The 57,671-nt window shown below is 58.5% G+C and carries 52 protein-coding genes and 2 pseudogenes (2 of these 54 cut by a window edge); 27 read left to right on the forward strand and 27 right to left on the reverse strand.

Going from position 1 to position 57,671, the window contains the following annotated elements; all coding sequences use genetic code 11:
* From H6973_03425 to map, 4 genes are all read right to left on the reverse strand, one after another.
* Positions 1–341: the 5' portion of a hypothetical protein gene (locus H6973_03425; protein MCP5124707.1), read on the reverse strand. The gene continues 70 nt to the left of window position 1, outside the view; 341 of the gene's 411 nt are visible here — the first part of the coding sequence; its start codon is at positions 339–341; its stop codon lies beyond the left edge, outside the window.
* Positions 342–415: 74 nt separating this feature from the next.
* The gene (gene prmC, locus H6973_03430; GenBank protein MCP5124708.1) at positions 416–1,234 is read right to left on the reverse strand and encodes a peptide chain release factor N(5)-glutamine methyltransferase; all 819 of its coding nucleotides are present in this window, start codon (positions 1,232–1,234) and stop codon (positions 416–418) included.
* A 77-nt stretch (positions 1,235–1,311) separates the two neighbouring features.
* Positions 1,312–4,041 carry a [protein-PII] uridylyltransferase gene (gene glnD, locus H6973_03435; GenBank protein MCP5124709.1) on the reverse strand — a complete coding sequence of 910 codons (2,730 nt, stop codon included), beginning with the start codon at positions 4,039–4,041 and terminating at the stop codon, positions 1,312–1,314.
* 25 nt (positions 4,042–4,066) lie between these two features.
* Positions 4,067–4,897, reverse strand: a complete 831-nt coding sequence (gene map, locus H6973_03440) for a type I methionyl aminopeptidase (GenBank protein ID MCP5124710.1) — start codon at positions 4,895–4,897, stop codon at positions 4,067–4,069.
* Positions 4,898–5,156: 259 nt separating this feature from the next.
* Here map and rpsB point away from each other — a divergent pair, with 259 nt between their 5' ends.
* The 17 genes and pseudogenes from rpsB to H6973_03525 all read left to right on the forward strand — a co-directional run bounded on the left by rpsB (position 5,157) and on the right by H6973_03525 (position 22,264).
* The gene (rpsB, locus tag H6973_03445) at positions 5,157–5,915 is read left to right on the forward strand and encodes a 30S ribosomal protein S2 (protein ID MCP5124711.1); all 759 of its coding nucleotides are present in this window, start codon (positions 5,157–5,159) and stop codon (positions 5,913–5,915) included.
* Between the two features lie 111 nt (positions 5,916–6,026).
* Positions 6,027–6,905: an elongation factor Ts gene (locus H6973_03450; protein ID MCP5124712.1), complete on the forward strand. Its 879-nt coding sequence runs from the start codon at positions 6,027–6,029 to the stop codon at positions 6,903–6,905.
* Positions 6,906–7,051: 146 nt separating this feature from the next.
* Entirely contained in the window at positions 7,052–7,777 is a 726-nt protein-coding gene (gene pyrH / locus H6973_03455; GenBank protein ID MCP5124713.1) for a UMP kinase, read from the forward strand.
* 5 nt (positions 7,778–7,782) lie between these two features.
* The gene (gene frr, locus H6973_03460; protein MCP5124714.1) at positions 7,783–8,340 is read left to right on the forward strand and encodes a ribosome recycling factor; all 558 of its coding nucleotides are present in this window, start codon (positions 7,783–7,785) and stop codon (positions 8,338–8,340) included.
* Between the two features lie 54 nt (positions 8,341–8,394).
* Positions 8,395–9,159 (forward strand): di-trans,poly-cis-decaprenylcistransferase, encoded by a 765-nt coding sequence (uppS, locus tag H6973_03465; protein MCP5124715.1) that lies wholly within the window; start codon positions 8,395–8,397, stop codon positions 9,157–9,159.
* A complete protein-coding gene (locus H6973_03470; protein ID MCP5124716.1) occupies positions 9,152–9,961 on the forward strand; it encodes a phosphatidate cytidylyltransferase in 810 nt (269 codons plus the stop codon). Before uppS ends, H6973_03470 begins: the two co-directional genes overlap by 8 nt.
* A complete protein-coding gene (locus H6973_03475) occupies positions 9,958–11,160 on the forward strand; it encodes a 1-deoxy-D-xylulose-5-phosphate reductoisomerase (GenBank protein ID MCP5124717.1) in 1,203 nt (400 codons plus the stop codon). The genes H6973_03470 and H6973_03475 overlap by 4 nt, the downstream gene beginning before the upstream one ends.
* The gene (gene rseP, locus H6973_03480; GenBank protein ID MCP5124718.1) at positions 11,160–12,527 is read left to right on the forward strand and encodes a sigma E protease regulator RseP; all 1,368 of its coding nucleotides are present in this window, start codon (positions 11,160–11,162) and stop codon (positions 12,525–12,527) included. The genes H6973_03475 and rseP overlap by 1 nt, the downstream gene beginning before the upstream one ends.
* A gap of 36 nt (positions 12,528–12,563) precedes the next feature.
* Positions 12,564–14,852 (forward strand): outer membrane protein assembly factor BamA, encoded by a 2,289-nt coding sequence (gene bamA / locus H6973_03485; GenBank protein MCP5124719.1) that lies wholly within the window; start codon positions 12,564–12,566, stop codon positions 14,850–14,852.
* Positions 14,806–15,450 (forward strand): OmpH family outer membrane protein, encoded by a 645-nt coding sequence (locus tag H6973_03490; protein MCP5124720.1) that lies wholly within the window; start codon positions 14,806–14,808, stop codon positions 15,448–15,450. Before bamA ends, H6973_03490 begins: the two co-directional genes overlap by 47 nt.
* 7 nt (positions 15,451–15,457) lie before the next feature.
* A complete protein-coding gene (lpxD, locus tag H6973_03495) occupies positions 15,458–16,492 on the forward strand; it encodes a UDP-3-O-(3-hydroxymyristoyl)glucosamine N-acyltransferase (GenBank protein ID MCP5124721.1) in 1,035 nt (344 codons plus the stop codon).
* A gap of 21 nt (positions 16,493–16,513) precedes the next feature.
* Entirely contained in the window at positions 16,514–16,954 is a 441-nt protein-coding gene (fabZ, locus tag H6973_03500) for a 3-hydroxyacyl-ACP dehydratase FabZ (protein ID MCP5124722.1), read from the forward strand.
* The gene (gene lpxA / locus H6973_03505) at positions 16,951–17,724 is read left to right on the forward strand and encodes an acyl-ACP--UDP-N-acetylglucosamine O-acyltransferase (protein MCP5124723.1); all 774 of its coding nucleotides are present in this window, start codon (positions 16,951–16,953) and stop codon (positions 17,722–17,724) included. The genes fabZ and lpxA overlap by 4 nt, the downstream gene beginning before the upstream one ends.
* Positions 17,725–17,897: 173 nt before the next feature.
* The gene (lpxB, locus tag H6973_03510; protein ID MCP5124724.1) at positions 17,898–19,055 is read left to right on the forward strand and encodes a lipid-A-disaccharide synthase; all 1,158 of its coding nucleotides are present in this window, start codon (positions 17,898–17,900) and stop codon (positions 19,053–19,055) included.
* Between the two features lie 245 nt (positions 19,056–19,300).
* A pseudogene (locus H6973_03515) lies at positions 19,301–20,266 on the forward strand (IS5 family transposase).
* A 409-nt stretch (positions 20,267–20,675) separates the two neighbouring features.
* Complete coding sequence (locus H6973_03520) at positions 20,676–21,002, forward strand: 1-pyrroline-5-carboxylate dehydrogenase (protein ID MCP5124725.1); 327 nt, start codon at positions 20,676–20,678, stop codon at positions 21,000–21,002.
* 135 nt (positions 21,003–21,137) lie between these two features.
* A pseudogene (locus H6973_03525) lies at positions 21,138–22,264 on the forward strand (ISAs1 family transposase).
* A gap of 192 nt (positions 22,265–22,456) precedes the next feature.
* On the opposite strand, the gene H6973_03530 reads toward H6973_03525, so the two are convergent.
* Positions 22,457–23,092: a glutathione S-transferase family protein gene (locus H6973_03530; protein ID MCP5124726.1), complete on the reverse strand. Its 636-nt coding sequence runs from the start codon at positions 23,090–23,092 to the stop codon at positions 22,457–22,459.
* 416 nt (positions 23,093–23,508) lie between these two features.
* A complete protein-coding gene (locus H6973_03535; GenBank protein ID MCP5124727.1) occupies positions 23,509–24,360 on the reverse strand; it encodes an alpha/beta hydrolase in 852 nt (283 codons plus the stop codon).
* Positions 24,361–24,499: 139 nt separating this feature from the next.
* On the opposite strand from H6973_03535, the gene H6973_03540 reads away from it, so the two are divergent.
* On the forward strand, positions 24,500–25,240 hold the full coding sequence (locus tag H6973_03540; protein MCP5124728.1) for an alpha/beta fold hydrolase: 741 nt from the start codon (positions 24,500–24,502) through the stop codon (positions 25,238–25,240).
* 29 nt (positions 25,241–25,269) lie between these two features.
* Here H6973_03540 and nusB read toward each other — a convergent pair whose 3' ends face one another.
* The 8 genes from nusB to H6973_03580 all read right to left on the reverse strand — a co-directional run bounded on the left by nusB (position 25,270) and on the right by H6973_03580 (position 32,180).
* On the reverse strand, positions 25,270–25,695 hold the full coding sequence (gene nusB / locus H6973_03545) for a transcription antitermination factor NusB (protein ID MCP5124729.1): 426 nt from the start codon (positions 25,693–25,695) through the stop codon (positions 25,270–25,272).
* 27 nt (positions 25,696–25,722) lie between these two features.
* Complete coding sequence (ribE, locus tag H6973_03550; GenBank protein ID MCP5124730.1) at positions 25,723–26,199, reverse strand: 6,7-dimethyl-8-ribityllumazine synthase; 477 nt, start codon at positions 26,197–26,199, stop codon at positions 25,723–25,725.
* Positions 26,200–26,238: 39 nt separating this feature from the next.
* Positions 26,239–27,342 (reverse strand): 3,4-dihydroxy-2-butanone-4-phosphate synthase, encoded by a 1,104-nt coding sequence (ribB, locus tag H6973_03555; GenBank protein ID MCP5124731.1) that lies wholly within the window; start codon positions 27,340–27,342, stop codon positions 26,239–26,241.
* Positions 27,343–27,346: 4 nt separating this feature from the next.
* Positions 27,347–28,006, reverse strand: a complete 660-nt coding sequence (locus H6973_03560) for a riboflavin synthase (protein ID MCP5124732.1) — start codon at positions 28,004–28,006, stop codon at positions 27,347–27,349.
* 123 nt (positions 28,007–28,129) lie between these two features.
* Positions 28,130–29,194 (reverse strand): bifunctional diaminohydroxyphosphoribosylaminopyrimidine deaminase/5-amino-6-(5-phosphoribosylamino)uracil reductase RibD, encoded by a 1,065-nt coding sequence (gene ribD, locus H6973_03565; GenBank protein ID MCP5124733.1) that lies wholly within the window; start codon positions 29,192–29,194, stop codon positions 28,130–28,132.
* 83 nt (positions 29,195–29,277) lie between these two features.
* Positions 29,278–29,754, reverse strand: a complete 477-nt coding sequence (nrdR, locus tag H6973_03570) for a transcriptional repressor NrdR (GenBank protein MCP5124734.1) — start codon at positions 29,752–29,754, stop codon at positions 29,278–29,280.
* Between the two features lie 28 nt (positions 29,755–29,782).
* Complete coding sequence (locus H6973_03575; protein ID MCP5124735.1) at positions 29,783–31,036, reverse strand: serine hydroxymethyltransferase; 1,254 nt, start codon at positions 31,034–31,036, stop codon at positions 29,783–29,785.
* Between the two features lie 184 nt (positions 31,037–31,220).
* Positions 31,221–32,180 carry an acetoin utilization protein AcuC gene (locus H6973_03580; protein MCP5124736.1) on the reverse strand — a complete coding sequence of 320 codons (960 nt, stop codon included), beginning with the start codon at positions 32,178–32,180 and terminating at the stop codon, positions 31,221–31,223.
* Between the two features lie 140 nt (positions 32,181–32,320).
* Between H6973_03580 and H6973_03585 the strand changes: the two genes are divergently transcribed.
* Entirely contained in the window at positions 32,321–33,352 is a 1,032-nt protein-coding gene (locus tag H6973_03585) for an N-acetyl-gamma-glutamyl-phosphate reductase (GenBank protein ID MCP5124737.1), read from the forward strand.
* A gap of 17 nt (positions 33,353–33,369) precedes the next feature.
* Here H6973_03585 and H6973_03590 read toward each other — a convergent pair whose 3' ends face one another.
* The 11 genes from H6973_03590 to glnK (H6973_03640) form a co-directional block, all read right to left on the reverse strand.
* Positions 33,370–34,248, reverse strand: a complete 879-nt coding sequence (locus tag H6973_03590; protein ID MCP5124738.1) for a 1-acyl-sn-glycerol-3-phosphate acyltransferase — start codon at positions 34,246–34,248, stop codon at positions 33,370–33,372.
* On the reverse strand, positions 34,248–35,057 hold the full coding sequence (locus H6973_03595; protein ID MCP5124739.1) for a GNAT family N-acetyltransferase: 810 nt from the start codon (positions 35,055–35,057) through the stop codon (positions 34,248–34,250). Before H6973_03595 ends, H6973_03590 begins: the two co-directional genes overlap by 1 nt.
* Before the next feature lie 62 nt (positions 35,058–35,119).
* Positions 35,120–35,692 (reverse strand): phosphatase PAP2 family protein, encoded by a 573-nt coding sequence (locus tag H6973_03600; GenBank protein MCP5124740.1) that lies wholly within the window; start codon positions 35,690–35,692, stop codon positions 35,120–35,122.
* A complete protein-coding gene (locus H6973_03605) occupies positions 35,674–36,867 on the reverse strand; it encodes a glycosyltransferase family 1 protein (protein ID MCP5124741.1) in 1,194 nt (397 codons plus the stop codon). The genes H6973_03600 and H6973_03605 overlap by 19 nt, the downstream gene beginning before the upstream one ends.
* A gap of 117 nt (positions 36,868–36,984) precedes the next feature.
* Complete coding sequence (hrpB, locus tag H6973_03610) at positions 36,985–39,516, reverse strand: ATP-dependent helicase HrpB (protein ID MCP5124742.1); 2,532 nt, start codon at positions 39,514–39,516, stop codon at positions 36,985–36,987.
* 18 nt (positions 39,517–39,534) lie between these two features.
* Positions 39,535–43,164, reverse strand: coding sequence for a hydantoinase B/oxoprolinase family protein (locus H6973_03615; GenBank protein MCP5124743.1), 3,630 nt, complete (start codon positions 43,162–43,164; stop codon positions 39,535–39,537).
* A 12-nt stretch (positions 43,165–43,176) separates the two neighbouring features.
* On the reverse strand, positions 43,177–43,371 hold the full coding sequence (locus H6973_03620) for a hypothetical protein (protein ID MCP5124744.1): 195 nt from the start codon (positions 43,369–43,371) through the stop codon (positions 43,177–43,179).
* 243 nt (positions 43,372–43,614) lie between these two features.
* Complete coding sequence (locus H6973_03625) at positions 43,615–45,021, reverse strand: glutamate--tRNA ligase (GenBank protein ID MCP5124745.1); 1,407 nt, start codon at positions 45,019–45,021, stop codon at positions 43,615–43,617.
* A 175-nt stretch (positions 45,022–45,196) separates the two neighbouring features.
* Complete coding sequence (gene glnK / locus H6973_03630; GenBank protein MCP5124746.1) at positions 45,197–45,535, reverse strand: P-II family nitrogen regulator; 339 nt, start codon at positions 45,533–45,535, stop codon at positions 45,197–45,199.
* 129 nt (positions 45,536–45,664) lie between these two features.
* Positions 45,665–46,996 carry an ammonium transporter gene (locus H6973_03635; protein MCP5124747.1) on the reverse strand — a complete coding sequence of 444 codons (1,332 nt, stop codon included), beginning with the start codon at positions 46,994–46,996 and terminating at the stop codon, positions 45,665–45,667.
* 62 nt (positions 46,997–47,058) lie between these two features.
* A complete protein-coding gene (gene glnK, locus H6973_03640) occupies positions 47,059–47,397 on the reverse strand; it encodes a P-II family nitrogen regulator (protein MCP5124748.1) in 339 nt (112 codons plus the stop codon).
* A 311-nt stretch (positions 47,398–47,708) separates the two neighbouring features.
* Here glnK (H6973_03640) and H6973_03645 point away from each other — a divergent pair, with 311 nt between their 5' ends.
* From H6973_03645 to H6973_03675, 7 genes are all read left to right on the forward strand, one after another.
* Positions 47,709–48,011 carry an accessory factor UbiK family protein gene (locus H6973_03645; GenBank protein MCP5124749.1) on the forward strand — a complete coding sequence of 101 codons (303 nt, stop codon included), beginning with the start codon at positions 47,709–47,711 and terminating at the stop codon, positions 48,009–48,011.
* An 85-nt stretch (positions 48,012–48,096) separates the two neighbouring features.
* On the forward strand, positions 48,097–49,608 hold the full coding sequence (locus tag H6973_03650; GenBank protein ID MCP5124750.1) for a YifB family Mg chelatase-like AAA ATPase: 1,512 nt from the start codon (positions 48,097–48,099) through the stop codon (positions 49,606–49,608).
* 25 nt (positions 49,609–49,633) lie between these two features.
* Positions 49,634–50,323 (forward strand): F0F1 ATP synthase subunit A, encoded by a 690-nt coding sequence (locus H6973_03655; GenBank protein ID MCP5124751.1) that lies wholly within the window; start codon positions 49,634–49,636, stop codon positions 50,321–50,323.
* An 18-nt stretch (positions 50,324–50,341) separates the two neighbouring features.
* A complete protein-coding gene (locus H6973_03660; protein ID MCP5124752.1) occupies positions 50,342–50,620 on the forward strand; it encodes a F0F1 ATP synthase subunit C in 279 nt (92 codons plus the stop codon).
* Between the two features lie 2 nt (positions 50,621–50,622).
* Positions 50,623–51,405, forward strand: a complete 783-nt coding sequence (locus tag H6973_03665; protein MCP5124753.1) for a hypothetical protein — start codon at positions 50,623–50,625, stop codon at positions 51,403–51,405.
* On the forward strand, positions 51,377–52,924 hold the full coding sequence (locus H6973_03670; GenBank protein ID MCP5124754.1) for an alternate F1F0 ATPase, F1 subunit alpha: 1,548 nt from the start codon (positions 51,377–51,379) through the stop codon (positions 52,922–52,924). Before H6973_03665 ends, H6973_03670 begins: the two co-directional genes overlap by 29 nt.
* Before the next feature lie 27 nt (positions 52,925–52,951).
* Entirely contained in the window at positions 52,952–53,857 is a 906-nt protein-coding gene (locus tag H6973_03675; GenBank protein MCP5124755.1) for a F0F1 ATP synthase subunit gamma, read from the forward strand.
* Between the two features lie 9 nt (positions 53,858–53,866).
* Here H6973_03675 and H6973_03680 read toward each other — a convergent pair whose 3' ends face one another.
* Positions 53,867–55,144: an acetate/propionate family kinase gene (locus H6973_03680; GenBank protein ID MCP5124756.1), complete on the reverse strand. Its 1,278-nt coding sequence runs from the start codon at positions 55,142–55,144 to the stop codon at positions 53,867–53,869.
* Positions 55,145–55,161: 17 nt separating this feature from the next.
* On the reverse strand, positions 55,162–56,163 hold the full coding sequence (gene galU / locus H6973_03685) for a UTP--glucose-1-phosphate uridylyltransferase GalU (protein MCP5124757.1): 1,002 nt from the start codon (positions 56,161–56,163) through the stop codon (positions 55,162–55,164).
* 271 nt (positions 56,164–56,434) lie between these two features.
* Here galU and recG point away from each other — a divergent pair, with 271 nt between their 5' ends.
* Positions 56,435–57,671: the 5' portion of an ATP-dependent DNA helicase RecG gene (recG, locus tag H6973_03690; protein MCP5124758.1), read on the forward strand. The gene runs 842 nt beyond the window's last position; 1,237 of the gene's 2,079 nt are visible here — the first part of the coding sequence; the start codon lies at positions 56,435–56,437; its stop codon lies beyond the right edge, outside the window.

Genomic DNA, 57,671 nt, shown 5'->3' on the forward strand with positions numbered 1-57,671 from the left:
ATAAACACTTCCTGTTGAGTCACCTGGCATTCCTGGGCGATGGCTAGATTCTCGCGCTGGGTGTCTTCAGCGTAATAGAACAGCGCACGCTTCAGCTTGCATAACAGGCTATTGTCGAGATGGTAACCGAGCTTTGCCAGAGCGTATTCGATGCACTCCAGGGTAACCCGGCGCAGGTCATAGACCACTTCTACGGCCAGGGGTGATGCTTGTCGGACGGATTCAATGCCAGCGACTTCCTTCAGCCACCTTGCCGCCGAGCAAGCCTGCTCCGGGTCAGGGTGAAAGCGACAGAATTGAATGATGCGGATTTTGTACAGCTCTTCGGCATCGGTGCGCATGACGCCCCCTTCGACGGCTGCTAAATGAATTTAAGGCATATCGTTATAAACCGTAGCTCCTAATCCACGCACTTTCAACCGGTCCAGCGACCACAAACGGTTCGTGGAAATCCTGCAGCATCCTGATGATCACTGATCTCAACAAAGCTTTGTTCCCGTAATAAGGTCGCAGTTGTCTCACCCTGATCATAGCCATGCTCCAACACGAGCCAACCGCCGGGCTTCAGGCAGTCCGGCGCCTGAGCAATGATGACTCGCAACGCATCCAATCCATCTACGCCCGCCACCAGCGCCGCCGAAGGTTCGAAACGTAGCGCCCCTTCCCGCCAACAAGGATCGGTAGCGGCGACATAGGGAGGATTGGCCGCGATAAGATCAAAGCGTTCGTCCGCAAGGGCTTCACACCAGTCGCCTTGACGAAACTCGATATTCGCAATGCGCAGACGTTGCGCATTGCACCGGGCAACGGCCAGAGCCGCCGGACTGCGATCGGTGGCGACGATGCGCGCTCGTGGTCGTTCGCGGGCCAGCGCCAGAGCAATCGCGCCACTGCCGACGCCCAGATCAGCAACCTGGATTGGATCATTTACCGGCAACCGCTCCAGCGCCAGCTCTACTAGTAACTCGGTTTCGGGACGAGGAATCAGGGTATCCGGGGTGACCTCCAGTTCCAGCGACCAGAATTCCCGGCAGCCAAGAAGATAGGCTACCGGTTCGCCGGCCAGGCGTCGCTCCAGCCAGGCGGTAAACCGCACGGCTTGTTGAGGCTTCAGCATTCGTTCCGGCCAAGCGTGTAGATAGCTGCGAGGCCGCTTCAGCGTTGACGCCAGCAATACTTCGGCGTCCAGTCGCGGGGATTCGCTGACTCTGGCCAGTTGTTGGGCGGCATCCATCAGGAGTTGACGAAGGGTAACGCCAGTTTCAGGAGCCAAAGTATGTGATTGATATAAATTTAATAAATTAAAAAATCTTAGCTATTCTCCGCCGAATCCAGTTGCGCAATCAGCGCTTCCCGCAATGCGGCGTACTTCATTGAATTGTTCAACGGGCGATTCTCACGATCAGTCACGAAGAATACGTCCTCAACCCGGGCGCCGATCGTCGCAATTTTAGCATTATGCAATTGCACGCCGCAGGTCATGAAGGCTTGCCCGACCTGGCACAGCAATCCGGGACGATCCCAGGAAACCAGTTCCACCACCGTGCGGCCGTTGGTGGCGTTTTCGCTGAACGAGACTTCGGTGGGCATTTGAAACGCCTTCTGAATCCGCGAAATATGCCGGGCGGGCAGGGGCGGTGGCGAATCGGAACGCTGAAGATAATGCAGCAGCGTATGCAAAATTTCCTTAATGCGGATGCGGTCCTGAATCGGCAACCCGGTATCCTCCAGCACTGTGAAGCTATCCAGCGTGTAGCCGTTGTGGCCGGTGATGATCCGGGCATCGAAAATGGTCAACCCCAATTGATCAAGCGCGGAGGTGATCAGCGCGAACAGATTGTCCTGATCGCGGGTGTAAATGAAGATTTCGGTGCCGCCCCGTCCGGGATCGTCGCGCGCCATGACCAGGGGGCGTTCCCGATGGCCGCGCTTCAGAATCGCCCGGGTGTGCCAAACAATCTCATCGGCGGAATGACGCAGGAAGTAGTCGTCGCCGAACCCTTCCCAGATCCAGTTCATCCGCTCCTCGTCAATTTTGGTCAAATGCAACCGCCGTCGCGCCTGATCCTGCGCCTCGCGGATGCGCTCTTCCTTGTCAATCGGGTTGTCCAGACCCCGCCGCAAGGCCCGCCGCGTGGCTTCGTATAACTGCCAGAGCAACGAAGCGCGCCAGGTGTTCCACAGGTTGGGGTTGGTGCCGCGAATGTCAGCGACCGTCAGCAGATATAGATAGTCCAAGTGCATTTGATCGCCCATCTGCTGGGCGAAGGCATGGATCACATCCGGATCGTGGATATCCTGCTTTTGAGCAGTTAGCGATAAGGTCAGGTGATGGCGCACCAACCAGGCAATCAGTCGGGTATCGAAGCTGCTGAGTCCATGCTGGCGGCAGAAGCGCCTGGCGTCTTCAGCGCCCAGTATGGAATGATCGCCGCCGCGCCCCTTGGCGATGTCATGATAGAGGCCGGCGACGTACAACAATTCCGGCTTGGGCAGCCGCGCCATGATGACGCTGCAATGCGGGAGTTGCTCAGTATATTGGGGCAGGAAAAACCGCCGCAGATTGCGCACGACGAATAGAATGTGCTGATCCACCGTGTAGGCGTGGAATAGGTCATATTGCATCCGCCCGACAATCTGGCCAAATTCCGGCAGATAGGCCGGCAGCACCCCGTAGGCGTTCATCAACCGCAATTGCCGGGTTACCCCATAAGGTTGACGCAGGATTTCCATGAACAGGCTGCGCGGGCGCACATCGTTGCGGAATTTGTCATCGATCAACGGCTGGTGGTCACGAATCGACCGGATAGTAGAGGCGCGGATACCCTTGATTTCCGGATGTTGTTGCAGGATCAGGAAGACTTCCAGCAACGCGAACGGGTAACGCAGAAAGACATTGGGCCGGGTCACTTCCAGATAGCCGCGCCGGACCTGAAAACGACGATTGATCGGTTGTGGGTCGCCCGGTTCATCCGCTGAAAGTATCGCTTCCTCAAACAACTGCAACAGCATCTCGTTCAGCCGGCTCAAGGCGTTTACCGTCCGGTAATAGCGTTGCATGAACTGTTCGACCGCCAGGTTATGGTCCTGGTCCTGGTAACCGAACTGCTGGGCGATGCGCCGTTGATGATCGAACAACAGCACATCTTCGCGGCGACCGGTCAGCGCATGGAGGGCAAAGCGCACTTGCCAAAGATAGTTTCGGCATTCAATCAGTTCGTCATATTCCCGCGTGCTTAGAAAGCCGTGGCTGACCAGTTCCTGCAAGGTGCTGGCGCCAAAGTGCCGCTTGGCGACCCAGCCGATCATCTGCATGTCGCGCAAGCCGCCAGGACCATCCTTGATATTAGGCTCCAGATTAAAAGCGGTTTCATTGTATTTGCGACAGCGCTGGCAACGCTCTTGCCGCTTGGATTCAAAGAAGGCTTCATCCGGCCAAATCCGGTCGGGTCCGGTCACCGCGCGCATGCGTTCGAACAGCGCCATGGAACCGGTCAGCAGGCGCGCTTCCATCAGACTGGTCGCGACCGTGATCTCGGCGGCCCCTTCGCGGGCGCAATCCTCGACAGTGCGCACGCTGTGGCCAACCTCCAAGCCGATGTCCCACAGGAAGGTCAGAAAATTCTCCAGCCCGGAACGATGCGTCTCCAACGCCTGGTCGTCCAGCAGGATCATGATGTCTACGTCGGAACCTGGGTGCAGTTCCCCACGCCCATAACCTCCCACCGCCACCAGCGCCAGATCCTGAATCTCTGTTTCGAAAAACTGAACCCAGAGGCGCTGCAGCACTTCATCCATCAACCGGGCGCGCGCCAACACCAACTCGTAGGCAGGGATGCCTTGCCGGAACAGCGTCTTGAGCCGGACATCGCTTTGTTTGAGAAGGCTCCGGAACGCGGTGACCGCATTCACGTTCGCGGTGAGTTCGCGCTCAAAGGTCGTAGCGTCAAACAGCGCCAGGTCGTTCCACGACGCATTATCCCGTAAACTGTCGGTAATCTGGGGCAAAACAGGCAGTGGCGCGCTATCGAGGACGGTCATACAGTTCTCCAGGTGGAGTGCGACGTTAAAGCGTTGCGCCGGGACTCAGCGTGAGAATTTCGTAGCCGGTTTCAGTGACCAGCACCGTGTGTTCCCACTGGGCGGACACGCTGTGATCCTTGGTCACTACGGTCCAGCCATCCGGCAGCAACTTCACATGGCGCTTGCCGGCGTTGATCATGGGTTCAATGGTGAAGGTCATACCGGGAATCAGGGAAACCCCCTCGCCGGGATTGCCGTAATGCAACACTTGAGGATCCTCATGAAAGTCCCGGCCAATGCCGTGGCCACAGTATTCCCGCACGACCGAGCAGCGCTGCGCCTCGGCGTATTTCTGGATAGCGTGGCCTACATCGCCAAGGCGGAGGCCTGGTCGCACCGTTTCAATGCCAATGCGCAGACAGTCATGAGCGATCCGGCAAACCCGTTGCGCAGCGATGGGCGGCGTCCCGACGGCAAACATGCGGCTGGTGTCGCCATGGTAGCTGTCCTTGATTACAGTGATGTCAATGTTGACGACGTCGCCCTTCCTGAGTTTTTTCGGTCCGGGAATGCCGTGGCAGACGACGTGATTGACCGAGGTGCAAATGGATTTTGGAAAGCCTCGGTAGTTCAAGGGCGCGGGAATCACCTTCTGCACATTCACCATGTAGTCATGGCAAATCCGATCCAATTCCTCAGTGGTAACGCCTTCCTGCACATAAGGACCGATCATATCCAGCACTTCGGCGGCTAGCTGACCCGCTATGCGCATTTTCTCAATTTCCGCTGGGGTTTTGTAGGTGATGGCGATCGGTTGCTTGGGAGGTTTCTGGAACATATTTTCAGTCTGTCGGCTACGGTTTTGGGGGCGCATGGATAATTTCAAGGTTGGTAGACGGTCACTGTTGAGGACGACCCCTAACTCTTCAAAAAATTGGGACAGTTCTTCGCAGACAGCGGTTCATTTGGTTTTCCTGAACGATCCATGTTATAAAGCGCGCGCCTTTTAGGCAAATAGTCTTTAAATACTTCTCACATTCGCCGGCACGAGCGGCCGGGTGCCCTCATGGGGTTGCCGCTTGGGGCGAATGGAGGCTTAACCCTGAATCTTTTTTGAAGGAGAACCCTCGGCAATGGCGACTGTTTCGATGCGCCAGATGCTGGAGGCCGGCGTGCATTTCGGCCACCAGACCCGTTACTGGAATCCCAAAATGGCCCCGTATATCTTCGGGGCGCGCAGCAAAATTCATATTATCAACCTGGAAAAAACCCTGCCGCTGTACCTCGATTCGCTGAATTTCATCGGTCGACTGGCGTCCAAGGGCGGCAAGGTTCTGTTGGTGGGCACCAAACGCTCGGCCCGCGAAACGACCGCCGAGGCGGCGATCCGTTGCGGGATGCCGTTTGTTAACCACCGCTGGCTCGGTGGGATGCTCACCAATTTCAAGACGGTCCGGCAGTCCATCAAGCGACTCAAGGATCTGGAACTGATGGCCCAGGATGGCACCTTCGACCGTCTGGCCAAAAAAGAAGTCATCGGTCTGCGCCGGGACATGGACAAGTTGGAGCGTAGTCTCGGCGGCATCAAGGATATGACCAGTCTTCCGGATGCTTTGTTCGTCGTTGACGTGGGGCATGAGCGTATCGCGGTCCAGGAGGCCAATAAGCTGGGGATTCCCGTAATCGGTGTGGTGGACACCAATAACTCGCCAGATGGCGTGAACTATGTAGTTCCTGGTAATGACGACGCCATCCGCGCCATCCAGCTTTACCTCGGCGGCGTGGCCGAAGCGGTGTTGGAAGGTCGCGCGGTGCTGGCGACCGGACGTGGCCCCGAAGAGGAATTTGTTGAAATTCCCGAGGAAACGCTACCGGTCAATGAAGGCGTCTGAAATCCCGGGATGACGGTTTTACCAGGAGGCTCGCGGGTTCGACGCCCCCGAGCCTTTTTGATCAATTTTGACTTGGTTCAGTACAGAACTGTTTTGCAGAGGTAAACAAGCATGGCGGAAATCACCGCGGCGCTGGTCAAGGAACTGCGCGAACGTACGGGTTCGGGGATGATGGAGTGCAAGAGGGCCTTGCAGGAAACCGGTGGCGACATCGAAGCGGCGGTTGAATCGATGCGCAAGGCCGGGCAGGCCAAGGCGGATAAGAAGGCCAGCCGGATCGCTGCTGAAGGTTTGATCGTGGTCAAACAGGCCAACGGCGCAACCGCCATGGTCGAGATCAATTGCGAAACTGACTTTGTGACGAAAAACGAAGATTTTCGCGCATTCGCCGATGCCGTGGCCGAAGTGGCGCTGCAAGGCGAATGGGCGGATCTGGACGCCTTGCTGGCGGCGAACATGGCGAATGGCCAAAGCGTTGAGCAGAACCGGCGCGAGTGCATCGCCAAAATTGGCGAGAACATTAACGTCCGCCGTTTCGCCCGCTTGGCGACAAGCGGTGGCGTATTAGGCAGTTACCTGCATGGCGTGCGTATTGGCGTTCTAGTCGAGTTGGAAGGCGGCGATTCGGACTTGGCCAAGGACATTGCCATGCATGTTGCCGCCAGCCGGCCGCTGTGCATCAGCGCTGACCAGGTGCCGGCAGAACTGCTCGCCAGGGAAAAGGACATCTTTGCCGCTCAGGCGGCGGCCAGCGGCAAACCGGCCAATATCATCGACAAGATGGTGGAAGGACGCCTGCGCAAATACCTGGAGGAAGTGACCTTACTGGGTCAACCGTTCGTCAAGGACACCGAACAAAGCGTTGACAAGCTGCTGAAATCTCACAAAGCCCGAGTTATCCGTTTCGAGCGCTTTGAACTGGGCGAGGGCATCGAGAAAAAATCCGGCGACTTCGCCGCTGAGGTGATGGCGGCGGCGCGCGGCGACTAGGATGAACTCCCGAAGACCTAGAACGGGTCCCGAACCCGTTGGCATTTGCGCAGATACCGGAAACCCCTGTCATGCCATGACGCTAGGGCCGTGATTCCGGTACAATTCCTTCACCTTTCATGACAGCGCAGGTTACGCGATTCCCCATGCTGAATTCCAGACCGGTATTTAAGCGGATTCTTCTCAAGCTCAGCGGCGAAGCGCTCATGGGCAAGGACGATTACGGTATCGATACTGAAGTGATTGCCCGCATGGCCAGTGAAGTACGCGATCTGCGTCAATTAGGCGTGGAAGTCGGCATGGTGATTGGCGGCGGCAACCTGTTTCGCGGCGCAGGATTGGCGCAGGCGGGCATGGACCGGGTGACTGCTGATCACATGGGAATGTTGGCTACGGTCATGAATTCGTTGGCAATGCAGGATACGCTGGAGCGACTGGGTGTTTTCACTCGCGTCATGTCGGCCATCCGTATTAATCAGGTCTGCGAGGACTATATCCGCCGCCGCGCTATTCGCCATCTGGAGAAGGGGCGGGTCGTGATCTTCGCTGCGGGCACCGGCAACCCCTTTTTCACTACCGATTCCGCCGCCAGCCTGCGAGCTATTGAGATTAATGCCGACGTCATGCTCAAGGCGACCAAGGTCGACGGCATTTATTCCGCGGATCCTTTCAAAGACCCGCACGCCGTGCGCTATGACCGCTTGACCTACGATGAGGCTCTGGCGCGTAAACTGCAAGTTATGGACGCTACGGCTATTGTCATGTGCCGTGAACATGACCTGCCGCTGATGGTTTTTAACATCAATCACCCCGGCGATCTGGTCAGGATCGTGTGTGGCGAGAAGGTAGGCACCACTGTGGTGCGGGAATGACGACCATGATCGACGACATCAAGAAAGACGCAACGGCCCGCATGGCCAAGAGCGTAGATACGCTCAAGCACGACTTAACCAAGCTGCGCACCGGGCGCGCCCATGCTAGTCTGTTAGACCATATTACAGTCAGCTACTATGGCAATGAGACGCCGCTCAATCAAGTGGCGTCCGTTGGCGTCGCCGACGCTCGCACTCTGCTGGTAACGCCTTGGGAAAAGAACATGGTCGGCCCGATTGAGAAAGCGATCATGAAATCCGATCTGGGTCTAAATCCCGTCACCGCCGGCACAGCGATCCGGGTGCCTTTGCCGGCGCTGACCGAGGAGCGCCGCCGGGATTTGGTGAAAGTGGTTCGACAGGAAGGGGAAAGCGCCAAGGTCGCGATCCGTAACATCCGTCGGGATGCCAACAATCAGTTCAAGGCGCTGCTCAAGGACAAAAAAATTACTGAAGATGCTGAACGACAGGCTCAGGATGAAACGCAGAAGTTGACCGACCGGCATATTCAGGAGGTGGACAAGATTCTCGCTGCCAAGGAAGCTGAATTAATGGAAATTTGAGGAGATCATCTGGATTTTCTACCCTGGCGTGAATTTATATGAGAAATCAACGGCATGTCGGATGATGGCCAGACAGCGCCTGTAGCTGGCGGCTGGCGGCCTCGTCATGTGGCGATTGTCATGGATGGCAACGGCCGTTGGGCGCAGCAGCGTTCCCTACCACGCACGGTTGGGCACCGCGAGGGGGCCAAGGCCGTGCGGCGCGTGGTCGAGGCCTGTGTTGAACGCGATATTCCTGTATTAACACTCTTCGCGTTCAGCAGTGAGAACTGGCGTCGGCCGCGCCGGGAAGTCGAAATCCTGATGAACCTGTTCTTAACCACCTTGCGCAGTGAGATTCGGCGATTGGACGTCGCTAATGTCCGGTTGCGATTCATCGGCGACCATAGCGCCTTTTCCCCGACCCTGCAGGACTATATCGCCAAAGCGGAGAAGCGCACGATGCGGAACACCGGCCTAACGCTGGTGATTGCCGCTAATTACGGTGGCCGCTGGGATATCCTCCAGGCTGCGCGGCGGGTTGCTGAGGACGTTGCCGCGGGTCGATTATCGCCCAATGATTTAACCATGGAGATCTATCACCGCTATACCTGCCTGGCTGATCTGCCGGAGCCGGATTTGTTCATTCGCACCGGTGGAGAGCAGCGCATCAGCAATTTTCTGCTCTGGCAACTGGCTTATACCGAGCTGTATTTCAGCGAACGACTGTGGCCGGACTATGACGCGGGTGACCTGGACGCCGCTTGCGCCGCCTTTGCCAATCGCCTGCGGCGGTTCGGCCAGACCAGCGAACAAGTCGCGTGGGGTAGCCATGCTTAAGCAGCGCGTTATCACGGCAAGCATTTTGGCGCTCCTGGTCATTTGGGCCGTGTTGAAATTGCCTGCAACAGGATTTGGCTTGGCGCTGTTGACGATTATTTTGCCCGGCGCCTGGGAATGGACGAGGCTGGTGGGTTTGGCGGCGCCGCGTGATCGAGGACTGTATGTGGGCGGAGTGCTGCTGCTCATTCTGGCGATCTGGCCGCTGCTCGACCACACGGCGCTTATGAGTGGTCTGCTGAGCGTGGTGGTCCTGAGTTGGTGCGGCGCGCTGCTGTGGCTGCGCTACTATGCTCAACGCCCTGATCATCAGGATCGGTCATTGGCGATAGGGATCGCTGGCGTGATCGTGCTGGTCGCGCCATGGGCGGCATTCATGGAATTGCGCGGCGAATTTGGACCGAGCTATGTGCTGTTTCTGTTCCTGCTGGTCTGGGCGGCGGATGTCGGCGCCTATTTCGCGGGCCGCCGCTGGGGGCAGCGCAAGCTGGCACCGGCAATCAGTCCGGGCAAAACCTGGGAAGGAGTTGGCGGCGCCGTGATGGCGACGTTGGTGCTGGCGCTGGCCGGCGCAGCGTTACTGGATGTTGGGGCGCGCTGGCCGGCGTTCGTGATGATATGTTTGATTACCGTGGGTTTTTCCATTGCTGGGGACTTGTTCGAGAGTATGCTCAAACGCCAGTGCGGGGTGAAGGATAGCGGATCGCTTCTACCGGGGCACGGCGGTGTTCTCGACCGAGTGGATAGTCTGACTGCGGCTGCGCCGGTCTTTCTGCTGGGCCTCCATGGAGTATGGGGATGAGTGGGCCGATCGGCATCGCCATTCTCGGTTCCACTGGCTCCATCGGCGTCAGTACGCTGAATGTGCTACAGCGTCACCCCGAGCGTTTCCGGGTGGTCGCATTGACCGCGCATCGTGATGTCGAAGGTCTGTTTCAACAATGCCTGACCCATGAACCCGAGTATGCGGTGATGGCGGACGCCGACGCTGCGGAGCAGTTACGTGACCGGTTACAGACGACAGGGCGCAGGGTCGAGGTGCTGGCGGGTGTGGAAGGATTGGAGCGGGTGGCGGCTTTGCCGGGAGTTGGGGCCGTCATGGCGGCGATTGTCGGGGCCGTCGGCTTGTTGCCGACCCTGGCGGCGGCGCGGGCCGGCAAGCGAGTGCTGCTGGCCAACAAGGAGGCGCTGGTCATGGCCGGGCCGCTGTTCATGGCGGCGGTGCGCGAGCGGGGTGCGGAATTATTGCCCATCGACAGTGAACATAATGCAGTGTTTCAGTGTCTTCCTCCAACCTTTGCTACGGAAGGACTTGACGCTGTCGGAGTACGGCGCATTCTTCTAACTGGTTCGGGCGGACCGTTTCGCCTCACCCCCCTCGAACAACTACCGAAAGCGACTCCAGAACAAGCTTGCGCGCATCCAAACTGGAGCATGGGTCGGAAAATTTCCGTCGATTCGGCCACCATGATGAACAAGGGTCTGGAAGTCATCGAAGCGCATTGGCTGTTTGGCGCGCCGCCGGAACGGATTGAAGTGGTGGTTCACCCGCAAAGCGTGATTCATTCCATGGTGGAATACCGGGATGGCTCGGTGCTGGCTCAACTGGGCAATCCGGATATGCGCACTCCCATTGCCCATGCCCTGGCTTGGCCGCGACGATTGGCGTCAGGGGCAACATTCCTGGATTTTGCCCAAATGGCTCCCCTGGAGTTTACGACCCCGGACTTCTCGCGCTTCCCCTGCCTGGAACTGGCTTTTGCCGCGCTGGCCGCGGGCGGCACGGCCCCGGTCATTCTTAATGCAGCTGACGAAATTGCCGTGCAAGCCTTTCTCGATCGACGGATTCGCTACACTGACATCCATACTGTTGTCCAATACACTCTGGAGCGGGTGAACAGACGCGCTATTGCGTCACTGGCGGTCATCCTCGATGACGATGTCCAGGCCCGAACCGTGGCCGGCGAATGGGTCGCCGCGCATGGCAGAGGTCTTTCATGATGAGCAGCAGTCCACTGATTTCATTACTGGCCCTGATCGTCACTCTGGGAGTGTTGATCACGGTGCATGAATTCGGGCATTTCTGGGTCGCGCGTCGGCTGGGCGTCAAGGTGCTGCGGTTTTCGGTTGGCTTTGGCAAACCGCTGTGGCGGCGACGTGGCCAGGATGATGTGGAATACGTGATCGCTGCGCTGCCGTTGGGCGGTTATGTAAAAATGCTTGACGAACGCGAGGGCGATGTGCCTGCTGATCAGTTGCACCGGGCGTTTAACCGGCAACCGGTGGGTTCGCGCATTGCCATTGTACTAGCGGGACCGTTTTTTAACTTTGTATTCGCCATCCTCGCTTACGCGGGTATGTTCGTCATCGGCGTTCCTGGAGTCAAACCTGTGATGGATGCGCCCGTAGCCGGATCGCTGGCTGAAGCGGGCGGATTCCGCAAAGGCGATCTGATCATTGCTGTTGACAATGAGCCTACCCCGGCGCTGGGCGCGGTCATGCTGGCGCTGGTGGATCGCACCATGGCGGAAGAGCAGGTCCAGGTTGAGGTCAGGGATATTGATGGTCGAACGCGCATCCGCACGCTGGACACGCGCTATGCCCCGGAATCGGATGAAGAAGTGCGAGTATTTGAACGGATGGGCTTGACGCCCTGGCAGCCGGTGCTGCCGGCGGTGATCGGCCAGGTGTTGCCGGACGGCGCTGCAAGCCGGGCAGGATTGCAATCCGGCGACCGCATCCTCGTGGCCGATGGAGAATCTGTCACTGACTGGCAGCAATGGCGCGCTATTATCGAACGCCACCCCGGCCAGTCGCTGAATGTGCGTATTGAACGCGACGGATTTGAGCAAGCGCTGGAACTGATTCCCGATACCCGAGAAAATCCCCAGGGCGAGCGAACGGGTTTTATCGGCGCGGTCGCGCAAATACCGCCTGATCTGGCTGAAGATTTGCGAGTCGTGGTGCGTTATGGGCCATTGGACGCGGTCGGAGCCGCCATCGGTAAAACCTGGGACATGTCATTGCTGACCTTGCGCATGCTGGGCCGAATGCTCATTGGCAAGGCTTCGCTGGATAATCTGAGCGGCCCGCTGACCATAGCCCAATTCGCTGGCCAGGCCGCCAGCGCCGGGTGGATCGCGTTCCTGTCGTTACTGGCCCTGGTCAGCATCAGCCTGGGGGTTTTGAATCTGCTGCCGGTGCCGGTGCTGGACGGTGGACATCTGTTGTATTACCTGATTGAAATCGTCAAAGGCAGTCCGTTGTCCGAGGCGATCCAGCATGTTGGACAGCAGGTGGGCATGGTCCTGTTGCTGATGCTGATGGGACTCGCGTTGTTCAATGATTTTAATCGTCTTCTGGGATAGGAGCCGCCAATTCAGGCCGGAGATCACGACTCGCTTATGAAATCCTACCATCATCTAATTTTGGCGCTTGGCTTGTGGGTTGCGGCATCTGTGGCGCATGCCAGCGAATTTGTCATAAAGGACATCCAGGTTGAGGGGTTGCAACGCATTTCGGCGGGGACAGTGTTCAACTATCTGCCGGCGAAGGTCGGCTCGTCCATTTCCGAGCAGGATTATCCAGACATTATCCGTGCGCTGTTCAAGACGGGCTTTTTTACCGATGTGCAATTGGAAAGAAGCGGTAATGTGTTGATTATTAAAGTTATCGAACGGCCCGCCATTGCCGAAGTCGAGATTGAAGGCAACAAGGACATCAGTACGGATGATTTGAAAAAGGCTTTAACCTCGGTCGGGCTGGCGGAGGGCCGCGTGTTTGACCGCTCCTTACTCGACAAAGTGGAGCAGGAACTGTTGCAGCAGTACTACAGCCGAGGCCGCTACGCTGTGAAGATCGACAGCCAGGTGCGTCCGCTGGAGCGTAACCGGGTTGCTATCAAGCTGATTATTTCCGAAGGCGCCGTGGCCAGCATTAGTCAGATCAATATCGTTGGCAATAAGGCATTCACCGAGAAAGAACTGCTGGGACTTATGCAGTCATCCACCACGGGTTGGTTCTCTTTCTTCACCAAGGATGATCAATACGCCAAGCAAAAGCTGGCGGCGGATATCGAAGCGCTGCGCTCTTTCTATCTGGATCGCGGTTATCTCAAATTCAATGTGGATTCCACCCAAGTCTCGATCACTCCGGACAAGAAAGACGTTTATATCACGATTAACATTACCGAGGGCGAACCCTACACGGTCCAGGGTGTTCAATTGACCGGTAATTTCGGAGTCGTGCCCGAAGCAGAGTTGCGCAAGCTGATTGAGATTGAATCCGGCGAAACCTTCTCTCGGGCCAAGATTGCCGAGATCACCAAAAAAGTGGGCGAACGGCTGGGCAATGAGGGTTATGCTTTCGCTAACGTCAACACCATACCCCAGGTCAACGACGAAAACCGGACAGTGGATTTGACCTTCCTGGTCGATCCAGGCCGACGGGTTTATGTGCGGCGTATCAACTTCCAGGGCAACGCCAAGACTCAGGATGAAGTATTGCGCCGGGAAATGCGGCAAGCGGAAGGCGCCTGGTATTCCACTAAGGATCTCGACCGTTCCAAAACCCGTCTTCAGCGCCTGGATTATCTGGAGAGCGTTAATGTTGACACAGCAGCGGCGCCGGGAACGAACGATCAGGTTGATGTGAACTATACGCTGGTCGAGCGGCCCTCAGGCAGCCTGTTATTTGGCATCGGTTATGGTCAGGAGTCGGGCCTCTTGCTGAATGCGAGCGTGACCCAGAACAACTTTCTCGGTACTGGCAATCAAATGAGCCTGGTGTTGAACAACAGCGATATCGGCGCCAACTACAGCCTGGCTTACAACAATCCCTATTACACCATCGATGGAGTCAGTCGCGGGTTCCGGGTTTACTATCAGAACATTGACGCCGCACAGGTTAATACGGCTGATTATGTATTGAACAATTATGGCGGCCAGGTTAGTTTCGGTTTTCCCCTGAATGAATTTGACACCTTGCTGATCCTCCCCGGTTATGATCATGTGCAAATCGATACGACAACGAGTACGCCGGTTGAAATTATTGACTACATCAACCGTAACGGCGATACCTTTAACACCTTCAAACTGGACGCCAGTTGGGCGCGCGATAGCCGCAATCGCACCGTTTTCCCGACCAGTGGCGCGCTGAATCAAATTACCACCGAGTTCGCTGTTCCTGGCAGCGATGTGGAATATTACAAGCTGAGCTATCGCGGGGTGTTCTACTACCCGTTGGCGCGCTGGATGACCTGGACGCTCGGGGGTGAGATTGGCTATGGCGATGGTTACGGCGATACCGACGGCCTGCCGTTTTTTGAAAATTTCTATGCGGGCGGTCTGCGCTCGGTGCGCGGTTACAAGACAAATACCCTGGGACCGCGTTATAGCAATAATGAGCCTAGCGGCGGCGCGTTCAAGACCACTGCCAGCACCCAGCTCATCCTGCCTGTGCCGTTCATGGAGAAATCGGAAAACGTGCGGGTTGCCGCCTTCTTCGATGCGGGTAATGTGTTCGCCACCACCAGCGATTTCGATGCTGGCGAGTTGCGTTACTCCGTAGGTATTTCCGGTCTGTGGCTATCGCCGCTGGGGCCAATCGTGTTGAGTGTGGCCGCGCCGCTTAACGATAAACCCGAGGATGAAACCGAGGCGTTCCAGTTCTCTTTCGGCGTACCGTTCAATTGATAGTGGAGGAGCAACCGAATCATGGCGGCTTTTGCTAGACTTTATTTTCTTACGCATCTTCGTTCACTTTCTTGAAGGCAGGTATCGAGTGAAGCTCAAGCAGCGTTTTTTAATCGCAGCGGCATTGGCGTTGCCGCTCTCGTTGGCGCAGGCGGCTGATCTGAAGATCGGTTTTGTCAGTATTGCCAAGATCCTGAATAGCGCGCCGCAAGCCGAGGCGGCCAGCAAGCGATTGGAGCAGGAATTCGCTCCACGGCAAAAAGGTCTAGTCGAGGCGCAAAAGTCGTTGCGCCGACTGGAGGAAAAATTGGCGAAAGACGGAGCGGTGATGAGCGAAAGCCAGCGTCGTAATCTGGAAAGCGATATTCGCAGTCAGGCGCGGGAACTCAACCGGACCAATGCAGAACTCCGGGAAGACTTCAACCTGCGTCGTAATGAAGAGCTGGGCAAGTTCCAGAAGCAGGTGCTGGATGTGATCAACAATCTCGCCAGGGAAGAAGGCTTTGATCTGGTCATCAACGACGGTGCGACGCTGTATGCCAGTTCGCAAGTTGATGTGACCGACAAGGTGCTCAAGCGACTGACTTCCAGCAGGTAATTTTTCGATGACCACGCTCGGCGAGATTGCCGTTGTATCCGGCGCGCGCCTGCGGGGCGGGGATACAGCGACGGTCATCACTGGCGTAGCGTCATTGGACAGTGCGGAAACCGGGCAGCTCAGTTTTTTGATTCATTCCCGCTACCGACATTATCTTCCAGCCACTCGTGCGGCGGCGGTTATTGTGTCGCCGAGGGATGCTGCGGCTTGTCCGGCGCCGGCGCTAATCGCCGATAACCCGCATATCGCCTACGCACGGGCGGCTGCGCTGTTCGAACCGGTAGCTGAACCGCAGACGGGCGTTCATTCCACCGCCTGGGTTGATTCTAGGGCGCGAATTGCCAAAAACGTCTGGATTGGTCCGCACTGCGTGGTAGAAGCGGGCGCTACCATCGAAACGGGCGTTAGTGTGGGACCCCACTGTGTGATTGGCGAACAAGCGCTGATCGGGGCGGCAAGTCGCCTGATGGCGCGGGTGACGGTCTGTCATCGGGTGCGGTTGGGACGCCGGGTGTTAGTACATCCAGGCGCAGTGATCGGTAGCGATGGTTTTGGGCTGGCTCTTGAGCAGGATGGCCGTTGGCTCAGAGTGCCGCAACTCGGCAGTGTCCGGATCGGCGACGATGTCGAGATCGGCGCTAACACCACCATTGACCGCGGCGCTTTGGAAGACACGGTGATCGAGGACGGAGTCAAGCTGGATAATCAGATTCAGATCGCTCACAACGTCCATATTGGGGCCCATAGCGCGTTGGCCGGTTGTGTTGGCATTGCAGGCAGCGCGCGCATTGGTCGGCATTGCATGTTGGGAGGAGGCGTGGGCGTTGCCGGTCATTTAACTATTGCCGATCGAGTCCAGGTAACAGGGATGTCATTGGTGGCCCAGTCCATCACGCAATCCGGCGTTTATTCCTCAGGACTGGCGGTTGAACCGAACCGGCTATGGAACAGGATCAGCGCCCGTTTGCGTCGACTGGATGAACTGTTCCGCCGGTTAACCGCTCTGGAAAAAACAATCAAGCGCCAAGATGGCTCTGTTTGAGGGGATAAGACTTTGGAATCGATGGATATTCAGGGGATTTTGGAATACTTGCCACATCGCTATCCGTTTCTGTTGATCGATCGGGTGCTGGCGATTGATCCTGGGCGATCGCTAACTGGTCTCAAAAACGTCAGTTTTAACGAACCGTTTTTTCTCGGACACTTTCCTCAACGGCCCATCATGCCCGGCGTGCTGATTCTGGAGGCGCTGGCGCAGGCCACCGGAATTCTGGCTTTCAAGAGTCAGGAAGAAAAACCGGACCATCATTCCATGTACTACCTGGTTGGAGTTGATAATGCGCGCTTCAAGCGACCGGTAGAGCCGGGCGATCAACTGATCGTGGAAGTACGATTGGATCGCATCAAGCGCGGCGTCGGTAAGTTTTTCGGCGAAGCGAAGGTCGATGACCAACTCGTAGCAACTGCCGAATTCTTGTGCGCCAAACGGGACATTGACCTGTGATCGATGCGCGCGCCGTGGTAGACCCATCGGCCCAACTCGCGCCGGACGTGACCGTCGGCCCGTTTTCGGTGATCGGACCGAATGTGGAGATTGACAGGGGCACCTGGATTGGCCCACATGTGGTCATTCAAGGACCAACTCGTATTGGCCACGATAATCGTATCTACCAGTTTGCCTCGCTCGGCGAGATGCCCCAGGACAAAAAATATGGCGGTGAACCGACCCGTCTGGAGATTGGCGACCGCAACACCATCCGTGAGTTCGTGACCATCAATCGCGGTACGGTGCAGGATGCTGGCGTCACCCGGCTGGGCGATGACAACTGGATCATGGCTTATGTCCACGTTGCTCATGATTGTGTGGTCGGCAATCGAACGATCTTTGCTAATGGAGCGTCGTTGGCCGGTCATGTTCATATTGAGGACGATGTGGCGTTGGGGGGATTCGCCCTGGTTTATCAATTCACCCGGCTTGGTGCGCACAGTTTTTGCGGCTTCGCCTGTGGGGTGCATCGGGATGTGCCTCCCTACGTTACGGTGGCCGGTTACCGCGCTGAACCCTATGGCATCAACGCCGAAGGGTTGCGTCGACGTGGTTTCGCTGATGAGGAAATTCAGGCCGTTCGTCGCGCTTACAAGGTGATTTACCGCGCCAATTTACGGCTGGAAGAAGCCGTGGAGAAGGTGAGAGAGATGACGGTGGATTTTCCGCGTCTGCAAATTCTGGCCGATTTCCTGGCTGCGCCATCCCGTAATGGCATCGTCCGCTAACTTATACCCATTCCCATTATGTTCAATGACATTGCCGCAGAGTCTCCCCCCTTTGAAAAAGGGGGGTCGGGGAAGATTTCGACAGGCAGCGTCAATCCACGGTGTTCAAATCCCCCCTCACCCCCCTTTGCTAAAGGGGGGAATCCAGGGTTCAAAACCTATCGAGAAACGGTATTACGTTGGTTATGCACATCGCTCTGGTTGCAGGTGAGCCTTCCGGCGATCTGCTGGGCGCCAGTCTCATCGCCGCCTTGAAGGCGCGCTATCCCCAGGCGCGGTTCACTGGGATTGGTGGACCGGGCATGATCGCCCAGGGTTTACAAAGTTTGGTTCCCCTTGAGCAACTAGCGGTGATGGGGCTGGTGGAAGTGCTGCGCCATTTGCCGGAACTGTTTCGCATCCGGCGGCAACTGCGCCAGCAACTGACAACTGCCCGCCCCGATGTCTTTATCGGCATTGATGCGCCGGATTTCAACCTGGGTCTGGAGCGCCAGCTGCGCGCTTGTGGTATTTGCACCGCACATTATGTCAGCCCGACGGTGTGGGCGTGGCGCCCTTGGCGAGTGCGCAAGGTCGCCTGCGCCGTGGATCTAATGCTGACGCTGTTCCCTTTCGAAGAAGCATTCTACGCGCGCCACGGTGTCCCAGTGCGCTATGTGGGACATCCGCTGGCCGATGCGATTCCTCTGCACAACGATGCTGGGGAGGCTCGGCGGCAACTAGGTTTATCGTTCCTGGATGGAAGGCGCGTCATTGCCTTGCTGCCTGGCAGTCGCCGTGGTGAAATCGGGCGTATGGGGGCACTGTTTCTCGATACCGCGCGCTGGTTGCACGCGCAGCAGCCTGATGTGCATTTTCTGATGCCGGCAGCGACTCCCCAACTGTATGTGACGCTGGAAAAATTGCGATCCGAACATGCGCCGGATTTGCCCTTGACGCTGATGCAGGGGCATTCCCGCGAGGTCATGGCCGCTGCCGATGTCGTGTTGCTGGCTTCAGGCACCGCGACTCTGGAGGCCATGCTGCTCAAGCGGCCTATGGTGGTAGCTTACCGGGTGGCGCCGCTCACGGCCTGGATCGCCCGGCGACTGGTGACGATTCGACATTTCGCCCTGCCCAATCTGCTGGCTGGGCGGGAAAGGGTCCCGGAATTTTTCCAGGAAGCGGCAACCACGCCACGCTTGGGCGCTGCGCTGCTGGAGTGGCTGGCGGATTCTTCCAGAGTTGAAGATCTGACCAGGGAATTCGAAGCGCTGCATATCTGCCTGCGTCACAACGCCACCGAACAAGCGGCAAATGCTATCGCTGACTTATTGGGGATTAGGGATTAGAGGATGGAAAGAAGCAGGACCTATCTCGTCAGTCGTAATGTCGCTAAATCCTGTCATGGTATAGTCTTGCCGATTGTGATCCCCATATTCTTGGTGAATCCAGTTTGAATGGAACTGTCTAATCAGTGTAGAAGACTGATCCAGATGATGCCTCGTTTGGAGGAGTACTGCCATGAACAGGCGTTGGTGCATAAATACCTTTTGGACTGTCAAAGTAGTTAAGCCCCCCGACTGGAGAAGCTGTCATGACCGCCGAAGCGATTCCAGCGGCACAAACGGCCCCTCAAAAAGTCCAGTATCGAGTTACGAACTGGCCCGAGTATGATCGCGCCTTGGTGCGACGGGGCCGTTTGACGATCGGGTTTGACGAGGAATTTTTGCGCGAGCACTGGCGGCCCGCGCCGACGGGCCGACGGGGTGCACCGTTCTAGTATTCCGATAGCGCCATTCAAGCGCTGTTGACCCTGAAGGCGGTGTTCGATGTGCCCTACCGCATGGTGGAAGGGCTGGCGGGTTCGATCGTCTCGTTGATGGGATTGACGTTGTCCATTCCCGACCACACCCTGCTGTCGCGCCGGGCCCAGACCCTGACGGTCCAGATTCCGCGCCGCCAGCGGGCCAAACCGATGCATGTGGTGGTGGATTCGACCGGGTTGAAGATCGACGGCGAAGGGGAGTGGAAGGTACGCCGGCATGGGGCGGGGAAGCGGCGGACGTGGCGTAAGGTGCATTTGGCCTTTGATGCGGAGGTCAAAGATGCCCTGGCCGTCGAGGTGACCACGGAGGCCTGGACGGACGGTGAAGTGTTCCAGGGATTGCTCGATCAAATTGAGAGGGACATTGCGCAAGTGGATGGGGATGGCGCTTACGACACCCGCGGCGTGTACGACGCGGCTATGAAACGCGAGGCGACGGTGGCGGTGCCGCCCCGAGAGAATGCCGTGCCGTGGGAGGCGGATCATCCCCGCACTCAAGCAGTGGCCACCATCGCCGGGCAGGGGCTGCCCGCCTGGAAACAAGCCGTCGGCTATCATCGCCGCAGTCTCGCCGAACATGGCATCGACCGCTTTAAACAACGGTTCGGTGAGCGTCTGGCCTCCCGCCTTTTCGAAACCCAGGTCACGGAGGTGCATGTCCGAGTGGCCGCCTTGAATGTCATGACCTACCTCGGCATGCCCGTTTCCGTCCCCTGCAGGGCTATTCTGTCTTGAAAAAACAGAGAGAGGGGAAAATATCGCCCTCAGTTTATTTATGCACCAACGCCGAGCCAGTCATCAATGCTCGTTCGATCGATACCGAATAAATCAGCCACTCACTCTGGGCTATAGTGCTTTTCATCGATCGCACGGACGGCAATCCGACGTAGATCATTCATCACTTCATCAGGGATTTTACGTGCATCAAACATCCACTCAGCGTTCATGGCAGTACTCCTCCAAACGAGGCATCATCTGGATCAGTCTTCTACACTGATTAGACAGTTCCATTCAAACTGGATTCACCAAGAATATGGGGATCACAATCGGCAAGACTAATGGACAACACCGATCATTCAGCGAGTGAGCAATGTTCAGCCAGTGGTTAAATCATACGGTTTACGTGAAGGTTTATGCGAACCGCATGGAACTGAAGCATCTATCGACCGGAAAGACCGTGACGGAAATCCCTGTTCAGCCTTTTACCACTGCACGGTTACTGGTAGGCCAATTCACGGTTGCCGAGGCCACGCTAGCAAAGGGTCTGCGTAGGTTAAAGCAGCGAGCGTGGTGGTTGATCAAGCCGTGCATTGTAATGCACCCTCTGGAAAAGACCGAACAAGGACTCAGCGAGGTCGAGGAGCGTGTTTTCAAGGAATTAGCAGCGGGGGCCGGCGCCAGAAAGACAGTGGTCTGGGTGGGGCCGGCGCTGATGGATCGTGAGGCCATAGCCGCCGTCAAGCGGGTCTGATCGGGTATTATGACGTACTGTGAGAAATTTGGTCGTCCTTCAGGGTCACCATCCAGGGCAATCGCGCTATGCAGGGAGTTGACAGGAGATGGAGGGCTGGGATAACGGAACCTGGTTATTGGATGGAGAGGACTGATATTGCCCCGATGACTCGACCCGCGCCCCTATTTCGCCGGCCTACCTGATCCGCGCCGCAAGACCCGGAACAAGCTCCATAAACTCCATGATATTCTGATGATGGTGCTCTGTGCGGTACTCAGTGGTGTGGAAGACTGGGTGGGGATGGCGGACTTTGCCGAAGAGAAGGAAGCCTGGTTGCGGGGGTTTTTGGAGTGACCCAATGGGATTTCCTCGCACGACACCTTGAGCGACGTGCTGGGGCGGATGGACCCGGTCGCGTTCCAGACGGTCTTTACCGCTTGGGCGACGGCCGCGTTACCTCATTGGGTCGGCCAACAGATTGGTGTGGATGGCAAGACGGTGCGCGGGAGCCGGGACGGTGAAAACCCGGCGGTGCATCTCGTCGGTGCGTTTGCCGGGCAGGCCCGTTGGGTGTTGGCGCAGCAGGCGGTGGCGGAGAAGTCCAACGAGATCACGGCGATCCCAAACCTGCTGGAGTTGCTTGACCTCCAGGGGGCGGTGGTGTCGCTCGACGCCATAGGTGGCCAAAAGACGATCGCCCGTCAGATTGTGGAGGGGGCGCCGACTACGTACTGGCGCTCAAGGACAACCATCCAACCGTCTGCGAGGACGTCCAGCTCTGGCTGGATACCGAAGTGGCGTGCGCGCGCCTGCCCGTGCTGGAAACGGTGGAAAAAGACCACGGCCGGATCGAGATTCGCCGCTATGCCCTGAGCAGCCAGATCGACTGGCTGGAAGCGAAACCGGATTGGGTGGGACTCCACGCGGTCGGCCGGGTGGAGTCCATCCGGCTCATCGGCAACCACACGCGTACCGAATGTCGCTATTTCCTGTGCTCGCTGGCGGATCGCGACCGGTTTGCCGCCACCGTCCGCGGCCATTGGGGGATCGAAAACCAACAGCACTGGGTCTTGGACGTGCAATTTGGCGAAGATGCCTGCCGGACTCGAAAGAATCACTCGGCGGCGAATTTGGCCGTGATTCGTCGCATGGCTCGCAACGTGTTGCGCCACAACGGCCCGCCGCGCGACAGCATCCGCCGCCGTAAACTCCGGGCCACCCTCAATGATGATTACCGGTTACGTCTCCTCTTCGGCCAGCCCAGTCCGATTACCACATAGCGCGATTGCCCTGGGTCACCATCGGCGCTGCGACCTTGCGGCGAATTTGCCCACCACGAGGCGCCGAGCAGCAGGTCTTCTGCTGGATATGAACCCTTAACTTAAACAAAGCGAATCCCCAACGTTGCCGGAGGGTGGTTCGGATTCCCCGGCACCAGTAGGGAAGGTGATCGCGCTATTGCAATGCCCCTGTCACGCAATCGGTGGGACAACGCCCTGTTCTCGTTGGATCGCCTGTGCCCTAGCCGAGCGCTCCAACAACCGATCCGCGTAGGTCTCCAGCGTCGCATGACCGAACGGCATTGCAAACGCGCGCGCCCAGGCTAATGTGTGCGCGGCGAGAAGATCGGCTACCGTGAAGCGCTCTCCGACCAGAAACGTCCGCTCGCCTAAGCCGGTCGCCAACACACGTGCGGCCACGCCCCATTCCCAGTGCGCCGTATCGAAAATCGCCGGGACGCGCCGCTTTTCCGGTAAGGCGAAGCGATGTTTAGTGATCGTCCACAACGGTTGTTCTAGTTCGCTCAGGATGAAAAAGCACCACTGATTATACAGCGCGCGCTCCACGGAACCGGGGGGTGGCGTCAGACCGCTGGTGGAGAAGCGGTCGCCAAGATAGGTGCAAATCGCCGCCGATTCGTTCAGAATCAACTCGCCATCGACCAGCGTCGGCACCTTGCCGCCGGGATTAAGCGCCAGGTAATCCGGTTGGCGACCATCACCGGCCAACAAGTTGACCGGGTGATATTCGTAAGTCGCGCCGACTTCCTCCAATGCCCAGACCACGCGTTGGGAGCGCGTATTCGGGCAACCATAGACGTGCAACATTTCGTTTCTCCGCAAAAGAGCAGGGTGTTTATCACTATAGGCGTCCAGGTTAGGTCACGCCTGGGAAAATCACGATGTGCGGGGTGGACCCGGCGTAATGCAGGACAACGCGCTCTGTTTCTCAATGATTGGAAAAACTCCATATTAAACTACTTCATGCATCGCGTAACGACCGAGGTGATTGAAGCTTACCACCTATCAGTTCTGCATCACAGGCCGTTGTAGATGTTGTAGCCCGGATGAAGCGAAGCGGAATCCAGGGCTACGAGTTACGAGCTGCAAGCTATCGATCTGTCCGCGATGAGGAACTGATAGGTGGTAAGCATTAAGTCCTCACCATCTATCAGCTTGTTCCAAAACAAGGTCACAGCGCATTTTGATAGATTTCCTGCAACCTTGGGGCGTTAAGAACGGAGTCAATCCGCCAGCAGCCAGTCGCGCACTACGGCGATTTGATCGTCGGCCATCAGCGCCGGGGCATGGCCCATACCGGGAAACTCGATCAATTTCGCCTTGGGGCCGCGTTCGGTCATGGCGACCGCGTCAGCATGATCCAGTATGTCGGAATATTCGCCGCGCAGCACCAGGGTTGGGCAGGGTACAGCGTCCCACAATGGCCACAGGTCAATATCCTTCAAGTCTAGCGTCTTGAAATTCACGGCGATGCCCGGATCGTAAGCGAGCGTATAGCGACCATCCTCCAGTTGCCGGGCGCTATGCACCGTCATATGCCGCCATTGCTCATCCGTTAAATTGCCGAATGCGGCGGCGATCGTGCGCAGGAAGCGCTCCATTTTATCAATGCTTTCAAAGACGATAATCTGGCCGACATAATCCGCAACCCGCTCCAGTCCCGCAGCGGGAATGCGCGGACCAATATCATTGATAACCAGCTTGTGGATCGGAGTCCCGGTATGACTGGCCAGGAACAGGCCGATGAGGCCCCCCATCGATGTACCGACAAAATCCACCCGCTCGGCGTCAATGCGCGCCAGCAGCATAGCCATGTCGTTCACGTAAAGCGGATAGGTATAGTCCGCTTTGTCGGTCAGCCAGTCGCTTTGACCTCGTCCGACGACGTCCGGGCAAAGCACTCGATATTCCTGTTCCAGCGTGGCGGCCAGAAAATCGAAATCACGACCGGTGCGGGTCAACCCGTGGACACAGACCAGGACTTTGGGATTGTCGGGATCGCCCCATTCGGTGTAGTGGACCCGATGAAAGCCGTGGGGACCGAGAGCGCGATAATAGCGGGAAGTCATGCTCATCGAAAACGTGCTCCTCTCTCTCCCGCCTAAGGGGAGGATTGGGGTGGGAAATAAGGCATCTAAATGACCGAATTATCGGGAAAGCCAAACTGGATGGCTATAATAACCGCCATTCACCTCATAGGGAGCATATAAGCGCATGGCGATCCTGCATTACACCGAAAGCGGTCAGGGCGAACCATTGATTCTATTGCACAGCGGCGGCATGAGCGGCGCGGAATGGCAACCGCAACTTTCCCTGCTAGCGCGTCATTTCCGGGTGATTGTCCCTGATCATTTGGGACATGGCCGCACTCCCATGATCGCCGACCGGCTTACCGTCAGCGACATGGGCCGTGCTGTATTAGAACTGATGGATGAATTGACGTTGCCAGCGGCGAATTTGGCAGGTTCCTCGATGGGTGGAGCCGTGGCGCTGTGGCTGACCCTTCACTACCCCGCGCGGGTGAAACGGCTGGTATTGTATCGGATCGGCTACCGCAAGGATGAAGTCACCTATGCCGGAACCCGCAATATGGCTGACCCGGAGTACTGGCGCAGCGTGGGGATGCACAAATGGCTAAGCGACGTTCATCATCCCCAGGGCGGGCCGGATGCCTGGGAGGACGTCATCCTGCGGGTTTCAGAAGCGCTGGAACCGGCGACCAGCGATCATGCCCACGATCTGGAGATTCTGGAGCGCATCACTCAACCGACGCTGATCGTGGTCGGCGATCGTGACCCAGTAGCGCCGCTGGATCAGATTCTGGAAATGTTCGGCGCCATTCCAAACTGTGGACTCTGGATCATGCCGTATGCAACCCATGTGACTGCAACCAGTACCTGGCGAGCAGAATCGTTCGCGCTGGAGATCATCCGGTTTTTGCAACGGCGGGAATGACCGCGCGCAATGCCGCTCGTCGGAAATCATCAGCGACGGGCGCATTCGACCGGCCGGATTACATGAGCCAGCTTGTCAAGCACCCCGTTGACGAAACGATGGCCCTGTTCCGCGCCAAACAGCTTGGCCAACTCCACAGCTTCGTTGATGATGATCCGATAGGCGATGTCGGGACGTTGCATTAACTCATAGCCACCGATGCGCAGAATGGCTTGTTCTACCAGGTCCACCTGAACTAGTGGCCGATCCAGGAACGGCTCCAAAGCAGCGTCAATTTCGGTCATGCACTTAGGCGTTTCATGCACCAGTTCTCGAAAATAACCAGGATCGGCCTTGAGCAAATCCTGATCGGCCAGGAACTCGCTGGCAATGATCGCCGGGTCCTGACCCGTCATCTGCCACTGATACAATGCCTGCGCGGCGCAGCGCCGCGCCCAACTGCGTTTGCCGGGCAAATTTTTGCGAGGGGGTTCGGTCACTTTTCAACTTTCCAGTCGGCGCAGCAGGCTGACCATTTCCAGCACCGCCATCGCGGCTTCAACGCCCTTGTTGCCCGCCTTGGTTCCGGCGCGCTCCACCGCCTGTTCAATCGTGTCCACGGTCAACACGCCGAAACCGACCGGCAGATCGTACTTCAGCGAGACGCCGGCCAATCCTTTCACACACTCGCTGGCGACGTATTCGAAATGGGGAGTGCCGCCGCGAATAATCGCGCCCAGCGCGACAATACCGTCATAGCGTTCGCTGGCGGCCAAGCGCTGGGCGGCCAGGGGCAGTTCAAACGATCCGGGCGTCCAGATCAGGTCGATATTGGTCTCGGGCATCCCATGCCGGCGCAAGGCATCCACCGCGCCGTCAATCAGGTTTTGCACGATAAAGCTGTTGAAGCGCGCCGCCACTAGGGCTAAGCGGGCATCCTGAAGTGGAGTGAAGTCGCCTTCTATAGTGTTGACTTGCATAGCTAGGATTCCGTGATAATAAATTGGGGAATAACAAGGTCAGGAAACATATTCGACGACTTCCAGGTTAAAACCGGACAGCCCGCTGAGACGTTTGGGCGCGCCCAGCACGCGCATGCGCTGGACGCCGATATCCAGCAGAATCTGCGCGCCAATGCCATAAGTGCGCAATTCAGCCGAAGGATCAGTCGCACGAGAGGTTTCGCCAGCGCCAAATTGATAACCGCGCATCCGCCGAATCAGCGTCGCAGGATCCTCCGGGCGACTGAGCAGCACCAGGATCCCGGTTGATTCATTCGCCACCCGTTGCAGGGCATCGCGCAAGGGCCAACCACTGTCGGGAAGTTGTAGAGTCAACAGGTCGCTGAGCAAATGCTGGACATGCACCCGCACCAGCACCGGTTCGCCAGCCTGAATCTCGCCCTTGACCAGCGCGAAATGCACCTGCCGACCCACGACATCCTGGTAAGTCAATACGCGGAACAGTCCGAATTCAGTGGCCATTACCGTATCTGCGACCCGTTCAACGGTCTTTTCGTTCTGCATCCGGTAGTGAATCAAATCGGCAATAGTGCCGATTTTGACGCCATGCTGTTCAGCAAAGCGCTCCAGATCAGCGCGTCGGGCCATGCTCCCGTCTTCATTAAGGATTTCGACAATGACCGCTGCTGGCTCTAGTCCGGCTAATCGGGTCAGATCGCAGCCGGCCTCCGTGTGGCCAGCGCGCGTCAGCACTCCACCAGGTTGGGCCATTAATGGGAAGATATGACCGGGTTGCACCAGGTCTTCAGGTCGGGCATCGGGCCGCACCGCGGTGCGGATGGTATGGGCGCGGTCGTAGGCGGAGATGCCGGTAGTCACGCCTTGAGCGGCTTCGACCGAAACCGTGAAGTTGGTGGAATAGGGGGTTGCATTATCCTGCACCATGAGCGGCAGACGCAGTTGTTGGCAGCGTTCGCGAGTCAAGGTCAGACAAATCAGGCCACGCCCGTAGCGGGCCATGAAGTTGATATCTTCCGGGCGCACCAGCGAAGCGGCCATTAGCAGATCGCCTTCATTTTCCCGGTCTTCATCGTCCATGATGATGACCATGTGACCCTGTCGCAGGTCGGTAAGAATGTCGTCAATGCGATTTAATGCCATGTGTTTATTTCCAGAAGCCGTGTTCGCGCAGCAGCGCCTCGGTCAGACCGCTGCCGCCAGGTTGCGCGGCGCGTTCGCCCAGCAGCAGGCGCTCCAGGTAGCGGGCAATCAAATCCACTTCCAGATTGACCCGCCGACCGACTTTGAAATCGGCGAGCGTGGTTTCCACCAGCGTATGCGGGACAATATTAAGTTCGAACGCCGCGCCATCGACCTGGTTAACGGTCAGGCTGACTCCGTCCACACAAATGGAGCCTTTCTCTGCAATGTAGCGGGCCAGCGCATCCGGCGCTTGAATGCGCAACCGCCAGGAGCGACCGTCGGAACGCCACTCGGTGACGGCGCCGACGCCGTCGACATGGCCGCTGACCAGATGACCGCCAAGCCGGGTTGTCGGCGTCAGGGCTTTTTCCAGGTTGACCCGGGTTCCCGGCGTTACCTCGCCGAGCGTGGTGCGCTCCAGGGTTTCGCGAGACATGTCAGCCCAGAAGCCGTCATTGGCCAAGTCGACAGCGGTCAAACAGACGCCGCTCACCGCGATGCTATCGCCGAGGTGGACGTCGCGTAAATCCAGTTTGCCGGTGGCGATGCGCAGACGAAAGTCGCCGCCTTGCGGCTGAATCGTTGTGATCGTCCCGACGGCGGTAATGATGCCGGTGAACATGGCGGGAATCCCGGAGAGTTTTAAGAGTAAATCTTTATAAAGCTTTATTCGATCTAATAATTGAGACAAAAATTCCCAGAATTTTTGCTATATTTGAAATGTGATATTTAAGCCTTGAAACCTCTAACTGACCGGCTTTAATGTTACCCGCCAATCCTTTCCAATGGCCCGCATCTCCAGTATCTCCAACTCGGTGCGCTGGCTCATCCGCGTCAATTCCGGTAATTGGAACAGGCCACGCGCCTTATTGCCGAGCAGCACCGGAGCTATATAGACCACCAGTTCGTCTACCAGATCGGCCTGCAACAGGGCGCCAGCCAGAGTTGGCCCGCATTCCACATGGATTTCATTGCATTCACGACCGGCCAGCTCCGTCATGATCGCCGGTAAATCCAGTTCCCATTCACAGTGTGGCGTTACCACAATTTCCGCGCCGGCGGCCCGCAGCGGCGCTTGGGCGACCGGATCAGCCACTCCAGTGAAAATCAGCACCGAACCCGGTAACCGCATGATTCGCGCGGTCGGGGGAGTGCGCAGTTCCGTATCGAGAATAACCCGCAATGGCTGGCGCGACGTTCCCGGCAGGCGGACATTAAGACTGGGATCGTCCGCCAGTACTGTGCCAATTCCGGTCAGAATCGCCGAACTGCGTGCGCGAAGTCTTTGCACATCCTGTCGCGCCGCCTCGCCTGTCAGCCATTGACTCTCGCCTGAAGCCAGGGCAGTGCGTCCATCCAGGCTCATCGCCAGTTTGACCCGGATAAACGGCAGACCCTGCGTCATCCGCTGAACGAACCCCAGGTTTAACGCCTGAGCTTCCGCTTCCAGCAGCCCGCATTCCACGGTCATGCCAGCCTCGCGTAATTGCGTCAATCCTCGTCCGGCAACCTGTGGATTCGGATCAGGCATCGCCGCAACCATACGTGTGACGCCGGCGTTCAGCAGCGCATCGGTGCAAGGCGGGGTGCGGCCGTGATGGCAGCAGGGTTCCAGGGTTACATAAGCTGTCGCGCCGCGCGCCCGATCGCCCGCCATTTCCAGTGCGTTGACTTCCGCATGAGGTTCGCCGGCGCGCTCATGCCAGCCCTCGCCGACGATTTCACCCGCGCGCACCAGTACACAACCTACCCGAGGATTCGGATCGGCGCTATACAACCCACGCCGGGCCAGCATCAAGGCGCGCGCCATGTAGCGATAATCGTCAGACAGCCATGCCATTCATTCACCGCCGGCGGGAGACGCATCAGGGATGCGCAGAAGTTCAGGAGCAATCACTCGGAATTCATCGAATCGCGTAAGGTGTTCTGTAAGCGCTCGATTTCAACGCGAAAAGCATTAACATCCTCGAAGCTGCGGTAAACGGAAGCAAAGCGGACATAGGCAACCGGGTCCAGACGCCGCAATTCATCCATCACCCATTCGCCAATCTGCTGACTGCTCAATTCACGTTCGCTACTGGCGCGCACCCGATTTTTAACTCGCAGGATGAGTTTTTCAAGTTGCTCGGTGCTGACGGGCCGCTTTTCCAGCGCCCGCATCAGTCCGGTGCGCAGCTTTTCCTCCAGGAACGGCTCACGGCGGCCATCGCGTTTCACCACCGACGGCAGCACCAGTTCCGCGATCTCGTAGGTGGTGAAACGGGCGCTGCATGCCGGACATTCGCGGCGGCGGCGGACTTTATCGCCCTCCGCCAGCAGGCGCGAGTCCACGACGCGAGTGTCCGGGGCGTTGCAGAATGGACAATGCACTGTCGCCGCCTTGCCGCCAGGAGATGGATCAGCCGTACACCGGGAACCGGGCGCAGAGTTCGGCGACCTGGCCACGCACCCGATCAATCACGGCTTCGTTATTCAGATCGTCAAGAATATCGCAAATCCAGCCGGTCAATTCCCGACATTCGCGTTCCTGGAAACCCCGGGTGGTCACCGCCGGTGAGCCAATGCGCAGACCGCTGGTAACGAAAGGCGACTGAGGATCATTGGGCACCGCGTTCTTGTTCACCGTGATCCAGGCCCGGCCCAGGGCAGCGTCAGCCGCTTTGCCCGTGAGACCTTTAGCGATCAGACTCACCAGGAACAAGTGATTATCGGTGCCGCCGGACACCACATCATAGCCGCGCTCGCTGAACGTCCCGGCCATCACTCGGGCATTGGCGACGACCTGCTTCTGGTAGTCGATGAAATCCGGTTGCAGGGCCTCCAGGAGAGCGACCGCTTTGGCGGCGATGACATGCATTAACGGTCCGCCCTGGGTGCCGGGGAAGACCAGCGAGTTCAGTTTCTTCTCGATCTCGGAATTAGCGCGGGCCAGGATTAGGCCGCCGCGTGGGCCGCGCAGAGTCTTATGGGTCGTCGTGGTGACCACATCGGCGATGGGAACGGGCGTCGGATACACGCCCGCTGCGACCAAACCGGCAACGTGGGCCATGTCTACGACGAAATAGGCGCCCACCTGATCGGCAATGGTTCGGAAACGCGCCCAGTCCACCACCCGTGAATAGGCCGAGAAACCGGCAATAATCATTTTTGGCTGACATTCGAGCGCTAGCCGCTCAACCTGCTCGTAGTCAATTTCGCCAGTCGCATCATTCAACCCGTACTGCACCGCCTGATAAAGTCGCCCGGAGAAGTTGACTTTGGCGCCGTGGGTCAGATGGCCGCCGTGCGCCAGGCTCATGCCCAACACGACATCGCCGGGATCGAGCAGCGCCATGTAAACAGCGGCGTTGGCTTGTGAACCGGAATGCGGCTGGACGTTGGCGTAATCGGCGTTGAACAATTGCTTGGCGCGGTCAATGGCCAGTTGTTCAGCGATATCCACGAATTCGCAACCGCCGTAATAGCGTTTGCCAGGATAACCTTCGGCATACTTGTTGGTCAGCACCGAACCCTGGGCTTCAAGCACTCGCGGGCTGGCGTAATTTTCCGAAGCAATCAGCTCAATGTGGGCTTCCTGGCGCTGCTTTTCACCCTGCAGGGCGGCCCACAATTCGTTGTCAAACCCGGCTATCCGCATCTCTCGACTGAACATTCGCAACCTCTGCAAAGGCGGGCGCCCGCTGTCCTGGAATCCAGTGCGAGCGAACCATGGGAAACAAAGAATCATACCCGATTTCAGTGACGATTAACGGGAATGGCCCAAGAAAATGCAGAAATTATGACTGGCGCGCGGTCAGGATCGTTCTGGCAGAGTGAGGAGCTGGGTTGGGGGGAACTCAGCGCATCGGGGTTTCCAGAAAAGCATCGATAACAGCGACCCAAGCCTTGCCGACATTGCGCAGATCATAACCGCCGCCGCCGACGCCCAAAATACGGCCCTCGGCGAACTCCTCGGCAATCTCGCACAAGCCGCGAGCCGCGCGGGCATGGGCGCGGTAGGTATAGTGCAGATGCGCCAGAGGATCGCCATCCAGACCATCGGCGCCGCAGTTCATGACAATAAATTGCGGCTTCCACTGGCGCAGGAATTCTTCGACCTTGTCCCACATCATCAAAAAGTCGGGATCGGCGGACAGGGGCAACAAGGGGATATTGAGCTTGCGGCCCTTGGCTTCGCCCTTGCCAATCTCGTGTGGGAAACCGCTTTGGGGAAAGTTGTAACGGCCATCCTCATGAATGTCGGCGTAGATCACTGTAGGGTCGGATTCAAAGGGATAGAACACGCCGTCGCCGTGATGGGCGTCGATATCCACGTAGGCGATGCGCTCCAGGGCATATTCCTGTTGCAGAATTTTGATCGCCACGCCGGCGTCGTTAAAGACGCAAAAACCAGAGGCGGTATCGGGCATACTGTGATGCAGACCGGCAATGGGCACAAAGATGCGCCGCGCTTCGTTGTTCATCAGTTTGCGCGCGGCGTCAACCACCGTGCCCACTACGGTCGAGGCGTCTTCGAACACACCGCGATAGGCGGGAGTATCGCCATAATCCAGCAAACCACTACCGGTTTCGGACAGGGTTTTGACCTTTTCAACGTAGCCAGGCGTGTGGAACAGCGTGAGCTGCTCCTCGGTGGCCTTAACCGGATGGAAAATGCGCACCTGGTAATCGAGATGGCGAATGTGCATCTCGTCCCAAAAAGCATGAATGCGATCCTCGCCAAAGGGATGATCGTCGAAACCGTAGCGGCCTAATTCTTCGCCGGTGTAGACAGCCACCGTTCTACTTCGTGACATTACTTGCAAGCCTCGTCGTTTTAAGTGTTAATGCTTCCGCAATACTTATTATGATAGTTCAGCTTGAAGTGAGTTTTGGGCATCATGGACCCAAAACATTTTGGGTCAGGTTTTGCAATAAATGCGAGTGGGTTAAAGAGATGATCAAGGCAGGCATTGTTGGGGGAACCGGTTATACCGGTGTGGAATTGCTGCGGTTGCTGGCGGCGCATCCGGATGTGGAATTATCCGTCATCACTTCGCGCGGCGAAAAAGGCGTCCAGGTCAGCCAGATGTTTCCCAATCTTCGAGGCCGGGTGGAGCTGGCGTTTGTTGAACCTGACGATGCCGTGCTGAAGGGTTGCGATGTGGTGTTTTTCGCCACACCCAACGGCACAGCAATGAAAAGCGTCCCGGCGTTGCTTGAGGCCGGCGTCAAGGTGATCGATCTGGCGGCTGATTTTCGTCTGCGAGATGCTGCGGAATGGGAGAAATGGTACGGGATGCCGCATGCTTGCCCGGACTTGCTACGGGAAGCGGTTTACGGCTTGCCCGAAGTAAACCGCGAGTTAATCCGCAGCGCTCGTCTGGCGGCTAATCCCGGATGCTATCCGACCGCGGTGCAATTAGGTTTTTTGCCGTTGCTGGAAGCCGACGTTGTGGACTCCCACTCGTTGATCGCCGACGTTAAATCCGGAGTCAGCGGCGCAGGACGGAAGGCTGAAGTGGGCATCCTGCTGTGTGAAGCTGGCGACAATTTCAAAGCCTACAATGTGCCCGCTCATCGTCATCTGCCGGAAATTCGCCAGGGATTGACCGCCGTAGCTGGGACTCCAGTGGAACTGGTTTTTACGCCGCATTTGGTTCCGATGATTCGCGGTATTCACGCCACGCTTTACGCTACGCTGAAAAATTCGGATGTGGATTTGCAGGCGCTCTTCGAGCAGCGCTACGCCTCGGAACCCTTTGTCGATGTTTTGCCGGAAAAATCGCATCCTGAAACCCGGAGCGTGCGTGGGTCGAACCAGTGCCGGTTGGCCGTGCATCGTCCACACAATGGCAAAACGGTGGTGGTGCTATCGGTGATCGATAATCTGGTCAAGGGCGCGGCGGGTCAGGCGGTGCAGAATATGAATCTGATGTTTGGGCTACCGGAGAGCGCTGGCTTGGAGGAAATTGCGTTGTTGCCGTGAAGACGGTCATCGCGCGCTTATGCTGCGATCCGCTGGCTGATTTCGGTATGGGTCAGCCGGGCCAGCGCATCGCGGGAGGTATGTGGCGCGGAATGGACCGTTCCAAAATACAGCTCGGCAACGATGCCTGATTCGCCGAGCAATTGCCACAGATGCGGCAGCAGGGCGGCGTCGCCCACGAAGGGTATGATGGGATGGACGCCCTCGGAATGAGGATAGCGCAACGCGATGGCCTGCACGGGACAGCGCGCCAGAATCGCTGCCTGGAATAGACGAGGGAAAAAGCGTCTTACGCTCTCGCCGGTGGTTGAGGTGCCTTCCGGGAACACCAATATCCGCTCACCCTTTCGCAGACGCCAAACCAACCGCTCCAGCGCTTCACTCGCGCCATGGTCGCCGCCCCGGCGGATGAAAGCGGTTCCCGCCCTTTGGCATAGCCAGCCAAAGAGCGGCCAATGCGCTACTTCCTGCTTGGCCAGAAAGTGCGTCGGGCAGACTGCCGCGATGCAGAAGATGTCCAGCCAAGATAAATGATTGGCGACAAACAGCGTTGCAGCAGGATGGGGCGTCCCCTGCACTCGCAGGCGCACACCCAGAATCCGGCACAGGCCCCGGCTCCACCAGACCAGCGGCCGTGTTGAGACATAATGCCGCCGCCCCGGTCCTAGAGCGGCGGCAATCAATACACCGGCCAGAATGTGCAGAATGAGCAAGGGGGTCCGCACACTGCGCCGCCCGGCGCGGACTAGACCGGGTTTCCAGCGACAGTTAGCGTCCAGCGCCCGCGGATGTGCGCGCAGCTGGGGTGAATGCTGATTGCTCTCGCTCGTATGCGCGTTAGGGGAGTGCGTGGTGACCGGCGGTTTTGACTTGGAAGCGAGCGGAAATGAGGCCATCACTGATCGCGTTCCAGGAAATGCCGGGCATAGCGCCGTTCGATGCGCTGCGTGGACAGCAGGATGAACACGTCGGCGACCTGGAAGTCGGGATCGAGGCAGGGTTCCCCCCCGATCCGAGCGCCGAGGCGCAAGTAGGCTTTCAATAACGGCGGCACGGCGCACTTGCGGGGCGCCAATCCATCGCGGCGAGGCAGCGGCAAATGCGGCGTGACCCGTAACGAATCGGCAACCAGATGGCGTTGCGCCAGTTCCAGATACAGGGCCTGCGCCTCCAAACCCTGCTCACCCAGAGGAATACTTGCGCAACCGATCAGATAGTCGATCCGATGGTTGCTGATAAACGCCGCCAGCCCTGACCAGAGAGCGCTAATCGTCGTACCGTTACGATGGTCGGCGCGGACGCAGGTGCGGCCAATTTCCATGAACCGTCCAGGCAAGGCGAGCACCGGGGCCAGATCAAATTCGGTTTGCGAGTAGAAGCCGCCGGCGCGTTGCGCTGCCGGCGCGGTGAGAATGCGGGTGCAGCCCACCACCTCACCCAGCGCATCACGAACAACCAGATGTTGGCAATAGCGATCGAAGCGATCATGGTCGAGTCCGGGAATCCGGTTATGCAACCGTGCGCCCATTTCCTCGGCGAAAACCGTATAACGCAACCGCTGGGTCGCCTCGATATCTTCACGGGATTGAGCGAATTCCACCCGGATCGACCGTTCTTCAACCGGAGGCAACAGAACCGCAGCAGGGAAATCACGGGCGTATTGGGTAGCGACAAGTGATTCGGTACTCAAGAAGGCGACCTCCATTGTGAAGATTCAGGATATTGCGTAGCGTAAGAATATTGCGTTGCGACATTTTGACCGGGCGGTTAAATCTGCATGAACGGCGACTGGATGGTCAGCCACGCAAGGATTGCTCCGATCAATGCGCCCGCCAGCACATCGCTGGGATAGTGCAGGCCCAGTACAAGCCGCGACAACGCGACCAGCATGGTGAAGGGCAGGAGCAGCCAGGCCAATGACGGATAGTAGTGCCAGGCGACCAGGGTAAAGGCCACGGCGTGCAGGGTATGACCAGACGGAAAACTGTATTCATCGAGTGGCTCAACCCGGGATTGAATGCATTCATGGCGAGCGCAGGGCCGGGGGCGGGTAGTGCGCGCCTTCAGCCATTTGTACAATGCGAGGCCCATCCCGCCCACCAGCAGCATGTGGCCTACCACGGGCGTTGCCGGCCAGCCCTCGCTGAGCAGCAACGCAACCATCAGGACGTACCAGAACACTCCATCGCCCAGCCGGCTGACCACCGCAAACAGGCGCACCAGGGCGCGTTGATCGATGCGCTGTTGAAAGCGCAGGCACCAACCCAGTTCCTTCTCCGTCAAACGCGACCAAGAAGGAGCGGGTCGTTCGATGATGGGACTCAACAGGGAATCGGACATGGGGATTCTCCATTCGCGACGTTCAAAAACAGGGTCTCCAGGCGATCGTAAACCTGCTCGTTGTCGAGTTGCCGGACTGCCTGGCGCGCAGCCTGCCCCATACCTTGGAGGGCAGGAAAGTCCTTGGCCAGAGCGGCGGCAGCGGCGATGAACGCCTGAGCATCGCCAAAGGGCGCGAGCCGACCAGCGCGCTCGGACTCGACATGGGTGTGGGCGGCGGCGTAGTCAAACGCTACGACCGGCAACCCGCTGGCCAGCGCCTCCAGAATGACGTTCCCAAAGGTCTCGGTAAGGCTGGGGAACAGGAACAGATCGGCAGAGGCATAGTGAGTCGCCAGATCTTCTCCCTGACGCATCCCGCAGTAGATGAATCCGGGATGGCCAGCGCGCAAATCGGACATGAGCGGGCCATCGCCGACCAGCGCCAACCGGGCATTCGGTTGAACGCGCTCGATAGCCTGAAAAGCGCTGATGGCCAGTTTCAGATTCTTCTCTGCCGCCAGGCGACCGACGTACAGCGCAACTAGCGTATCCGGTCTGGCGCCCCAGGCCGCGCGCAATTCTGAACTCCGGCGTTCGGGCGAAAACAACCGGGTATTCACGCCCCGCGCCAGCACCTGGGTGTGAAGAAAGCCGCTGGCTTGCAGTTGCGCCGCCAGTTCCGCCGTGGGAACCAGGGTTTGCACGCCCCGATTATGGAAATGGCGCAGATAACCCATGATGGGTTTTGCCAGCCAGCCGAGGTGATAGTGACGGCTGTAGCTCTGAAAATGGGTATGGAAACTGGTTGAAATCGGAATCGCTAGGCGTTGCGCTGCGCGCAGGGCGGAATAGCCAAGCGGGCCTTCGGTCGCGATATGAATGAGGTCGGGACGGTTCCGCCGCCAGTGCGTCAGCAGGGTCCGGGTCGCTGGCCAGCCCCCCTGTAACTGGGGATAACCAGGGATGCGGAAGCCAGGGAGCGGCAGGATTTCCAGCGCATCGACCAGAGGCAATGGATCGCCCCTGCTCTGACGAACCCGGATCAATTGCACGATATGGCCACGCTGGCGCAGCCCATCGATCCAGCGCGCAATGGTCAGCGCGACGCCGTTGATCTCGGGCGGATAAGTTTCGGTGATAATGCCGATGCGCAATCGGCGATGAAGAACATCAATGTGAGGTTGGGTAGCCATGCCCGGGATTTTCCGGGCCGATGGCAACAAAGGGATGGCAGTTTGATTAAGGAATCAAGACAAACCTTGCGCCATCCCGCTTGACTACCCGCTAAGAAGTACTGGTCGCTACCTCTATCACCGCGCTGGCTTGACCCGCCGCGTCGGCGTCGCTGTCCACGGATCATCCGGCCAGGGATGCTTGGGATAGCGGCCCTTCAATTCCTTTTTGACTTCGGCGTAGGTGCGTTCCCAGAAGCCGCGTAAGTCCTGTGTGACCTGAATCGGTCGTTGCGCCGGCGATAGCAAATGCAAAGTCACCGGAATTCGTCCCCCAGCGATGTGCGGCGTATCCGCCAGACCGAACAATTCCTGCAACTTCACCGCCAGCACCGGTGGCTCGCCCGGCGTGTAACGCAGGCGGATGCGGGAACCACTGGGTGCGCTGAGATGCGTCGGGGCCAGTTCATCCAGCCGCACCCACAACCGGTGATCCAGCAGACTCTGCAAGGCGCGGGTCAAATCCAGTCGCGGCAAATGCTCCCGCCGGGTGATGCCCTCGAGCCAGGGTTCCAGCCATGCCTCCAAACGCTCCAGCAACCGGTCGTCGGCGACTTCGGGCCAGCCTTCGTCTGGAAACCAGTGTTGGACGGAAAGCAGCCGCGCCTGCCAGTCGCGCAATTCCGGCGTCCACGGCAGACTGCTCAAGCCCATTTGCCGAATCCCGGTCAGCATCGCCTGGCGCAGGGAATTCGGGCCGGGGGTCATCAGTGGGGCGCTGTCCAGTAATAACGCGCCAAACCGCCGCTGTCGGTGAGCCATGACCGCTGCTTGCCGTTCGTCCCAACTCACTTCGGCGACTGTTTGTACGCGAGCGGCAAGATGCTGTTCCAAATCAGCCGGATCGACCGGAGCAGCCAGCCAAATCCGGCCCTCGTTACCACTGGCGTCCAGTTGCGCCGCGACCAGCCAGTCCCGGCCAGTCAGCGGATCGCCTGCGACTAACCGCGCCCCGCGCCCATTGGCCAATTGATAACGATCGGCGCTGCCTTCGCGCCGGCGAGCAACCCGGTCGGGATAGGCCAGCGCCAGCAGCAATCCGACAGTCGTGGCCTCCGGTGGGGCTTCAGAACTACGAACTCCCGTCAACAAAGCGCGCCAGCGCCGCGCCGCCTGATCCACTCGAACGCAGACCGCAGGATCCGCCTGCCAGCGCCGCACACCCTCGCGCCCGTCGCGCCGGAAGGCTTGCAGAGCGTCCAGCCGGATGGTGAAATCACTGCCGAACGTATGTTCGCCCCGCAGCAGATCGCGTTCTTCCAGCAATGCCGCCAGGTCAGCGGCCAGCACACCCTGGCCCAGTGCTGCGCCGCACCGTAAGAGATGCGCCAACCGGGGATGAGTGGGCAGTTCCGCCAGGTCCTGCCCGGTCGGCGTGATGCGGCCTTGTTCATCCAGCGCCTCCAAATCAATCAACAAGGCGCGCGCCTGGGCTAAAGCGCCCGGCGGCGGCGGATCGAGCCAGGCCAGGGTTGAGGGATCGGCGACGCCCCATTGCGCCAGTTCCAGCGCCAGCGGCGCCAAGTCTGCTTCCTGGATTTCCGGCGCGCGCTGTGGGCGAAGTCGCCCTTGAGCCGCTTCGCTCCAGAGCCGATAACAGGTTCCCGGTCCCAGCCGACCGGCGCGGCCAGCGCGTTGTTCCGCAGCATCGGCGGATACCCGTACGGTGGCCAGGCGCGTCAACCCACTGCGCGGGTCAAAGCGCGGGACACGAGTCCAGCCGGCATCCACCACCACGCTAACCCCTTCAATGGTCAAACTGGTTTCGGCAATCGGGGTTGCGAGAACGACCTTGCGTCGGCCAGCGGGTTCCGGTTGCAAGGCGCGTTGCTGTGCGTCTCCCGGCAAATCCCCATACAATGGAATCAGCGCCAGCCCGCTGCAAACCGGTTCGATTTCCAGCCGCCGTAGAACCTGGCGAATCTCACCGCCACCGGGCAAGAATACCAGTACATCGCCCGCGTGTTGCGCCAGGGCGTTCAAGATGCCGCGAACCACAACCGTGAGATCGAGACCGTCGGGATCGCGTGGCAGATAGCGCCGGTCTACCGGCCAGGCGCGACCCTCGCTGGTCATGATCGGCGCGTCACCCAACAGCCGGGCTACCGCCGCGCCGTCCAGAGTTGCGGACATCACTAACAACCGCAGGTCTTCCCTGAATCCCTGCTGACTGTCCAGGCACAGCGCCAGCGCCAGATCAGCGTGCAGGCTGCGTTCATGGAATTCGTCGAAGATCACCAGCCCCACGCCCTCCAGCGCCGGATCGCGTTGCAGACGGCGGGTCAGAATACCCTCGGTCAATACTTCGATGCGGGTATGGCGTGAAATCTGGTGGTCAAAGCGGATGCGGTAGCCCACCGTTTGGCCAACCGGCTCATCCAGCAGTGCGGCCATGCGCGCCGCCGCTGCCCGCGCAGCAAGCCGGCGCGGCTCCAGCAACAGGATGCGACGGCCCGCCAGCCAGGATTCGTCGCGCAGCGCCAGCGGTATGCGGGTCGTCTTGCCTGCGCCCGGCGGGGCTTGCAACACCAAAGCGGTTGCCTTCCGCAGCGCAACGCGCAGCGCCGGAATCACCGGTTCGATCGGCAATGAAGCGATCGGTTCGCCCATGACGCCCAAACCAGCGGTTCAGGTCAATGCCCACGACGGCGCAGGTATGGAGCTTGAGCCGGTCGCGGTATTGATTCTGCAAGACAATGAATGGACTTTCTCACCTGCCTCCCATCCCCCGCCACCGGGCGTTTCGATCACGAATACATCTCCGGGTTGCATCGCCGCTTGCGCCGTACCGGGTAGAACCTCGACTGCGCCATCAACCCGCTCCACGGTGTTGCGCCCAACCTGGCCCGGTTCGCCGCCGTTTAATCCATAGGGCGCGATCCGCCGATGGCCGGATAAAATCGCGGCGGTCATCGGCTCCAGAAAGCGGATGCGGCGCACGACCCCATCCCCACCACGCCAGCGACCAGCACCGCCGCTACCCCGGCGAATGCTGAACGCCTCCAGGCGCACCGGAAACCGCCATTCCAGCACTTCCGGGTCAGTCAGCCGCGAGTTGGTCATGTGGGTTTGCACCGCTGAAGCGCCGGTAAAGCCCGGTCCCGCGCCCGCACCGCCGCAGATTGTTTCGTAATACTGATAGCGGTCGTTGCCGAAGGTGAAATTGTTCATCGTTCCCTGCGCAGCGGCCATCACGCCCAGCGCTCCATACAGCGCGTCGACGATACATTGCGAGGTTTCCACATTGCCAGCGACCACCGCCGCCGGGGGACGTGGATCGAGCAGCGAGCCTGCCGGTATGATCAACTCCAGTGGACGCAGGCACCCGGCGTTTAGTGGAATTTCGTCGTCGACCAAAGTACGGAACACATACAGCACCGCCGCTATGCACACCGCGCGCGGGGCGTTGAAGTTGCTGGTCTGTTGCGGTGATGTCCCGGTGAAGTCGATCCGGGCCGAACGCGCTTCCCGGTTCAGGGTGATGGCGACGCGAATTACCGCGCCGTTATCCATTTCACAGGTAAATGCGCCATCCTGTAGCCGATCCAGCGCCCGGCGCACCTGCTCGGCGGCATTGTCCTGAACATGGCCCATATAAGCCCAGACGGTGTCCAGCCCGAAATGCGCCGCCATCCGCCGCAACTCCTGAGCGCCTTTTTCATTCGCGGCAATCTGCGCCTGCAAATCCGCCAGATTCTGTTGTGGGTTGCGCGCTGGCCACGGTCCGCCGCTCAGGCGTTCCAGCAATTCCCGTTCACGAAATCGACTACCGCTAACTAACAGAAAATGATCGAGCAGCACGCCTTCCTGGCCGATGGTTACGCTATCCGGCGGCATCGAGCCGGGAGTGATGCCGCCAATATCAGCATGGTGGCCGCGCGAGGCGATGTAGAACAGCAACTCCTGTCCAGCAGCGTCGAATACCGGGGTGATCACCGTAATATCCGGCAGATGCGTCCCCCCGTGGTAGGGCGCATTGCTGGCGTACACATCGCCGGGCTGGAATTGACCTTGTTTGGCTTGAATCACTGCCCGCACCGCTTCACCCATCGACCCCAGATGCACCGGAATATGCGGGGCGTTGGCGATCAGTTGTCCCTCTTGGTCAAACAGCGCACAGGAAAAATCCAGCCGCTCTTTGATATTGACCGAATGCGCGGTATTGGCTAGCGTCACCCCCATCTGCTCGGCAATCGCCATGAACAAATTATTGAACACTTCCAGCAAGATAGGATCGACCTCAGTACCTACGGCCACTCGCGCAGGGCGTGGCTGGCAACGGGTCAAAACCAGCGCGTTATGCGCCGTGACCTCAGCCTGCCAACCCGATGCGATGAACGTTGTCGCACCGGATTCGCTGAGGATGGCCGGGCCGGGAATGCGGCAGCCGGGCAATAAGTCAGCCCGCCCAACCCGCTCCCCGAATGCCTCTCCCGCCAGTGGGAGCGAGGCGTCGCCACCGCCAATCACTTCAACCGACAACGCTTCGACAATCAATCCCTTGTCAGGCATAAGGAAACCATAACGTTGCTGATGTGCCAATTCGAATCGGGTTTGCAATTCTTCTGCATTACCGGCGGCGATGCTCAAAGCGGTATCACTTCCGATATAACGTAGGCGGACAGTGCGAACCGCGTGTATCTGCTCCGCCGGAATGTCTTGCGCCTGCATATCGTTCCGGCCCGCTTGCTCCAGTTCCACAAAGACCGATTCCAGCGATGCCATTAATTCGACTGTCAACGGCGCTTCGATCGCACGTTCTTTCAACAAGCGTGCATCGGCCAAACCCATGCCGTAAGCAGACAGGACTCCTGCAAAAGGATGGATGAAAATCGCTGGCATCCCCAGCGCATCGGCGACTGCGCAAGCATGTTGTCCGCCCGCGCCGCCGAAGCAGCACAGCGTGTATTCGGTCACGTCGTAACCGCGCTGGGTGGAAATTTGCTTGATAGCATTGGCCATGTTTTCCACGGCGATCTGCAAAAAGCCTTCAGCCAACTCCGCCGGGGCATAGGTCTTACCGGTTGCGTTCTGCACTTCAATGGCCAATGCAGCGAACTGGCGCGTCACGATGTCCCGATCCAGCGGCTGGTTCTGCGCCGGGCCGAAAACGTGAGGAAAAAACTCCGGTTGAATCCGTCCCAGCAGGACATTGCAATCCGTGACGGTCAGCGGTCCACCGCGCCGGTAACAGGCTGGTCCCGGATCCGCGCCGGCGGATTCCGGGCCAACGCGCAACCGGCTGCCGTCAAAGCGGCAGATCGAACCGCCGCCCGCCGCCACAGTGTGAATATGCAACATCGGCGCGCGTAGTCTGACGCCAGCGACCTGAGTTTCAAACGTGCGTTCGTACTCACCGGCATAGTGCGCGACATCGGTGGAAGTGCCGCCCATGTCGAAGGTGATGATCCGGTCAAAACCGGCCTGGGCGGCGGTGCGGGCCGCGCCGACAATGCCGCCAGCGGGACCGGACAGGATGCTATCCTTGCCGTGGAAATGATGCGCATCCGCCAATCCACCGTGGGATTGCATGAACAGGAGGCGCGCGTTGCCCAGTTCACTGGCCACCCGGTCGACATAGCGGCGCAGGATCGGCGACAGGTAAGCGTCAACTACGGTCGTATCACCGCGCCCGACCAACTTCATGAGCGGACTGACCTGGTGGGAGACTGAGATTTGCGTGAAGCCGATTTCGCGGGCCAGCGCCGCCGCCTGTTCCTCATGCGCCGGATAGCGGTAGCCGTGCAGAAAGACGATAGCCACGGCGCGGATACCGGCTTGATAAGCGTTGCTCAGTGCTTCATGGGCGCCGGCGGGATCGAAAGGAATGATGACATCGCCGTAGGCTGAAACTCGCTCGTTGACTTCGGCGACTCGCTCATACAGCAACTCCGGCAGGACGATGTGGCGCGCGAACAATTGGGGCCGGTTCTGATAGCCAATGCGCAGCGCATCGCGGAATCCTCGCGTGGTCAAGAGCAACGTGCGGTCGCCCTTGCGCTCCAGCAGCGCATTGGTGGCAACCGTCGTACCCATTTTCACCACGGCGATACGTTCGGCGGGAATCGGCTGATCCGCCCGGATCTTGAGCAAGTCGCGAATGCCCTGCAACGCGGCGTCCGGGTAATGTTCCGGGTTATCCGATAACAGCTTGTGGGTGACCAGCCGGCCATCCGGACGGCGCGCAACGACATCGGTGAAGGTGCCGCCTCGGTCAATCCAGAACTGCCAGCGGGAAGTGGAAACAGTTTTGGGCATGGCAAGGCTCAATCATTCCATGTCGGGATCAAGTCCCAACGCGCGTAACCGTTCCGCCAACCGTTCCGCACGTTGGCGCTCCGTTTCGGCGCGCTGCGCCATTTCCACAAAGGTCTCAAAGCGCCGCCCATCAGGCCGATACAACATCAAGTCGGTCCCTTCCAGGCTAAACCGAATCCCTAACCGCCGACTGAGCCAGCCTTCCATTGGCGTAATTGGCTCCAGTCCTTTCTTGCGACGTAGCCAACCTTTGAGCGTCCCGCGATCCGGGTCGTACTCGTAAAAGAGTTGTTTTCCAGGTTGGAGTCGCTAAAACCGTCGCTGTCATCATCGGCCTCCATCGGTAAGGAGCCAAAGCTGGGTTGCTGACAACTTTAATATAGTTGATGTATACATGAATCACAGGTCAGCACATGAAGAGGGTCAAGCAGATCAATGGAAAGAAAACCATCAACACCAGGCTTTTAATCGTTGGCGCATGATATCCGGCGGCAATAGCGTCAGAATCCGCGCCAGTTCGGGGCCATGAGTCTCACCAGTCAACGCCGCCCGCAACGGCATAAACAGGTTTTTACCCTTTGCGCCGGTGCGCTGCTTCAGCGCTTCGGCCAGCGGTTGATAAGCAGCGCCATGTTCGGTATATGCGGCCAGCGCGTGCGTGAAAAAACCTGATCCCGCTGCGGCAATCACCGCCCGGCTATCCTCGCTCAAGGGCAATTCCTCACTGAACAAACGCTCTGCCCAGAAAGCGGCGTCGACCGGGAAACGAATATTGGGACGCACCGCAACCACAAAGTCATCCCGACAGGATAGCGGCACGCGCTCATGAACCGTTTCCCCCATCCACGCCCACAATCGTTCTGGCGCTGCAAATCGCACCGCCTCGGCTTGCCAGTGCAATAATTGCGCTTCATCGTAATGGACTGGCGCCCGTCCCAAATGCTCCACGGCGAACCCGGCAGCCAGTTCCGCGGGTTCCATCCAGGCATCCTGCTCATAACGGTGACCCAGCCGGGCCAGATAGTTCAGCAACGCCTCCGGCAGATAACCCGCCGCTCGCAATTCACGAATACTGAGATCGCCCTCGCGCTTGGACAGCGGCCCGCCATCCGATCCAACGATCAGCGCCATGTGTCCGTAATTTGGCGCTGGAAGCTCCAGCGCTTCCAGCAACAGCAGTTGACGCGGGGTATTGGTCAAATGATCCTCGCCGCGCAGCACATGCGTAACGCCCATCAGCGCATCATCGACAGCGTTCACGAAAAAGAACTGAGGACCTCCATCCGCCCGGCGGATGACAAAATCGCCAATATCGTCACTGGCGAAACGCTGGGGACCACGCACCAGATCGGTGAACTCGACAATCCGCCCTGCTGGCACCCGAAAGCGCAAAGTGGGCTGCACACCCCGTTCCCGTCGCGCCTGACGTTCGGCTTCATTCAACCGGGCGCAGGTTCCGGCATAACGCGGCGGCTTGCCGGCGGCCCGCTGCGCTTTACGGCTTAGCGCTAACTCCGCGGGCGTGCAAAAACAGGGATAGACCTGCTCTGCCTGATCCAATTGCTGATAGTACTCAGCATAAACCGTCGTCCGCTCCGACTGTGCATAAGGCGCATCGGGACCGCCGATTTCCGGCCCCTCCTGCCAGTCTAGACCCAGCCAGCGCAGATCATGCAGTAATCCTTCAATGTACTCAGGACGACTGCGTTCGCGGTCGGTATCTTCGATACGCAACACGAACCGGCCACTCGAATGCCGGGCCAGCAACGCGTTAAACAGAGCGGTGCGAACATTGCCCAGGTGCAGATAGCCGGTCGGGCTGGGGGCGAATCGCGTTTTAAGGGTGGTGGTCATTATGCAATTTTAAGTTTTATTTAATTTAATGATCAGCTTGATAGTAAAGCCCATCAGATTCAGCACAGGGAAGGCATAACTGAATTCTGTGAGACTGGGCAATGATGCGGCAAGATCGCCAAAATAAAAAGGCGGAGCCACTGCCCCGCCCGGTTGGATGCGCCTCGCCACGACGTGGTTACAATGCGCTGGGTCCGATTTCACCGGTGCGAATCCGGATCGCGCGCTCCAAGTCGTAGATAAAGATCTTGCCATCACCGATTTTGCCGGTGTTGGCCGTGGAGCAAATCGCTTCAACGACCTTATCCACCAGGCTGTCATCGACAGCGATTTCCAGTTTCACTTTCGGCAGAAAATCCACCACGTATTCAGCGCCCCGATACAACTCGGTGTGCCCCTTCTGGCGACCGAACCCCTTCACCTCGGTCACGGTGATGCCCTGTACCCCAATACCCGATAGCGCTTCCCGCACATCGTCCAGCTTGAATGGCTTAATAACCGCAGTGACTAGCTTCATCGATACCCTCTGGCGTTTCGCCTAACCTGAAAAGTTAAATTCTGAACGGGAATATAACCGAAATCCATGTCCATGCGCGATGTGGGGCGAATATCCAAGCTTAATAAGCCTGATATCCGCCCCCCACTATCACAGGTTGTAACCCCGCTCGTCGTGCAGGGCGATATCCAAACCTTCGGTTTCCTGTTCGTCCGTTACCCGGAGTCCAATCACTACATCCACGATCTTAAGCAGAATAAAGCTTACGATGGCAGTATAGACAAGAGTAAAGGTTGCACCCTTGAATTGGGCCAACAACTGATTACCCAACGTCATACCATCAGCCAGACCAATGCCGCCCATCATCTTATCTGCACACAGCCCCGTCAGGATCGCACCCAGATAACCACCTACGGCATGGACGCCGAAAGCATCCAATGAATCGTCATAACCCAGCGCCCGCTTCAACTTGGTGGCGGCTAAAAAACAAATTACGCCAGAAGCCAGACCAATTAACAGGGCCCCCATCGGTCCCGCCGTGCCCGAAGCCGGAGTAATCGCCACCAGACCGGCTACCGCGCCGGAAGCGATGCCCAATACGCTTGGCTTACCGTGCGTCATCCATTCTGCGAACATCCAGGCCAGGGCCGCCATGCCCGTCGCAATCTGGGTAACCGCCATCGCCATGCCGGCGCTGCCATTAGCGGCTAATGCGCTGCCCGCGTTAAACCCAAACCAGCCGACCCATAACATCGAAGCCCCCACGATCGTAAAATTGAGGTTGTGCGGCGGCATGGCAGTAGCTGGATAGCCCTTGCGTTTGCCTAGCACCAGACACGCCACTAGACCCGCGACGCCGGCATTGATATGCACGACCGTGCCGCCAGCAAAGTCAAGCACCCCCCAATGACTGCCAATCAACGAACCTGCGCCGCCCCACACCATATGAGCGATAGGTAGATAAACCACAGTGAGCCACAACGCCATAAACAACAGTAGCGCAGAAAACTTCATCCGTTCAGCAAAGGCGCCAACAATGAGCGCTGGCGTAATGATCGCAAAGGTCATTTGGAAGACCATAAATACGGTTTCCGGAATAGTGCCAGACAGGCTGTCCACCGCCACTCCGCTTAAAAAAGCCTTGCTGAGCGTACCGACAAAGGAGTTGAGATTAATCGTGTCCGCCACCATTCCCGTGGTGTCGAACGCCAGACTATACCCGTACAGAGTCCATAACACCGTTACCAGAGCGGTGATAGCGAAACATTGCATCATCACCGACAGCACATTCTTGGCGCGCACCATGCCCGCGTAGAATAACGACAGGCCGGGAATGGTCATGAACAGCACCAGGGCGGTAGACGTTAACATCCAGGCGGTATCGCCGGAGCTAAGCGTTGGGGTTGCTTCCTGAGCGAGCGCCAGGGTCGGCGCGAGAGTGGCCAGCAGCGCCAGCCAGCCAGCATTTTTTACCACTTGCATTGCTCTCATCAGTGGAGTTCTCCTAGGGTTGAAAACAGAATCTATTTGGAAATAATGGGCGCTTATAGCGCTTCTGGTCCAGATTCGCCGGTGCGGATGCGGACCGCGTTTTCCAGGTCACAGATAAAAATCTTGCCGTCGCCGACTTTGCCAGTGTTCGCCGCCCGCGAAATCACCTCAACCACCCGGTCCGCCAGATCATCAGTGACTCCGACTTCAATTTTGATTTTGGGCAGAAAATCCACCACGTATTCGGCGCCTCGGTACAGCTCGGTATGTCCCTTCTGCCGACCAAAACCTTTGACCTCGGTGACAGTGACGCCTTGCGCGCCCACTTCCGAAAGTGCTTCCCGAACATCGTCCAGCTTGAACGGTTTAATAACCGCCGTGATCAATTTCATGATGCAACTCCTGATGGCTTCGCACACCCCTGCGGGGCGACGTGTTGTTTCAACGTCTCGACGAACGTTGCCTACCAACGCCGGCAATTCGTTTTGTCGAAAAAAGCACATCGTATGCCACTTTAATTAATCTATTTATAATTAATAAGTTGTTATAAAAATTACTCTCAATATTTTCATCGCGCGGTCGCTGGCTGCCCACAATAGCCAGTTATTGCACTTATTTGGTGCAATAACTGGGGGAGGCATACAAACCATAAATTCCCGTTAAACTTGTAAGGGGCATTACCCTAATTTCTGGAGAAGCAACAATGATCGATCCCAAGGCTATTGATGACTTGGCCAAGCGTTTTGTAGAAACATTGCCGCCGGGCTTCCGGCAATTTCAGGCGGACATGGAAAAGAACTTCCATGCGGCGCTGCAAACGACATTCGCCAAGCTGGAACTGGTGACGCGCGAAGAATTCGAAGTGCAACAGGAGGTGCTGGCGCGCACCCGGGCCAAGCTGGATGAACTGGAGAAACAAATGGCCGACCTGGAAAGCAAAGCCGCGGGCGGTGGCAAGCGGCGCAAGACTGCGGAGAAACCGGCTGAACCGGAAGGCGAAGAATAGCGCCTGCCGCACCCACCAAGTTCGTGCATAATGCCTCATCCCCTGGAGGTTTGGGGCATCATCATTACTCGCCAGCAGGATTCGCATGTCGCTTGCCATCGTTTATACCCGCGCCCAGGTCGGCATCGACGCGCCGTTGGTCAGCGTAGAAGTCCATTTGTCCGGCGGTCTGCCGGGATTATTCATCGTAGGTCTGCCGGAAGCGGCGGTGAAGGAAAGCAAGGACCGGGTGCGCGGCGCTATTCAGAACAGCGGTTTCGAGTTTCCGGCCCGGCGCATCACCATTAATCTGGCTCCGGCTGATTTGCCCAAGGAAGGCGGGCGGTTTGATCTGCCGATTGCGCTCGGTCTCCTGGCCGCTTCGGGGCAAATTCCCCGTGACCGGCTGGAACAATATGAATTCCTGGGTGAACTGGCGCTGGGCGGCGAGCTGCGGCGCATTCGCGGGGTGCTGCCCGCGACGCTGGCTTGCCGGGACGCCGGACGCGCCTTGTTGGTTCCTGGCGACAACGCCGAGGAAGCAATCCTGGTCAGCGGCGCACAAGTCCTGGGCGCAGGGCATTTGCTGGAAGTTTGCCGGCAACTCACCACCGGAAATGCGTTGCAGCCGCCGGTTGCGCACCCTCGAAGGCTACAGGACGCGATTCTGGACCGGGATTTAAGCGATGTGCGGGGCCAACCCCATGCAAAGCGGGCGTTGGAAATCGCTGCCGCCGGCGGTCACAATCTCCTGCTGATTGGTCCACCCGGTACGGGCAAGACCATGCTGGCCAGTCGGCTGTCCGGCATCATGCCGCCATTGAGCGAGGCAGAGGCTCTGGAAACCGCGGCGATCGCTTCGGTCAGCAATCAGGGGCTGGATTTACAACAATGGGGCGTGCGCCCGTTCCGCGCTCCGCATCATACCGCCTCTGGCGTGGCGCTGGTGGGCGGTGGCGGTCAGCCGCGACCGGGTGAAATTTCTTTGGCGCATCACGGCGTGCTGTTTCTCGACGAATTGCCGGAGTACGACCGGCGGGTGTTGGAGGTGCTTCGGGAGCCGCTGGAATCGGGACGGATTACGATTTCACGCGCGGCGCGTCAGGCGGATTTCCCGGCGCGCTTTCAACTGGTGGCGGCGATGAATCCCTGTCCTTGCGGTTATCTGGGCGATGCTGAGCGGCAATGCGCCTGCGGCCAGGAACAGGTGCGCCGTTACCGGGCGCGCGTGTCGGGGCCGTTGATCGACCGGATTGACCTGCATATTGAAGTGCCCCGCCTGGCGCATCGCGTCTTGCGTGGCGAGGCCCCAGAAGAAAGCAGCGCCACAGTGCGCGCCCGGGTCTGCGCCGCCCATGAGCGGCAGTTGCAACGGGCGGGTAAACCGAACAGCGCACTGGGTACACGGGAAATTGAACGCTACTGCGCCCTGAGCGACGCCGATCACAAGCTGCTGGAGCACGCGCTGGAACGGCTGGGTCTATCGCCGCGCGCTTATCATCGGATTCTCAAGGTTGCTCGCACCATCGCCGATCTGGCGGGCAGCGACGCCATCAAAACGCCGCATCTCGCCGAAGCCATCAGTTACCGGGCGCTTGATCGGACGATGGCGCGATAGGGTGCGGATTCAGGCTCATTTACCCATGAACATCAGTCCTGATCAGATCGTGTTTTTTGAATCCGGTTTCATTCGCATCAGCGCCACGCTGGTTTTTACCTGGCTGGTCATGGCGTTGCTGGCGTTGCTGGCGCGCTGGATCACTCGCCGTCTGACCCAGGATGCCGTGCTGTCATCCTGGCAAAATTTACTCGAAGTTCTGGTGGAAGGGATTCAAGAGCAAATCCGCGATGTAACGCATCAGGATCCGACGCCTTACCTGCCCTTTATTGGCACGTTATTTATTTTTATCGCCGCCAGTAATCTGCTTTCGGTGGTTCCCGGCTTTGAATCTCCTACCGGGTCGCTGTCCACCACGACCGCCCTGGCGCTCTGTGTATTTATCGCGGTACCCTTGTATGGCATTCAACGCCGGGGGTGGCGGGCGTATCTGAAGGACTATATTGAACCGACGCCAATCATGTTGCCTCTGAACATCATTGGCGAATTATCCCGCACCCTGGCGTTAGCAGTGCGCTTGTATGGCAACGTAATGAGCGGTGCTGTGGTCGGGGCGATTCTGTTGATCATCACGCCCCTGTTGTTCCCGGTGCTGATGCATGCGCTGGAACTGCTGACCGGCTTGATTCAGGCGTATATCTTCGCCATTCTGGCCACGGTTTACCTGGCGGCGGCAACGGCGGCGCATGAAGGAAATAACCCCACTGAACACTGAATATGAGGGTTCATTCTTATGGACGCTACACTCATGATCGGCCTCGCCTCGATTATTACCGCCGGTCTAACGATCGCTATCGGCACGGTCGGCCCCGCACTGGCTGAAGGCCGGGCTGTAGCCCAGGCGCTGGCCGCTATCGCCCAACAGCCGGACGAAGCAGCGACCTTGAGCCGCAGCCTGTTCGTCGGATTGGCGATGATTGAATCGACGGCCATCTATTGCTTCGTCGTTTCGATGATCCTGATTTTCGCCAATCCGTTCTGGAATCATTTCATTACCGTCGCCGGTCAGTAGTCATGCAGGTTGACTGGTTCACCGTTGTTGCCCAGATTATCAACTTTCTGGTTCTGGTGTGGTTGCTCAAACGGTTCCTGTATGGGCCGATTACCGAGGCCATGACTGCTCGTCAGCAAAGGGTTGCAGCGGCTCTGGATGAGGCCCAGCAAAAATCGGAACAAGCCGAGGTAGAAGTCCGAAAATATCAGGATCAGCGCGTTGAATTGGAGGCCCAGCGCGAGCAGTGGCTGGAACAGGCTCGCCAGGAAATTGCGGCCCAGCGTGAAAAATGGTTGCAACAAACCCGGCGTGAGATCGACGTCCAGCGCGAAGAGTGGCTGAAGGCTTGGCGACGGGAACAAACAGAAAACCAGCGCGCCCTGCAACGGGAAGCCACACATCGGTTAACCGAAGCGGTTCGTCATGCCTTGCGCGAACTGGCGGATGCTGATTTGGAGCGGCGGATGCTCGAACCGCTGCTGACCCGGCTACGCGCTCTGGAGGCGAGCGAACGCGCAACGCTGGCGCAGGCGGCTTTGGGAGGATGCGTCATCAGCACTGCATTTCCATTGGATGTCTCCTTACAGCAACATTGCCAAGCAGCCCTGCGCGAACTGCTGGGGGATGGAATTAGCTTTGCCTTTCACCAGGACTCGAACGCGGCGTGCGGCATTACCCTGGAAATGCCTGGCCATCGCTTGGCCTGGACTCTGGATAGCTATCTTGACGGTTTCGACGAGGCGCTAGCCAGGGTATTGAACGCACCGGCGGCGGATGCAGGTAATGATAGCGAGTTCGCTTAATTTGTTCGCCCCGTTTGACGCCGCGTTAGCCACTTATCGCCCCTCCCCATCCGTGGTCGAGACCGGCATTGTGGAACGAGTGGGTCAGGGGGTCGCCCGGGTCAATGGCTTGCCCGGGGTTGAATCCATGGAACTGGTACGTTTCCCCAACAACATTCTCGGCATTGCTTTTAATCTCGATCCTGATGAAGTCGGGATAGTGTTGCTCAGCGATAGTAACGGACTCAAGGCCGGCGATCCGGTCGAGCGCACCGGGCGGGTGGTCGATACGCCGGTGGGTCCGGAACTTTTAGGACGGGTCGTCAATGCCCTGGGCGAGCCGCTGGATGAGGCAGGTCCGCTGATTACCGCAGAACGTCTGCCGCTGGAACGTCCGGCCCCAGCCATCATGCAGCGCGCGCCGGTCAGTGTGCCGCTGGCGACCGGCCTTAAAGTCATCGACGCCGCCATCCCAGTGGGACGCGGCCAGCGCGAACTGATTCTCGGCGACCGGCAGACCGGCAAGACCGCGCTGGCTGTGGATGCCATTCTTAACCAGGCTAGGCAAAATGTCATCTGTGTTTACTGCGGCATCGGCCAGCGCGGTTCAGCTGTCGCGCGAGTGATTGATGACCTTCGCCGACGCGGCGCGCTGCGCTACACTTTCCTGGTCGTCGCTGCCGGGGAAGACCCGCCTGGGTTACAAGTTCTGACGCCCTACGCGGCGACGACGATGGCCGAATGGTTCATGGCGCGAGGTCGTGACGTGTTGATTGTTTATGATGATTTGACCCGCCATGCCCAAGCCTATCGGGAACTGTCGCTATTGCTCCGTCGCCCGCCGGGCCGGGAAGCCTATCCTGGCGATATTTTCTACCTGCATTCCCGTCTGCTGGAGCGGGCCACGCATTTACGACCGGAGCAGGGCGGCGGCTCGCTGTCGGCATTGCCGATCATTGAAACCGAGGCGCAAAACCTGTCGGCTTACATTCCCACCAATCTGATTTCGATCACCGATGGACAAATTGTGCTGTCCTCCGAACTGGCGCGGAAAGGGATTTTGCCGGCGGTCGATGTCGGCGAATCGGTGTCGCGGGTCGGTGGCAAGACCCAGTTGCCGGCCTACCGGACCATTGCCGCTGAACTGCGGCTGGCTTATTCCCAGTTCGAGGAACTGGAAACCTTTGCCCGTTTTGGTACGCGGCTGGACGAAGCAACGCGCCAAACCATCGAGCGCGGACGCCGGGTGCGGGAAACGTTGAAGCAACGGCAATACCAGCCCTTGCCGGTCGCCGAGCAAATCGCCGTATTGCTGGCGGTCACCGAAGGCGTGTTCGATCCGGTACCTCTGGAACGAATGGCGGAGGCGGAACGGGCGGTGCACGAGCAAGCCGTTGCCCGTTGCCCGGACATCGGTTCGCGCATCGCTGCGGGATCGCCACTGAGCGACACAGACCGGGATGCTTTGCTCACAGCAGCGCGGGCGGCGGTTGTTGACCTTATCGCAAATTCCAATGCGCAGGCAGCCGCTTGCAAGTGAAATCTGTTTTAAAGAGCGATCAACGCCATGCCCACTCTGGAAGCACTGCGCCATACCTTGGCCACTGTCGAAGAATTGCGTTCGATCGTTCGCACCATGAAAGCGTTGGCGGCAGTCAGCATCCACCAGTATGACCAGGCGGTGAGCGCATTGGCCGATTACGACCGGGCGGTGCGGCAAGGATTGGCCGTCGTGTTGCGCGAGCAGGCGATGGAAACCGGGGTGCGAAGTCTGGTTTTAACCGGCGAAACGCCAGAGGCTCGGTCCACGGCAGGTCGCCCGTCAGCCATCGGCGCGGTGGCGTTTGGCTCCGATCATGGGCTGTGCGGGCGTTTTAACGAGGTATTGGCCGAACATCTCGCCATGACCTTGCATGATCGTCCGGAATCGCAGCGCTGGGTGCTGGCGGTCGGCGTCCGGCAGGCGGCGGCGCTGGAAGAACAAGGTTTATCCGTTCAGCAAGCATTCTACACACCGGGCGCGGCCAGTGCGATTCAACAAACTGTGCGGCAATTATTGCCGGTGTTGGAACAATGGCGGGAGGCGGGGGTCATCGAGATTCTGCTCTTCCATAATCGCCATCGTGGAGCGAACAGCCATGAACCGACCCAAGTGCAACTGTTGCCTCTCGATCCTGCGGCTCTAAGCCGCGAGGCACCCCCATCAACGCGTTCCCTGCCCGGTTATGCTGCTGATCGGGCCGAATTGCTGGCGGCATTGCTCCGGGAATGGCTGTTTGTGGAACTGTTCCGGGCCTGCGCCGAGTCGCTGGCCAGCGAACACGCCAGTCGCCTGTTGGCCATGCAAGCGGCTGAACGCAATATTGCTGACCGGTTAACAGCGTTGAATGCGGCTTACCGTCAGCAACGTCAGGAAGCGATTACCGCTGAATTGCTGGATGTGGTGGCCGGATTTGAGGCGACGATAGAATAGTCGCTCTGTTTACTTACTTAACACCAACTGCCGGGTATGCCGGGCGATAATCAGTTCCTCGTTGGTCGGCAGCACCCACACTGCGACGCGGCTGCCGGACCGGTCGATGCGCTGGCGGCTTTCCGCATTCGCCGCTGGGTCCATTTCAATGCCGAGCCAGCCTGACCGGGTGCAGACCTGTTCACGCACCGCTGCCGCATGTTCGCCAATCCCGCCAGTGAAAACCAGCGCATCCAGGCCGTCCAGCGCCGCCGCCAGGGAACCCAGTTCGCGGGCGATCCGGTAGCAGAAGTAATCCACCGCCAGTTTCGCGCTGGGATCGGAACTGGCCAGCAATTCACGCATGTCATTGCTGATGCCCGACAATCCCAGCAGACCGGACTGCTTATAAAGCAGATTAGTCAAATCCTTCGCGCCCAGGCCATGCCGTTCAATCAGGTAGATCAGCACCCCAGGGTCCAGCGACCCCGTGCGCGTTCCCATTGGCAGTCCTTCCACCGCAGTAAAACCCATAGTGCTAGCCATGCTTCGCCCGTCGCGCATGGCGCACATGCTGGCGCCATTGCCCAGATGTGCGACTACCACCCGGCCTGTCGCGGATGTCCCGGCGATTTCGGCCAGCGCGCCAGCAATGTATTCATAGGAAAGTCCATGAAAACCATAGCGGCGCACGCCCTCCTCACGGTAGATGTGCGGCAGGGCGAACAATTTAGCCAGTTCGGGCTGAACATAGTGGAAAGCGGTGTCAAAACAACCGACCTGGGGCAGATCAGGCCGCACTGCGCGCAGGGCGCGAATCCCAGCTAAGTTGTGCGGTTGATGCAGCGGCGCCAGCGGGATGAAATGCTCCAGACGCGTCACGGTCTCGGGCGTAAGCAATTGGGGATCGCTGTACTCCTCGCCGCCATGCACCACACGATGGCCTGCCGCGACCACTGCAGGCAGACCGGGAGTTTTTTCCAGCCAGCTCAACAGGTCGCGCAACGCCGCCTGATGATCATAAATCGTCGTCTTCGACGCAGTCGTGGGGGTTGTCGGCGGGTCGGTCGCCCGGCGCCGATGATCAGGCCCCAGCTTGCGATACTGACCCGACTCCGGCGTTAAGCGAATATCGGCTAGCACCTGTCCGGCATGGTCGAATGCCTTAAAATGCGGATTGTCCTCGCCGATGTTTTCCTGCAAACCCCGGCAGACCAGTTCCAGTTCGCCACTGTCCGCCGGTAGGGCAAACACCGAGAACTTGATGCTGGATGAACCGGCGTTGAGAACCAGTAACCCCTGGGACATGGCAATTTCCTCCTGATTCAAAGCGGATCAGCGTCGACTTCTTCTCTCAGGGAAGAAGGATCCGAATTAGATGGAGAGGCGGCGGGCGCAGTATCGCCAAACCGGCAACCGTGAGATTGCAAATAGTTCCGAAACTGTTCGCCGAGTTCAGGGTGACGCAAACCATATTCTACAGTCGCTACCAGGTAGCCGAGCTTATTACCGCAGTCGTGCCGTCGCCCGGTGAATTCATAGGCCAACACCTGTTCCTCGCTCAGCAGCGCAGCAATGCCATCGGTCAACTGAATCTCATTGCCCGCCCCGCGCGGGATATTCGTCAACAGGTCGAAGATGCGGGAGGTCAGAATATAACGACCGACGACCGCCAGATTGGACGGCGCATTCTCCGGTTTGGGCTTCTCAATAATGCTATCGACATTACTCAGCCGGGTGGCGAAGGGCAGTGGGTGAACGATGCCATACTTGTCTGATTCCGCGATCGGCACCCGCTCCACACCTAGAATCGAACATTGGTATTTATTGAAATGCCGGGTCATCTGACTCATGACGCCACCTTCAACCTGATCTTCCTCGATGAGGTCGTCGGCCAGAATCACCGCGAAAGGCTCCTCGCCGACCGCTGGCCGGGCGCACAACACCGCATGCCCCAAACCCAAAGCCTCGGCTTGGCGGATATACACACACTCCACGCCGCTGGGCACAATGCCGCGCACCACTTTGAGCAGGTCAGTCTTCTGGCGGGCTTCCAATTCCGCTTCCAGTTCGTAAGCCTTATCGAAATGATCGGCAATGGCGTTTTTGGTACGCCCGATAATGAACACCAGGGTATCCACCCCCGCCGCCACAGCCTCCTCAACTGCGTACTGAATGAGTGGTTTATCGACGATAGGCAGCATTTCCTTGGGACTGGCCTTGGTAGCGGGCAGGAATCGTGTTCCCAAACCAGCCACCGGGAAAACCGCTTTGCGCACTTGCCGTTTCACTGCGTCTACCTCGCTGATGGTTTTATTCCATGACATCCTTTCGAATACCGGGCATTGTGCGGCATCGCAGCATACTGAACAAGCACTAATGAGGCGCTTTTAGAATCTCAATTTTTCCATAAACCGAGTGAACTTTTCCAAGTGCGGAAACCTGCCCATAGTCGCAGCAATGCTGAACTGATAGGTGGTGGTCTGATCCCATTTAAACCTCATTTGTGTTATCTTTATTATCGTATACTTCTCTATCGATTGATTTTTTCAAGTACCTGGCCCTGTAGGACCCTATGCAAACAAACTTGGCGCCATCATCAGCAAGAATTTGATTTCGATTACTACCCTCAAAGGCGTTGGCCCGAAGCTGGCGGAACGCTTGCGGCGACTCGGCCTGCATACCGTCGAGGATGTATTGCTCCATTTGCCGTTGCGTTATCAAGACCGCAGCCGCATCACTCCTATCGATCAGTTGCAGCCCGGCGAAGAGGCGCAGATCGAGGCGATCGTGGTTGGCAGCCGGATCAGCGGGAACAGCCGGCGTTTCCTGCTCTGTCACCTGCAGGATGGAACCTGCGATCTCACCCTGCGTTTCTTTCACTTTAGTCCCGCGCAACAACAATGGCTCTGCCAAACCGGCGCCCGGTTGCGTTGCTTTGGCGAAGTGCGCACCGGTTATACTGGCGGTCTGGAAATGATCCACCCGGAATGCCGCCGAATTGAGCCGGATACGCCGCCGGTGGAGGACCGCTTGACCCCGATCTATCCGGCGACCGCTGGTTTGCAACAATTCACCCTGCGCGGTTTGGCCGAACAGGCGCTGGAATGTCTGGAGACAGCGGCGCTGTTGCCGGAACTGCTGCCGCCGGCCTTGCTGGATCAACTCAAGCTGCCGCCGATTGCTCAAGCCGTGCGGCTGCTCCATCAACCACCGACCGATATCGTGCTGGCGGAATTGGAGAACGGTCGCCACCCAGCTCGGCGACGGCTGGCTTTCGAGGAAATGCTGGCGCATCAGCTCAGTTTACGCCGGCTGCGTGAACAGACTCGCCGCCAGGTCGCACCGCCGCTGGTCGGCGGCAGTTTGAGTCAGCGCTTTCTGGAACGCCTGCCCTTCATCCTCACCGGCGCTCAGCAACGGGTTCTGGAGGAAATTACCGCCGATCTGGCGCAACCCCGTCCCATGTTGCGGCTCTTGCAAGGCGATGTGGGTTCAGGCAAAACAGTGGTCGCTGCGGTAGCTGCGTTACGTGCGGTGGAAACTGGCGCTCAGGCGGTGCTCATGGCTCCGACGGAACTGTTGGCCGAACAACATCACCGCAATTTTCGTGACTGGTTGGGCGAACTGGGTTTGGAAGTCGCCTGGTTGACCGGACGGTTGACTGGCAAGGCGCGACGGCTGTTGCTGGAACGGCTAGCTGCTGGCGAGGTTCAAGTGGCAGTGGGCACCCACGCGCTGTTTCAGGAGGCGGTCGCTTTCGCGGAACTAGCCCTGGTGATCGTCGATGAGCAACATCGTTTCGGCGTTCATCAACGGTTGGCCTTGCGCGAGA

Source organism: Gammaproteobacteria bacterium, assembly GCA_024235095.1.
Taxonomy (GTDB): Bacteria; Pseudomonadota; Gammaproteobacteria; order Competibacterales; family Competibacteraceae; genus UBA2383.

Excerpts from the sequence above, each read along its gene's own strand:
- prmC (MCP5124708.1), bottom strand. The coding sequence starts at position 1,234 with ATGGATGCCGCCCAACAACTGGCCAGAGTCAGCGAATCCCCGCGACTG.
- glnD (MCP5124709.1), bottom strand. The coding sequence starts at position 4,041 with ATGACCGTCCTCGATAGCGCGCCACTGCCTGTTTTGCCCCAGATTACC.
- map (MCP5124710.1), bottom strand. The coding sequence starts at position 4,897 with ATGCGCCCCCAAAACCGTAGCCGACAGACTGAAAATATGTTCCAGAAA.
- rpsB (MCP5124711.1), top strand. The coding sequence starts at position 5,157 with ATGGCGACTGTTTCGATGCGCCAGATGCTGGAGGCCGGCGTGCATTTC.
- H6973_03450 (MCP5124712.1), top strand. The coding sequence starts at position 6,027 with ATGGCGGAAATCACCGCGGCGCTGGTCAAGGAACTGCGCGAACGTACG.
- pyrH (MCP5124713.1), top strand. The coding sequence starts at position 7,052 with ATGCTGAATTCCAGACCGGTATTTAAGCGGATTCTTCTCAAGCTCAGC.
- frr (MCP5124714.1), top strand. The coding sequence starts at position 7,783 with ATGATCGACGACATCAAGAAAGACGCAACGGCCCGCATGGCCAAGAGC.
- uppS (MCP5124715.1), top strand. The coding sequence starts at position 8,395 with ATGTCGGATGATGGCCAGACAGCGCCTGTAGCTGGCGGCTGGCGGCCT.
- H6973_03470 (MCP5124716.1), top strand. The coding sequence starts at position 9,152 with ATGCTTAAGCAGCGCGTTATCACGGCAAGCATTTTGGCGCTCCTGGTC.
- H6973_03475 (MCP5124717.1), top strand. The coding sequence starts at position 9,958 with ATGAGTGGGCCGATCGGCATCGCCATTCTCGGTTCCACTGGCTCCATC.
- rseP (MCP5124718.1), top strand. The coding sequence starts at position 11,160 with ATGAGCAGCAGTCCACTGATTTCATTACTGGCCCTGATCGTCACTCTG.
- bamA (MCP5124719.1), top strand. The coding sequence starts at position 12,564 with ATGAAATCCTACCATCATCTAATTTTGGCGCTTGGCTTGTGGGTTGCG.
- H6973_03490 (MCP5124720.1), top strand. The coding sequence starts at position 14,806 with ATGAAACCGAGGCGTTCCAGTTCTCTTTCGGCGTACCGTTCAATTGAT.
- lpxD (MCP5124721.1), top strand. The coding sequence starts at position 15,458 with ATGACCACGCTCGGCGAGATTGCCGTTGTATCCGGCGCGCGCCTGCGG.
- fabZ (MCP5124722.1), top strand. The coding sequence starts at position 16,514 with ATGGATATTCAGGGGATTTTGGAATACTTGCCACATCGCTATCCGTTT.
- H6973_03520 (MCP5124725.1), top strand. The coding sequence starts at position 20,676 with ATGGAACTGAAGCATCTATCGACCGGAAAGACCGTGACGGAAATCCCT.
- H6973_03530 (MCP5124726.1), bottom strand. The coding sequence starts at position 23,092 with ATGTTGCACGTCTATGGTTGCCCGAATACGCGCTCCCAACGCGTGGTC.
- H6973_03535 (MCP5124727.1), bottom strand. The coding sequence starts at position 24,360 with ATGAGCATGACTTCCCGCTATTATCGCGCTCTCGGTCCCCACGGCTTT.
- H6973_03540 (MCP5124728.1), top strand. The coding sequence starts at position 24,500 with ATGGCGATCCTGCATTACACCGAAAGCGGTCAGGGCGAACCATTGATT.
- ribE (MCP5124730.1), bottom strand. The coding sequence starts at position 26,199 with ATGCAAGTCAACACTATAGAAGGCGACTTCACTCCACTTCAGGATGCC.
- ribB (MCP5124731.1), bottom strand. The coding sequence starts at position 27,342 with ATGGCATTAAATCGCATTGACGACATTCTTACCGACCTGCGACAGGGT.
- H6973_03560 (MCP5124732.1), bottom strand. The coding sequence starts at position 28,006 with ATGTTCACCGGCATCATTACCGCCGTCGGGACGATCACAACGATTCAG.
- ribD (MCP5124733.1), bottom strand. The coding sequence starts at position 29,194 with ATGGCGCGCGCCTTGATGCTGGCCCGGCGTGGGTTGTATAGCGCCGAT.
- H6973_03575 (MCP5124735.1), bottom strand. The coding sequence starts at position 31,036 with ATGTTCAGTCGAGAGATGCGGATAGCCGGGTTTGACAACGAATTGTGG.
- H6973_03580 (MCP5124736.1), bottom strand. The coding sequence starts at position 32,180 with ATGTCACGAAGTAGAACGGTGGCTGTCTACACCGGCGAAGAATTAGGC.
- H6973_03585 (MCP5124737.1), top strand. The coding sequence starts at position 32,321 with ATGATCAAGGCAGGCATTGTTGGGGGAACCGGTTATACCGGTGTGGAA.
- H6973_03590 (MCP5124738.1), bottom strand. The coding sequence starts at position 34,248 with ATGGCCTCATTTCCGCTCGCTTCCAAGTCAAAACCGCCGGTCACCACG.
- H6973_03595 (MCP5124739.1), bottom strand. The coding sequence starts at position 35,057 with ATGGAGGTCGCCTTCTTGAGTACCGAATCACTTGTCGCTACCCAATAC.
- H6973_03600 (MCP5124740.1), bottom strand. The coding sequence starts at position 35,692 with ATGTCCGATTCCCTGTTGAGTCCCATCATCGAACGACCCGCTCCTTCT.
- H6973_03605 (MCP5124741.1), bottom strand. The coding sequence starts at position 36,867 with ATGGCTACCCAACCTCACATTGATGTTCTTCATCGCCGATTGCGCATC.
- hrpB (MCP5124742.1), bottom strand. The coding sequence starts at position 39,516 with ATGGGCGAACCGATCGCTTCATTGCCGATCGAACCGGTGATTCCGGCG.
- H6973_03615 (MCP5124743.1), bottom strand. The coding sequence starts at position 43,164 with ATGCCCAAAACTGTTTCCACTTCCCGCTGGCAGTTCTGGATTGACCGA.
- H6973_03620 (MCP5124744.1), bottom strand. The coding sequence starts at position 43,371 with ATGGAAGGCTGGCTCAGTCGGCGGTTAGGGATTCGGTTTAGCCTGGAA.
- glnK (MCP5124746.1), bottom strand. The coding sequence starts at position 45,535 with ATGAAGCTAGTCACTGCGGTTATTAAGCCATTCAAGCTGGACGATGTG.
- H6973_03635 (MCP5124747.1), bottom strand. The coding sequence starts at position 46,996 with ATGCAAGTGGTAAAAAATGCTGGCTGGCTGGCGCTGCTGGCCACTCTC.
- glnK (MCP5124748.1), bottom strand. The coding sequence starts at position 47,397 with ATGAAATTGATCACGGCGGTTATTAAACCGTTCAAGCTGGACGATGTT.
- H6973_03645 (MCP5124749.1), top strand. The coding sequence starts at position 47,709 with ATGATCGATCCCAAGGCTATTGATGACTTGGCCAAGCGTTTTGTAGAA.
- H6973_03650 (MCP5124750.1), top strand. The coding sequence starts at position 48,097 with ATGTCGCTTGCCATCGTTTATACCCGCGCCCAGGTCGGCATCGACGCG.
- H6973_03655 (MCP5124751.1), top strand. The coding sequence starts at position 49,634 with ATGAACATCAGTCCTGATCAGATCGTGTTTTTTGAATCCGGTTTCATT.
- H6973_03660 (MCP5124752.1), top strand. The coding sequence starts at position 50,342 with ATGGACGCTACACTCATGATCGGCCTCGCCTCGATTATTACCGCCGGT.
- H6973_03665 (MCP5124753.1), top strand. The coding sequence starts at position 50,623 with ATGCAGGTTGACTGGTTCACCGTTGTTGCCCAGATTATCAACTTTCTG.
- H6973_03670 (MCP5124754.1), top strand. The coding sequence starts at position 51,377 with ATGCAGGTAATGATAGCGAGTTCGCTTAATTTGTTCGCCCCGTTTGAC.
- H6973_03675 (MCP5124755.1), top strand. The coding sequence starts at position 52,952 with ATGCCCACTCTGGAAGCACTGCGCCATACCTTGGCCACTGTCGAAGAA.
- H6973_03680 (MCP5124756.1), bottom strand. The coding sequence starts at position 55,144 with ATGTCCCAGGGGTTACTGGTTCTCAACGCCGGTTCATCCAGCATCAAG.
- galU (MCP5124757.1), bottom strand. The coding sequence starts at position 56,163 with ATGTCATGGAATAAAACCATCAGCGAGGTAGACGCAGTGAAACGGCAA.